This window comes from Microcoleus sp. POL10_C6, from assembly GCF_036701585.1.
Classification (GTDB): Bacteria; Cyanobacteriota; Cyanobacteriia; order Cyanobacteriales; family Microcoleaceae; genus Microcoleus.
Genome location: NZ_JAUBRB010000002.1, coordinates 117,671 through 172,223, shown reverse-complemented (window position 1 = coordinate 172,223; position 54,553 = coordinate 117,671). Strand labels below are relative to the sequence as shown.

64 protein-coding genes and 1 tRNA gene (2 of these 65 cut by a window edge) are annotated in these 54,553 nt (G+C 45.0%); 45 read left to right on the top strand and 20 right to left on the bottom strand.

All coding sequences use genetic code 11. From position 1 onward, the window contains the following. The 4 genes from QUA34_RS01905 to QUA34_RS01890 all read right to left on the bottom strand — a co-directional run. Positions 1-347 carry the 5' portion of a hypothetical protein gene (locus QUA34_RS01905; protein ID WP_333083661.1) on the bottom strand. 85 nt of this gene lie to the left of the window's left edge, so the window shows 347 of its 432 coding nt (coding positions 1-347); its start codon is at positions 345-347; its stop codon lies off the left edge, out of view. Positions 348-454: 107 nt separating this feature from the next. Beyond that, positions 455-1,432 (bottom strand): shikimate dehydrogenase, encoded by a 978-nt coding sequence (locus tag QUA34_RS01900; RefSeq protein ID WP_333383643.1) that lies wholly within the window; start codon positions 1,430-1,432, stop codon positions 455-457. Positions 1,433-1,549: 117 nt separating this feature from the next. Next, positions 1,550-2,914, bottom strand: a complete 1,365-nt coding sequence (locus QUA34_RS01895; protein ID WP_333383641.1) for a P-loop NTPase fold protein — start codon at positions 2,912-2,914, stop codon at positions 1,550-1,552. A 912-nt stretch (positions 2,915-3,826) separates the two neighbouring features. Beyond that, complete coding sequence (locus QUA34_RS01890; protein WP_333383638.1) at positions 3,827-6,595, bottom strand: phycobilisome rod-core linker polypeptide; 2,769 nt, start codon at positions 6,593-6,595, stop codon at positions 3,827-3,829. A 467-nt stretch (positions 6,596-7,062) separates the two neighbouring features. Here QUA34_RS01890 and QUA34_RS01885 point away from each other — a divergent pair, with 467 nt between their 5' ends. After that, on the top strand, positions 7,063-7,239 hold the full coding sequence (locus QUA34_RS01885) for a hypothetical protein (protein WP_333318896.1): 177 nt from the start codon (positions 7,063-7,065) through the stop codon (positions 7,237-7,239). A gap of 37 nt (positions 7,240-7,276) precedes the next feature. After that, positions 7,277-8,458: a class I SAM-dependent methyltransferase gene (locus QUA34_RS01880; RefSeq protein WP_333383637.1), complete on the top strand. Its 1,182-nt coding sequence runs from the start codon at positions 7,277-7,279 to the stop codon at positions 8,456-8,458. 169 nt (positions 8,459-8,627) lie between these two features. Here QUA34_RS01880 and QUA34_RS01875 read toward each other — a convergent pair whose 3' ends face one another. Further along, positions 8,628-8,771 (bottom strand): hypothetical protein, encoded by a 144-nt coding sequence (locus tag QUA34_RS01875; protein WP_242717095.1) that lies wholly within the window; start codon positions 8,769-8,771, stop codon positions 8,628-8,630. 89 nt (positions 8,772-8,860) lie between these two features. Between QUA34_RS01875 and QUA34_RS01870 the strand changes: the two genes are divergently transcribed. The 6 genes from QUA34_RS01870 (at position 8,861) to QUA34_RS01850 (ending at position 11,356) form a co-directional block, all read left to right on the top strand. Beyond that, positions 8,861-9,106 carry a hypothetical protein gene (locus QUA34_RS01870; RefSeq protein ID WP_333383634.1) on the top strand — a complete coding sequence of 82 codons (246 nt, stop codon included), beginning with the start codon at positions 8,861-8,863 and terminating at the stop codon, positions 9,104-9,106. A 384-nt stretch (positions 9,107-9,490) separates the two neighbouring features. Beyond that, on the top strand, positions 9,491-9,961 hold the full coding sequence (locus QUA34_RS01865; RefSeq protein WP_333383631.1) for a thermonuclease family protein: 471 nt from the start codon (positions 9,491-9,493) through the stop codon (positions 9,959-9,961). Between the two features lie 60 nt (positions 9,962-10,021). Beyond that, entirely contained in the window at positions 10,022-10,252 is a 231-nt protein-coding gene (locus QUA34_RS30100) for a hypothetical protein (RefSeq protein WP_445242786.1), read from the top strand. Positions 10,253-10,417: 165 nt separating this feature from the next. Next, a complete protein-coding gene (locus QUA34_RS01860; RefSeq protein WP_333383629.1) occupies positions 10,418-10,783 on the top strand; it encodes a DOPA 4,5-dioxygenase family protein in 366 nt (121 codons plus the stop codon). A gap of 154 nt (positions 10,784-10,937) precedes the next feature. Then, positions 10,938-11,141 (top strand): type II toxin-antitoxin system HicB family antitoxin, encoded by a 204-nt coding sequence (locus QUA34_RS01855; protein ID WP_193972043.1) that lies wholly within the window; start codon positions 10,938-10,940, stop codon positions 11,139-11,141. Continuing rightward, complete coding sequence (locus tag QUA34_RS01850) at positions 11,138-11,356, top strand: type II toxin-antitoxin system HicA family toxin (protein WP_333383627.1); 219 nt, start codon at positions 11,138-11,140, stop codon at positions 11,354-11,356. Before QUA34_RS01855 ends, QUA34_RS01850 begins: the two co-directional genes overlap by 4 nt. A gap of 7 nt (positions 11,357-11,363) precedes the next feature. Here the strand turns inward: QUA34_RS01850 and QUA34_RS01845 are convergent, their stop codons facing one another. Together QUA34_RS01845 and moaA are read right to left on the bottom strand one after the other, a co-directional pair. Continuing rightward, positions 11,364-11,852: a hypothetical protein gene (locus tag QUA34_RS01845; RefSeq protein WP_333383624.1), complete on the bottom strand. Its 489-nt coding sequence runs from the start codon at positions 11,850-11,852 to the stop codon at positions 11,364-11,366. A 94-nt stretch (positions 11,853-11,946) separates the two neighbouring features. Continuing rightward, complete coding sequence (gene moaA, locus QUA34_RS01840) at positions 11,947-12,936, bottom strand: GTP 3',8-cyclase MoaA (RefSeq protein ID WP_333383622.1); 990 nt, start codon at positions 12,934-12,936, stop codon at positions 11,947-11,949. A 165-nt stretch (positions 12,937-13,101) separates the two neighbouring features. Here moaA and QUA34_RS01835 point away from each other — a divergent pair, with 165 nt between their 5' ends. The 12 genes from QUA34_RS01835 (at position 13,102) to QUA34_RS01780 (ending at position 21,426) form a co-directional block, all read left to right on the top strand. Beyond that, positions 13,102-13,554: a nitrate reductase associated protein gene (locus tag QUA34_RS01835; protein ID WP_333383620.1), complete on the top strand. Its 453-nt coding sequence runs from the start codon at positions 13,102-13,104 to the stop codon at positions 13,552-13,554. Positions 13,555-13,886: 332 nt separating this feature from the next. Next, positions 13,887-14,348: an ATP synthase subunit I gene (locus QUA34_RS01830; RefSeq protein WP_333037348.1), complete on the top strand. Its 462-nt coding sequence runs from the start codon at positions 13,887-13,889 to the stop codon at positions 14,346-14,348. A 55-nt stretch (positions 14,349-14,403) separates the two neighbouring features. Beyond that, positions 14,404-15,162: a F0F1 ATP synthase subunit A gene (gene atpB, locus QUA34_RS01825; protein WP_242717111.1), complete on the top strand. Its 759-nt coding sequence runs from the start codon at positions 14,404-14,406 to the stop codon at positions 15,160-15,162. A 128-nt stretch (positions 15,163-15,290) separates the two neighbouring features. Then, on the top strand, positions 15,291-15,536 hold the full coding sequence (gene atpE, locus QUA34_RS01820; RefSeq protein WP_006631105.1) for an ATP synthase F0 subunit C: 246 nt from the start codon (positions 15,291-15,293) through the stop codon (positions 15,534-15,536). A 97-nt stretch (positions 15,537-15,633) separates the two neighbouring features. Next, entirely contained in the window at positions 15,634-16,119 is a 486-nt protein-coding gene (locus QUA34_RS01815) for a F0F1 ATP synthase subunit B' (RefSeq protein WP_006631106.1), read from the top strand. A gap of 87 nt (positions 16,120-16,206) precedes the next feature. After that, a complete protein-coding gene (locus tag QUA34_RS01810; RefSeq protein WP_333383617.1) occupies positions 16,207-16,734 on the top strand; it encodes a F0F1 ATP synthase subunit B in 528 nt (175 codons plus the stop codon). Between the two features lie 3 nt (positions 16,735-16,737). Continuing rightward, a complete protein-coding gene (atpH, locus tag QUA34_RS01805) occupies positions 16,738-17,283 on the top strand; it encodes an ATP synthase F1 subunit delta (protein WP_333383614.1) in 546 nt (181 codons plus the stop codon). 215 nt (positions 17,284-17,498) lie between these two features. After that, positions 17,499-19,016 carry a F0F1 ATP synthase subunit alpha gene (gene atpA / locus QUA34_RS01800; RefSeq protein WP_333037344.1) on the top strand — a complete coding sequence of 506 codons (1,518 nt, stop codon included), beginning with the start codon at positions 17,499-17,501 and terminating at the stop codon, positions 19,014-19,016. A 276-nt stretch (positions 19,017-19,292) separates the two neighbouring features. Continuing rightward, on the top strand, positions 19,293-20,243 hold the full coding sequence (locus tag QUA34_RS01795; protein ID WP_006631110.1) for a F0F1 ATP synthase subunit gamma: 951 nt from the start codon (positions 19,293-19,295) through the stop codon (positions 20,241-20,243). 334 nt (positions 20,244-20,577) lie between these two features. After that, entirely contained in the window at positions 20,578-20,763 is a 186-nt protein-coding gene (locus QUA34_RS01790; RefSeq protein WP_190657378.1) for a copy number control protein, read from the top strand. 74 nt (positions 20,764-20,837) lie between these two features. Continuing rightward, a complete protein-coding gene (locus tag QUA34_RS01785) occupies positions 20,838-21,041 on the top strand; it encodes a hypothetical protein (RefSeq protein WP_333050416.1) in 204 nt (67 codons plus the stop codon). A gap of 16 nt (positions 21,042-21,057) precedes the next feature. Continuing rightward, the gene (locus QUA34_RS01780) at positions 21,058-21,426 is read left to right on the top strand and encodes a hypothetical protein (protein ID WP_333211095.1); all 369 of its coding nucleotides are present in this window, start codon (positions 21,058-21,060) and stop codon (positions 21,424-21,426) included. Between the two features lie 35 nt (positions 21,427-21,461). Here the strand turns inward: QUA34_RS01780 and QUA34_RS01775 are convergent, their stop codons facing one another. Further along, positions 21,462-21,674 (bottom strand): helix-turn-helix transcriptional regulator, encoded by a 213-nt coding sequence (locus QUA34_RS01775; protein ID WP_332958465.1) that lies wholly within the window; start codon positions 21,672-21,674, stop codon positions 21,462-21,464. Positions 21,675-21,825: 151 nt separating this feature from the next. Between QUA34_RS01775 and QUA34_RS01770 the strand changes: the two genes are divergently transcribed. From QUA34_RS01770 to QUA34_RS01720, 11 genes are all read left to right on the top strand, one after another. Beyond that, the gene (locus QUA34_RS01770) at positions 21,826-22,314 is read left to right on the top strand and encodes a hypothetical protein (protein WP_333383611.1); all 489 of its coding nucleotides are present in this window, start codon (positions 21,826-21,828) and stop codon (positions 22,312-22,314) included. Positions 22,315-22,763: 449 nt separating this feature from the next. Beyond that, complete coding sequence (locus tag QUA34_RS01765; RefSeq protein ID WP_333383608.1) at positions 22,764-23,981, top strand: phospholipase D family protein; 1,218 nt, start codon at positions 22,764-22,766, stop codon at positions 23,979-23,981. 375 nt (positions 23,982-24,356) lie between these two features. After that, the gene (locus QUA34_RS01760; RefSeq protein WP_333383605.1) at positions 24,357-24,794 is read left to right on the top strand and encodes a CdiA C-terminal domain-containing protein; all 438 of its coding nucleotides are present in this window, start codon (positions 24,357-24,359) and stop codon (positions 24,792-24,794) included. Between the two features lie 11 nt (positions 24,795-24,805). Next, positions 24,806-25,189, top strand: a complete 384-nt coding sequence (locus QUA34_RS01755) for a hypothetical protein (RefSeq protein ID WP_333383603.1) — start codon at positions 24,806-24,808, stop codon at positions 25,187-25,189. A 55-nt stretch (positions 25,190-25,244) separates the two neighbouring features. Then, positions 25,245-25,784: a Uma2 family endonuclease gene (locus tag QUA34_RS01750; protein ID WP_333383778.1), complete on the top strand. Its 540-nt coding sequence runs from the start codon at positions 25,245-25,247 to the stop codon at positions 25,782-25,784. A 195-nt stretch (positions 25,785-25,979) separates the two neighbouring features. After that, positions 25,980-27,161 carry a GTPase gene (locus tag QUA34_RS01745; RefSeq protein WP_333383600.1) on the top strand — a complete coding sequence of 394 codons (1,182 nt, stop codon included), beginning with the start codon at positions 25,980-25,982 and terminating at the stop codon, positions 27,159-27,161. A gap of 118 nt (positions 27,162-27,279) precedes the next feature. Next, positions 27,280-27,819 carry a Uma2 family endonuclease gene (locus tag QUA34_RS01740; RefSeq protein ID WP_333383597.1) on the top strand — a complete coding sequence of 180 codons (540 nt, stop codon included), beginning with the start codon at positions 27,280-27,282 and terminating at the stop codon, positions 27,817-27,819. A gap of 265 nt (positions 27,820-28,084) precedes the next feature. Continuing rightward, positions 28,085-28,402 carry a 2Fe-2S iron-sulfur cluster-binding protein gene (locus QUA34_RS01735; protein ID WP_333069026.1) on the top strand — a complete coding sequence of 106 codons (318 nt, stop codon included), beginning with the start codon at positions 28,085-28,087 and terminating at the stop codon, positions 28,400-28,402. A gap of 57 nt (positions 28,403-28,459) precedes the next feature. Continuing rightward, positions 28,460-28,651, top strand: a complete 192-nt coding sequence (locus tag QUA34_RS01730) for a hypothetical protein (protein ID WP_333076025.1) — start codon at positions 28,460-28,462, stop codon at positions 28,649-28,651. Next, positions 28,648-29,730 (top strand): DUF3326 domain-containing protein, encoded by a 1,083-nt coding sequence (locus tag QUA34_RS01725; RefSeq protein WP_333383593.1) that lies wholly within the window; start codon positions 28,648-28,650, stop codon positions 29,728-29,730. The genes QUA34_RS01730 and QUA34_RS01725 overlap by 4 nt, the downstream gene beginning before the upstream one ends. A 31-nt stretch (positions 29,731-29,761) precedes the next feature. Continuing rightward, the gene (locus QUA34_RS01720; RefSeq protein ID WP_333383591.1) at positions 29,762-30,355 is read left to right on the top strand and encodes a CPBP family intramembrane glutamic endopeptidase; all 594 of its coding nucleotides are present in this window, start codon (positions 29,762-29,764) and stop codon (positions 30,353-30,355) included. 219 nt (positions 30,356-30,574) lie between these two features. On the opposite strand, the gene QUA34_RS01715 is transcribed toward QUA34_RS01720, so the two are convergent. From QUA34_RS01715 to radA, 6 genes are all read right to left on the bottom strand, one after another. Next, a complete protein-coding gene (locus QUA34_RS01715) occupies positions 30,575-30,979 on the bottom strand; it encodes a TIGR02588 family protein (RefSeq protein ID WP_333383588.1) in 405 nt (134 codons plus the stop codon). Then, positions 30,976-31,830, bottom strand: coding sequence for a TIGR02587 family membrane protein (locus QUA34_RS01710; RefSeq protein WP_333383586.1), 855 nt, complete (start codon positions 31,828-31,830; stop codon positions 30,976-30,978). Before QUA34_RS01710 ends, QUA34_RS01715 begins: the two co-directional genes overlap by 4 nt. Before the next feature lie 665 nt (positions 31,831-32,495). Next, a complete protein-coding gene (locus tag QUA34_RS01705; RefSeq protein ID WP_332985709.1) occupies positions 32,496-32,735 on the bottom strand; it encodes a DUF2283 domain-containing protein in 240 nt (79 codons plus the stop codon). A gap of 13 nt (positions 32,736-32,748) precedes the next feature. Then, positions 32,749-33,000: a DUF4258 domain-containing protein gene (locus QUA34_RS01700; RefSeq protein ID WP_333295874.1), complete on the bottom strand. Its 252-nt coding sequence runs from the start codon at positions 32,998-33,000 to the stop codon at positions 32,749-32,751. Between the two features lie 111 nt (positions 33,001-33,111). Beyond that, entirely contained in the window at positions 33,112-33,342 is a 231-nt protein-coding gene (locus tag QUA34_RS01695) for a type II toxin-antitoxin system prevent-host-death family antitoxin (RefSeq protein WP_333383583.1), read from the bottom strand. Positions 33,343-33,387: 45 nt separating this feature from the next. Beyond that, on the bottom strand, positions 33,388-34,944 hold the full coding sequence (radA, locus tag QUA34_RS01690) for a DNA repair protein RadA (protein WP_333108875.1): 1,557 nt from the start codon (positions 34,942-34,944) through the stop codon (positions 33,388-33,390). A gap of 163 nt (positions 34,945-35,107) precedes the next feature. On the opposite strand from radA, the gene rpaB reads away from it, so the two are divergent. After that, positions 35,108-35,839 carry a response regulator transcription factor RpaB gene (gene rpaB, locus QUA34_RS01685; RefSeq protein WP_071587789.1) on the top strand — a complete coding sequence of 244 codons (732 nt, stop codon included), beginning with the start codon at positions 35,108-35,110 and terminating at the stop codon, positions 35,837-35,839. A 118-nt stretch (positions 35,840-35,957) separates the two neighbouring features. Next, a complete protein-coding gene (locus tag QUA34_RS01680) occupies positions 35,958-36,599 on the top strand; it encodes a cofactor assembly of complex C subunit B (RefSeq protein ID WP_333324756.1) in 642 nt (213 codons plus the stop codon). A gap of 360 nt (positions 36,600-36,959) precedes the next feature. Here the strand turns inward: QUA34_RS01680 and hpsJ-A are convergent, their stop codons facing one another. From hpsJ-A to rfbB, 4 genes are all read right to left on the bottom strand, one after another. Further along, positions 36,960-37,637, bottom strand: coding sequence for an HpsJ-like protein, cyanoexosortase A-associated (gene hpsJ-A / locus QUA34_RS01675; RefSeq protein ID WP_333324757.1), 678 nt, complete (start codon positions 37,635-37,637; stop codon positions 36,960-36,962). A 178-nt stretch (positions 37,638-37,815) separates the two neighbouring features. Next, positions 37,816-38,484: a cyanoexosortase A system-associated protein gene (locus tag QUA34_RS01670; RefSeq protein WP_333324759.1), complete on the bottom strand. Its 669-nt coding sequence runs from the start codon at positions 38,482-38,484 to the stop codon at positions 37,816-37,818. Next, positions 38,484-39,335, bottom strand: coding sequence for a cyanoexosortase A (gene crtA, locus QUA34_RS01665; protein ID WP_333383578.1), 852 nt, complete (start codon positions 39,333-39,335; stop codon positions 38,484-38,486). The genes QUA34_RS01670 and crtA overlap by 1 nt, the downstream gene beginning before the upstream one ends. 385 nt (positions 39,336-39,720) lie before the next feature. Continuing rightward, complete coding sequence (gene rfbB / locus QUA34_RS01660) at positions 39,721-40,827, bottom strand: dTDP-glucose 4,6-dehydratase (protein WP_333324763.1); 1,107 nt, start codon at positions 40,825-40,827, stop codon at positions 39,721-39,723. 357 nt (positions 40,828-41,184) lie between these two features. Between rfbB and QUA34_RS01655 the strand changes: the two genes are divergently transcribed. The 7 genes from QUA34_RS01655 to QUA34_RS01630 all read left to right on the top strand — a co-directional run bounded on the left by QUA34_RS01655 (position 41,185) and on the right by QUA34_RS01630 (position 47,366). Beyond that, entirely contained in the window at positions 41,185-41,727 is a 543-nt protein-coding gene (locus QUA34_RS01655) for a hypothetical protein (RefSeq protein WP_333383576.1), read from the top strand. A 466-nt stretch (positions 41,728-42,193) separates the two neighbouring features. Further along, positions 42,194-42,799: a DUF1517 domain-containing protein gene (locus QUA34_RS01650; protein WP_333383573.1), complete on the top strand. Its 606-nt coding sequence runs from the start codon at positions 42,194-42,196 to the stop codon at positions 42,797-42,799. 101 nt (positions 42,800-42,900) lie between these two features. Next, positions 42,901-43,782, top strand: a complete 882-nt coding sequence (locus QUA34_RS01645; protein WP_333383775.1) for a hypothetical protein — start codon at positions 42,901-42,903, stop codon at positions 43,780-43,782. Positions 43,783-43,806: 24 nt separating this feature from the next. Next, positions 43,807-43,887: a hypothetical protein gene (locus tag QUA34_RS30095; protein WP_445242648.1), complete on the top strand. Its 81-nt coding sequence runs from the start codon at positions 43,807-43,809 to the stop codon at positions 43,885-43,887. 77 nt (positions 43,888-43,964) lie between these two features. Then, the gene (locus QUA34_RS01640) at positions 43,965-44,984 is read left to right on the top strand and encodes an S-layer homology domain-containing protein (protein ID WP_333383571.1); all 1,020 of its coding nucleotides are present in this window, start codon (positions 43,965-43,967) and stop codon (positions 44,982-44,984) included. A gap of 230 nt (positions 44,985-45,214) precedes the next feature. After that, complete coding sequence (locus QUA34_RS01635; RefSeq protein WP_333383569.1) at positions 45,215-45,940, top strand: alpha-ketoglutarate-dependent dioxygenase AlkB; 726 nt, start codon at positions 45,215-45,217, stop codon at positions 45,938-45,940. 52 nt (positions 45,941-45,992) lie between these two features. Beyond that, positions 45,993-47,366 (top strand): hypothetical protein, encoded by a 1,374-nt coding sequence (locus tag QUA34_RS01630; RefSeq protein WP_333383567.1) that lies wholly within the window; start codon positions 45,993-45,995, stop codon positions 47,364-47,366. Positions 47,367-47,503: 137 nt separating this feature from the next. Here QUA34_RS01630 and QUA34_RS01625 read toward each other — a convergent pair whose 3' ends face one another. Then, a complete protein-coding gene (locus QUA34_RS01625; RefSeq protein ID WP_333383565.1) occupies positions 47,504-49,069 on the bottom strand; it encodes a peptidoglycan-binding protein in 1,566 nt (521 codons plus the stop codon). A gap of 134 nt (positions 49,070-49,203) precedes the next feature. Here QUA34_RS01625 and alr point away from each other — a divergent pair, with 134 nt between their 5' ends. From alr to QUA34_RS01605, 4 genes are all read left to right on the top strand, one after another. Next, positions 49,204-50,406 (top strand): alanine racemase, encoded by a 1,203-nt coding sequence (gene alr, locus QUA34_RS01620; RefSeq protein WP_333383562.1) that lies wholly within the window; start codon positions 49,204-49,206, stop codon positions 50,404-50,406. A 211-nt stretch (positions 50,407-50,617) separates the two neighbouring features. Continuing rightward, a complete protein-coding gene (locus tag QUA34_RS01615; protein ID WP_333383560.1) occupies positions 50,618-51,466 on the top strand; it encodes a mechanosensitive ion channel family protein in 849 nt (282 codons plus the stop codon). A gap of 47 nt (positions 51,467-51,513) precedes the next feature. Next, positions 51,514-52,653, top strand: coding sequence for a patatin-like phospholipase family protein (locus tag QUA34_RS01610; protein ID WP_333383557.1), 1,140 nt, complete (start codon positions 51,514-51,516; stop codon positions 52,651-52,653). Positions 52,654-52,750: 97 nt separating this feature from the next. Beyond that, positions 52,751-52,839 (top strand) — tRNA-Ser (locus tag QUA34_RS01605). A 154-nt stretch (positions 52,840-52,993) separates the two neighbouring features. On the opposite strand, the gene QUA34_RS01600 is transcribed toward QUA34_RS01605, so the two are convergent. Next, a complete protein-coding gene (locus QUA34_RS01600; protein WP_333324787.1) occupies positions 52,994-53,932 on the bottom strand; it encodes a serine hydrolase in 939 nt (312 codons plus the stop codon). Positions 53,933-54,040: 108 nt separating this feature from the next. Between QUA34_RS01600 and QUA34_RS01595 the strand changes: the two genes are divergently transcribed. Then, positions 54,041-54,553 carry the 5' portion of a C40 family peptidase gene (locus QUA34_RS01595; protein WP_333324789.1) on the top strand. Its footprint extends 195 nt past the window's final position, so only the first 513 of its 708 coding nucleotides appear in the window; its start codon is at positions 54,041-54,043; the stop codon falls past the right edge of the window.

Sequence of the window (54,553 nt, the reverse complement as noted above, 5' to 3'; positions counted from 1 at the left end):
CTGAGCTGAAAATCGCTAACTCCGGGAGGAACTTCTTCTATAGAACCCAAGCGAGTGCGATTTTGCATCACCGGATTGTCGTCGGCATCATAAATGCGGCCGAAAATATCGGCATTGACAACTGGTTTGCCGGTGCTATTTTCAGCTTTCCCAGTAATCAAAAAGCAGGTAGCTTCCATAGAACTGCCACTGGTGACTGTTCCTTCTCCCATTTCGGCAGGACATTCGCGATAAGAAAGGTCGGAAAGTTTAATCTGCGTCAGAGCCCAAGCAGGTGGAGTGTATACCAAACTAAAAATTCCGATTAGGCAAGTAGCAAAAAAAAGGCTGATAGCTCGAAATTTCATAAATGGCGGGGAAAGTATATTTTAATTCTCAGCTTAGCGCGAATTCAGCCTCAAATTCTTACTTATAGGAATTCTGAAAACTACAGCTACTTTTTGAAGAAATGGCATTAGTCTAGACCTAAATGCTGTCGCAAGGCTTGGCGCATCACATCGACTGGGACGGATTCTTTATCCAGCCAAATTTTTAAGGCGGCTGCTCCTTGTTGAACTAGCATTTCGAGTCCGTCAATAGCTCGCGCTCCCCGAATCTTCGCATCTTTGAGAAATTGGGTAGGATTAGGGGTGTAAATTAAATCATAGACGATCGCACCTGCTGAAATTCGATCGAGCGCACTATCCGCAACAGGCGATTTTTCCCCCTGCGGATACATCCCCACAGGCGTCGTGTTCACCAGCAAATCTGCCTGCGAGATTAACATTGACAAATTATCCCAAGTATGCACCTGCAAATTCTGCACGGGCATCGGAGAATCCACCCAACTCTGCTGAAATTCCGCTAAATTTTGTTCGCTACGACCGACAACGTGAATCTCTGCACATCCCAATTGAGCGCATCCAGCCACAACAGCTCTCGCCGCCCCGCCCTTCCCCAAAATTACTGCTACTTTCTGACTCCAATCGGAACCCCCCCTAGCCCCCCCTTGGTAAGGGGGGGGACAGGATTCGATAGCCGTATTGCCCGTTTCTAAGGGAGAGGTCGCGTCTTTAGCCCCCCCTTGGTAAGGGGGGGTTGGGGGGGTTTGCAGCGGCGCGAGAAAGCCTTCAACGTCAGTATTTGTGCCACACCAACCTTTGTCAGTCAGGTATACGGTATTGACTGCGCCGATCGCTCGGGCGATCGGGGAAACTTCCGACAGCAGTGGTAAGATTGCTTGTTTGTGCGGAATCGTGATGCTAAATCCCCGAACGCCGATCGCCGCAAATCCTGCAAGAGCAGCTTTTAAATCCCCTGGTTTTACCGGAAACGGCAAGTAAACAAAATCGACTCCCAATTGGGAAATAGCAGCATTGTGCATCGCCGGCGACAGAGAATGTTCGACGGGATGACCAATTACTCCTAACAGTTTAGTAGTGCCTTTAATCATTTTTGTTAGTTGACTGTTGACTGTTTATGATTCGGCGGAGATAACTCTCAACCATCAACCATCAACCATCAACTGTCAACTGTCAACTCTCAACCGTCAACTGTCAACTGTCAACCATCAACCATCAACAGTTTGCCGAAACTCTTTGGCGTCAGCCAAAATCGGATTGACATCAAACCAATAATCCTCGCCGTAACGGTATTCAAACACCCAGAGACTCCGCAGCAATATTTGGTATTTAGTTTCCCCGTTCACAGTTTTGGTAGCGGATACTTGGCGCAGCAATTTCCACTCATCGGGTTCGATCGCCAAAGTAAGCTGGTGGCGGCGCTGGACGATCACATTTTCCAAAGTTTCCCGCGACAGAGGAGGGTCTTGTTTCTGCAGACAGCTATACAGCAGTTGCAGCAAATTGCGGACATGACCGCCGCTGACTCGACACAGGCGATCGAGAGTTTCCGCAGAGTCGAAAACTTTGCCTACCAAAGCATAGCGCTGCGAAGGATGCACCGTCGGAAAAGCCCGCGCCAGAACCATCTGCCGCAGCAATTCCACACCCTCAGAGCACTCAGAACCATCGCTCAACTGCACCGGCACCATCGGCAAAACCTTCGGATCTACCCCAAATCGATTGGTCAATTGGCCCAAATCGTTAGAGAAAATCAGCACCAAGGGAATTGTATACACGACGTGGCAATTTAGTCTTGCCAACTGTTCGCCGCGATCGACAAACAGGTATTCCGGCTGCAGTCGCCCCGTCGGTTTCGCGCACAGGTGTATGCGATCGAGATTGTCGATAATTACTACAAGTCCTTGTTTCCCTTGGCGTTTGAGTTCTTGATTAGCCGGCTCCAGCAACTCCTTATTAAGCGCATCTAAAATTACGTTAGTTCGCGGCTCCAAATATTGCCTCAACTCCGATCGCAGATTCGGAGCATCTTTCGCCTTAGCAGTAATTTTCCCAATTCCCAACGCCAGAGAAAATTCTCCCTCCGTGCTGGCATTTATTTCCCCAAAACCAGGGACATTAGCTTCAGCGCTCAAGTCTATTTGAGTTTGAAAAACATCAGCAACCCCTTTGAGCAAAGCTTTAAAACCCGTCGGTTGCAGCTTGATTTTCATTTTCTCAATGCTTTCGCTCACCTGACGAGCAACGCTCAACAAAATGTCAGTGATATCTACATCTGCCATGTCTAAGTCTTTACTCGACTCAAAGTAAACAACATGAAATCCTTGTTGCTGCAATTGAGCTTGCAGCCGCAGCAATTCTGTTGATTTACCAGAGCCGATGTGACCGGTGAATAATTGACAGGTAGGTGCATCGGGGGACAGACGGCTGATGGTGCGCTCCAATTGTTCTACGATTGTGCCGCCCCGCACTGAAGAGAAATCGATATAGTATTGTCGGTCTTGTTGATTTGCTACTGCCAGGGTGTAGCTGGGATTGCAGGCGCTATAAAATTTCTGTAAATTTAGTTCCATACCCTGTTCCATCTTTCACAACATTATGCCCTAATACCTTATTCGTTTTGCTATGGTAATAATCAGCACAATTGGCCCGTTTATTCTGCTGTTTTATTTTGCGGTCAATATCTTAATTTAGCTCATAAAATTTTAGAGTTTAAATTTGAGATTGTAGATTTTAGATGGTAATGACTCATCACTATCGGGGTGGGGTTCTTCCCTCCCTGGCTATTCTTTTTTTAAACTTTTATCATCATACGCACTCACCAATTATACCTAATTTTTGCCGACACAGAATGAAGGGAAATCACTAATACCCGATAACTAGGCAATCGCTCTGTCTGTGCCGCAATTTTGTATATTGAATGAAATCAACGACGAAGAGTGGGCGGTAATGTTCTCCCGTCAAAGTGGCTATTTGAGTACGGTTAACCGAATATATAAAGGGCGGGAACTTGCACCCGCCCCCATGCAGTTATCAAGTCAACATAGGCTCAAATCTCAAACCTAAAATCTAATTGCTTCAGCCAATCCCGTGGCAGATTTAACACTTTTGGCGGCACCGATTCGGCAGATTGGATCTTGCCCCAAAACGGATGCTAGAATCGTACCAGTTTAATGAAACTAAGACTGCCCCACGCTTTCTTCAGAAACCCGGTTTCTTCCTATATTTCTCCTTACTAAATCTCTTATTTTAGTAGAAAATGGCTTTCTTAGCACACTCTCTCTTCCCTAACCATGAGATTTTTGCGTCCTCTGCGGTTATTTAAAAAAGTCTTTATCCCAACTAAAATAAAACTTTTATATCCTCTTTATCTGCGGTTAAAAATCACCCAATTATACAAAAAAAAGGCTGGCATTACACCAGCCCTTCAACTAATTTTAGATGTTAAATTTTTGCTAATTTAACATCTAAAACCTCAAATCAATCTAGCTTCTGTCAGTAGCAGCTACTGGCTCAAAGCTTGGAACTACCAACTCATCATTCTGCTTGGTGAGTTGATTGTACAGCCTTTCGGTATTCGGGAAATTCGCAGCCGGCAGAGTCGGGAAGCGACGGTAAGGAACAGTATCCTCGCCAAACGCCTCGGCATATTCAACGCTGTTCAACATGGCGTTGATAAAGCCCTTAATTCCTTTACTTGCCAAGATTTGGTTGTACGTCCGAATCTCCGCTTGATTGCGGGGAGCGCGGCCCAAGAAGTGCTTCGTTCCCAACTCAATCACCTTAGTATTGGGATAAGGTGCGTAGAACTGTTTGACGTACAGCGATGAGCAGCCCAAAGCTTCAATGAACTCCTTGAGATTGATTTCATTGTTGCCCAGTTTGCTTTCCAGCGCCGTGAATTCATTCTTCACAACGTAGGGATTCAAGTCGCGTTCAAAAACTTGACGGTAAGCAGCTTGAATTAAAGTTTTCAAAGCTACTTTGTCCGAAGTAGTCGTCAGCTTGAACACCTTAGTTTGTTCGCGCCGCTTGCTGACACCTTGAGCGAGGCTATTTTGTAACTCGAATTCGCCGCGATCGAGCGCAGTGCCGAGTTCGATAAATCGAGGAGTTTCAGGAGTCTTAGCTTGGACATTTTGCTCAGCGACGGAACCCGATCGCATCGTCCGCATCGACAAACCACCGGGAGTTACATAGCGCTCGTAGGGCACTGTATCTTCCCCGAAAGCTTCGTTGTACTCCGTGCTGTCCAGGATGCTATCGACCAGCGCGTAGAAACCCTTCTTAGCGCAAATGTCAAAGTAAGCGTTCATTTCCTGACGGCCGTAGGTAGGGCGTCCCAGGAGTCGGCGGTGAATGTACTCGATCGCCTTACAAACGTAGAGCTTGCTCCAGTACATATTGCGGAACACGTCAGACTTCGCCAACATCCGAATAAATTCGCGCATCGGAATCTCGCCGTTTTCCAGCTTAATTTCCGCCACCTTTTGGCGCTGGCCGTCGAACACATCGCGACCAAACACTTGCAGGTAAGCAGCCCGAATCACCGCTTGAGTCGAACTTTCGGTAAATTTGACACTGGAAGCATTGCTGTAGCTGCTGGAGACACCGCGGGCAGTTTTCTTGGAAGCAACATAGTTGCTCGGTAACTGGTCTAATTTAAAGACCTTGGGGCCCAGAGAACCAGGAGCAGCACCGCGAGCCGCCGGATTGCTCAACTGATTGTCAATCCCCGCACCTTGACGGATCAGGATACGGCGAGTGTCTTTGCCGAAGGGAGCCGGACGGCTCTTGGGGTTGCGAGTTTCTTTGGGGAAAATCGCGCCGAACTGAATTTCTAAGGGGTCATTACCAACACCGTAAACGTGCTGGTCTGGCAGAGGCTGGTTGTAGCCGGCAAACAAGGTGATGAACTGAGGAACCTTGCGGAACGGAGCGCTGAAATTGAACAAATCAATTTGCGGGCCCCAGTTGCGACACTCCTGAGCTTCTTGGCCCAAACCGCGTAGGTAAGGCACTGTTTCTTCGCCGAAGTAATCGGAATATTCCTGGGAATAGACCATCGCGTCTACGAGGGCTGGCAGGCCGCCTTTGCTGACGATCGCAAAATACTTGCTAAATTCCTCCCGCGAGCTCAAACCGCGGCCGAGGAAGTGGCGGGCGGCAAGTTCTACAGCGCGGCTGTTGACAAACGGCTCGTAGAATTGCTGACGGTACAGAGGAGATTTGCCAAGGCGGCGAATAAACTCTTTCATCGAGATTTCGCCATTTTTGACCTTGGATTCCAAGTCAGAAATGCTTTGGCTGTATGCGCGGCTAATGTCGCGCTCGAATACTTGGCGGTAAGCTGCTTTGATTACTTCTAGCTTTTCGGCCGAAGACAGGCCGGTTTTCATGACGAATTTCGATCGCCGCTCGGCTGCGTTGAAGTAGATTTGAGGCAGTTGCAAGCCTTGCTGGTCATTGCTTTCGCGCTGCCGCACCTTGTCTGAAGGTGTGGGAGCTTTGAATTCGGTAATTGCTACGTCGAAATACTGTCCGACGATCGCACTTGCCTCTGCATTTTTTCTGAAATAGCCCAAAGATGCTGCCTTCATTTCCTGCATTGCCACAATTGTGGCTGCCGAAGAGCAAGCATTTTCGATGATTTCCCGCAATCCGCGCACGTTCACCGAAATAATGTTCGGGTCGCCAGCTACGATCGCGTAAGTGATGTAGCGCAAAAACCAGCTCAAATCCCGCAGAGATTTGGTCATGTTGCCCGGGCCATAGCGCGAGACATTGATCGGCTGAAATCCTGCTGGGATTGGGCCGCTGTAGCCGCCACCGTTGCCAGAAAATAGATTTCCCAGCCCCAAGAACCCGCCGCCACCGCCGTTGCCGCCAGCGCGGCTTTCTACGTAGGTGACATTTCCCAGTTTCATGCCTTCAGAGACATTCGCCGAGCCGCCGCGAGCCACGCCTGCTACAGCCATCGCAGGTTCTTGTGGTCTTTCCAAAAATGCCAGCGGGGAACCGCCGGTAAAAATCCGGTTGGCTGCGCGGGATACTATCAGTTCCGAGTTTTGGGTCAGCGTCGCAGAGATATCGATCCGAAGAGCCCCGGAACTGAAATAACTTGCCAGTTCGCTGAGTTCGCCCCGCTGTAGAAAGCGGTCTTGCTGTTCTGCTTGCGAAATTGTTGCGACCGGTACAGTTTGATATAGTTGCGGACGCGCAACCGAGCTTCCACCACTTGCTTTTACAGTCATTAGACTCCTTAGCTCCCTATCCAAATAGTTGCAGCATTTAACCAGACTAACCTTGCCTTCTGATGCAGGTCAAAGTAGGTATTTTTGCTTTGTTTACTTTTTGCCTTTACCTGTCACGAGGTTCGGGCGCGCTTACTTTCTTAGATTAAAATGTTTTGGTTTCATCTTTCTGCCTGCGGGGAAATGTCCGATCCGAAGGCAGGCACGGGGTACTCCCTCCGCTGCGATCCGCCGGTATACCCGTGGAAAAAAAGACTCGGCAGGAGAGTTGCCTTTGGGCGATTGCAGCCAGTGCCTTGAATTAAAGGAAAAGAAAATCAAAAATTTTCTTCTGCCTGTTTCGGGGCTGTTGACTTTCTGCGGAAAGACGCCTCCGCTTTACTCGACAGTTCAGCGGTGGGCTATTGACAGTCCTTGTTTGTTAAAAAGCCTGTCGAGATTTATTGTATAGATTTAAGAGAGCTTATATGAGAAAAAATGATAAGTTTTATTACGCAGAAGCTGTCAGGGCTTGGCTACCAGGGGTTAGTCGATCGCCCGATCCCTCTCTCTTAGGCTTCCCAACTTGGCGAGACGCCACTTTGGTTGCCAGTAAGGAAGCAATAGAAGTGCATCGCGTCGCGCTGTTCGTCCGTAGCTACTGACAACCAATCTCCAAACTCACGCACAATTACCTCACCTATGGATACTACGCCTGATATCAGTGCTGCCGTGCGGCGGCTTTACGATACTTTCCCTTTCCCGCCCGATCCTTTGTCAGATGAACCGCCTCCTGGGTACAACTGGCGCTGGAGTTGGCCTGATGCTTACAATTTTTGCACTGGCCAAAAGCCGCCAAAACTCGATATTCGGATTTTAGATGCTGGCTGCGGCACTGGTTCGAGCACCGATTATCTGATTCACCTCAATCCTGAAGCTTCGGTGACGGCGATCGACCTGAGTGCGGGTGCTTTGAAGGTAGCACAAGAACGCTGTCGCCGATCGGGAGCGCGGGAAGCTGATTTTCGCCACCTCAGCCTGTACGATGCCGCCGAGTTAGAGGGCGAGTTTGATTTGATCAACTGCGTGGGCGTGCTGCACCACTTACCAGATCCGATCCGGGGCATTCAAGCGCTGGCGGCGAAGTTGGCGGCGGGCGGTTTGATGCACATTTTTGTGTATGCTGAGCTCGGACGCTGGGAAATTCAACTCATGCAAAAGGCGATCGCACTTCTCCAAGGCCCGCAAAAAGGTGACTATCCCGATGGTGTGAAAGTAGGTCGTCAAATCTTTGCTTCTTTACCAGAAAACAACCGTCTTGTCAAGTACGAAAAACAGCGTTGGGCAGGAGAAAATCAGCGGGACGAATGTTTTGCTGATATGTATGTTCACCCGCAGGAAATTGACTACAATATTGAGACTTTGTTCGAGTTAATTGATGCTTCGGGATTGGAATTTATTGGTTTTTCAAATCCGGGATATTGGCAGTTAGAAAGACTTTTGGGCAAAGCGCCGGAATTGATAGAAAGAGCTCAGGGTTTGACGGAACGGGAGCTTTATCGATTAATTGAATTGTTGGATACGGAAATCACTCATTACGAGTTTTTCTTGGGCAAAAAGCCGGTTAATAAAATTGATTGGTCGGACGATCAGGCTCTTTTGGCGGCAATTCCAGAGTTGAGTGGTTGTATGCACGGTTGGCCGAGTCAACAAGTGTTTGATTGCAACTACCAATTGCTCAATTTGTCAAGTGCAGAATTTGAGTTTTTGCAAGCTTGCAATACCAAAACTGTTGGGGAGATTTTGGCGGATGTGGAGATGGGATTGGATGAAGTGCGATCGATCTTATCAAAACAGCTCATTTTGCTAACACCGAAATTATAGCGCTTTTTCATTCTTTGAACGAACCGCGAAGACGCGAAGTGCGCGAAGGAAGAACTGCATCTCTTTCTTTCTCTTCCTTCGCGTCCGCGTGCCTCGCGGTTCATTTTATCTTACTCCTAAAATCCCAAATGGATTGACACAGGCCCCCCTCTGCGGCTACGCTTTGAAGTTAGAGGTTGCTTTGCTTGTAGAGGAAGTAGCCCGCGTCGCCCAAAAATCTAGTTGCACTGCCCAAAGCTGCTGGTAACAGCAATGGACAGCTAACCGCCAAACTGATCACAGCAGTCTGGAGGCTAACGGAGTATCTTAACATCCTCTGTAGCCGCCCTGCTATGTCTTGAAATGCGGGGCGGCTGGGTTTTTGGGTTTTTCTAGAAAACCCAAAACCAGGAGAACATAATTATGTCACAGGAATTCTTGCCTGACGACAACAAATTCGATCTGCCAAATGACGGCTCAGCAGCAGAATCGGAACAGGATGTGGTGTGTGTAACGGTGACAGGTTCGCCCAAGGGTGTCAGGGAAACCATACTCACTTTGTACCGCCTGGGATTTGCCGAAGTGGGCGATTGGAGTCCCGTACAGCGTGCAGCTAATCCGAAGCAAGTGATGAGTGTGCTGATTCGCCGTCGGAAGCGCAAAGCGTAGGTGTTTGCTCGTTCCCAGGCCTTAGCCTGGGAACGCATTCCATGAGGCTCTGCCTCCTGTTTTTGTTTTTATCCGTTAGCGAGGCAGAGCCTCTGGATCTCGGTTCCCAGGCTAAGGCCTGGGAACCAGTTAAGAAGACCAACAAATCTCACTAAATCAGGATAAGAGCATATCGTGATTTAGAGGCTGAAACATCTATAAATCCAGCTAGGCGGGGAAACTACACTTTCCCCGCCTAAGTCCTGTAACCTTTGCAGCTACATCGAGAAGACACATATCTTGACATAAAATATTATCAAATTCAAAAATATCCATAGTATAAACTCAAAAACAGGTATAGTTAGATTAACTACCACCTAAAAAACTGAAAAATAAAAGAAAATAATGATCTTTGCTCAAGCTGCTCAAGCACAAGTTATTAACGCCCAAGTAGTGAGTATTGAAGACGGCGATACACTCACTGTTCGCAGTAATAAAGGACAAAATATAACAGTAAGGTTGGCTTGCATTGACACACCTGAAAGAAATCAAGAAGGTGGAAAAGAGGCATATAATCGCCTTAAAACACTACTTCCAAAAGGTACATCAATCAAAGTTCAACCTGTATATAAAAACGTATATGGAGATAAATTATTGGTAGTTTTGGTAGTTTTCGGCAATAAAAATATTAATTTGCAACTGGTGCAAGAAGGGCAAGCATGGGTTTATGAACATTACATTGGTATTGGTAAATGTATCAATATCGCTCAAGAATTGCGTCAAGCTCAGACTACCGCCCAACAGCAGCGAATCGGACTATGGAGTAAAAATAATCCTTGTCCACCTTGGGACTATAGAAAAAATCAGTGTAAATAGAATCCCATTACCCCACAAAAACCTGCACCAATTTGGGAATATGCAAAGACAAATTATTTTGTGATTGTTTCCAAAGATTCTGACTTTCATCAACGGAGTTTACTTTACGGTCATCCTCCCAAATTTATCTCCGTGTTGGCAATTGCTCAACCTCTAAAATTCTTCAAATGCTACCAAATGAAATCGACATCATTAGTCAGTTTGGAAATAGAGAAGCAGAGAGTATACGGGTATTGTCCTAGCATGAAACAAAAAAAGCAAAGAGTGAGGATATATAGCAAAACCATTTGATTTGTAAACAATCGATTCACTCATCACAAGCGTTTCAGGTTATTCTACATTCATGACTCAAATAGACTTGCTATATCAACTTAAGGAGTTTACAGGAGTGAATAAAATATTCAGCACGTTAAGCTAATATAAAGTTGTTGCTCTCTGCTCAATAATCCACTGAAAATGATGAAAGAAGACACCATTAACATCGTTGGTTTTCATGGACATATTTACTTCGACGCTGATAATCGCGATGCGGCTGCGCGTGTACGAGAAGGATTGACTCAGTTTGAGGTGCAGCTTGGGCGTTGGCATGACAAACCCATTGGCCCCCACCCCCAAGCGATGTATCAAGTTGCATTTTTACCAGACCAGTTTGGCAAAGTGGTTCCCTGGTTAATGCTGAATCGTGAGGGACTCAATATTCTCATTCACCCTGAAACAGGCGACGATGTGGCCGACCATACGAAACATTCTTTGTGGCTAGGAGAGAAACTAGAGTTGAATATCGAATTCCTGCGGCCTAGGACAGGCAACGCCAGCTTATGATCTATCCGCGCGCAAGACGAGGGCGTTACTTCAGACTGACTTATCGCTGATAATAGATAATTAGCCACCGATTTGAGACATGGTCCGGCGACTATAATTTCCTGTATTTATTAATAATCGTTATAATATCCTTAACAAATGACTGAATAAATGTATGAAAATTAGAGCAATCATCCATCCCGCAGAAGAAGGTGGCTATTGGGCTGAAGTTCCCGCACTTCCTGGGTGCATTACCGAAGGAGATACTATGGAAGAAGTGATGGCTAATTTAAAAGATGCGATTGAAGGTTGGCTCGATGTTGCTAATAGTCGTGAAGCAATTGCCTCCACAGATAAAATTGTTGAAATTGCTGTATGAAATCTATTTCAGGGAAGCGACTGTGCAAAATAGTAGAGCAGAAAGGTTGGGTTTTGAAAAGAGTTACTGGCAGTCATCATATCTATGAAAACGCCGAAATAGGACAAATTTTGTCAATTCCCGTTCACCGGAATCAAGATTTGAAAATTGGAACCTTAAGAGCCTTGATGAAAATAGCTCACCTATCTGAGGAAGATTTACAAAGTTTGTCTTAAGTAGAATCTATACATTCTCTTCAATCGCGTAGCCTCGCTCTTTACCCCACTCTATCCAAGCTGATGCCATCTGTTTTACCCTTCCCCTTTGTTCCGGTTTAATGGGATTTTCACCCGTAATTGCATTCAATGCAGCTAACCAGTAAAGGGGATTCTTTTGCAGTTCCGATAGCAACAGCGGCACGACTGGATAACCCATATTAATAATTTCCTGATATGCAGGATGCTGAGACATTTGAGCTGTCGAAGACATTCCCGCAACTTCACTTTGCCATTCCGTAGCAAGAGTATAAAATTTGTCAATTACCTCGATCGCAATTTCAGCATTTTGATTGCAAATATCTCGATCGGTATTTGCTGCGGGATTTTCTCGTTGCGCGATCGAGCTTTCAATGTTCATCAAGACTAATTCTTCGATGGATACATTCATCTGGGCAGCAACTTTTTGTAGCTTCAGCATCAGCCGGTCTGAAATGGCGATCGAGATGGTGTTCATCGTTAAATACCTGATTTATAATTAACCACAGAGAACGCAGAGATTACAGAGAGGGGGAGAGAATATCGAGGGAATACTAAAATCGGAATTGATATCACCCGCCGATTTGAGACATGGTGCGGCTGTAATTTCCTTGAGTAGTTCCCGAATCTCGCTGCTTGAAATTAATCTCCGGTTTCATCTCTAATATGTGCCGCACTCGATCGCGCAATTCGCCTGTAGACACTCCATTCCGTAAAGCAGTTTTTAAGTCAATTTGACCCGTTTCGTTCAGCAGACAAGGCCGCAGCCACCCGTCAGCAGACAAACGCATCCGGTTGCAGCGATCGCAAAAACACTCCGACATTTGGCTGATAAATCCTAAAGTGCCTTTCGCCCCCGGAATTTGAAACACATCCGCCGGCCCATTTCCGCGCACTCCCGACTCGGCTAACCCGTATTTGTCGCTAATTTGTTGCCGCAATTCGGCTGATGCTACCCAACCTTTATCGCCAAATAAATCCCCATTCCCGATCGGCATAAACTCAATAAATCGAACGTGCCAATTCCGGTTAATTGTTAACGCCGCTAAATCCAATATTTCGCCGTCATTCACACCGGGAATTACTACAACATTCAGTTTCAGCGGGTCGAATCCAGCTTGATAAGCCGCTTGAATTCCCTCCCAAACCTGCGTCCATCGCGATCGTCCCCGACTACCAATTATCTTATCAAAAGTCTCCGGTTCCAAGGAATCCAAACTAATATTAATCCGGCGCAAACCAGCATTGTAGAGATTTTCCGCCATTCCCGCCAGCAAAAAGCCGTTAGTTGTCATTGACAAATCTCGCGTTTCCGGCAAAGATGCGATCGACCTCACCAATTCCACCACCCCAGGCCGCAGCAGCGGTTCCCCACCCGTCAACCGAAACTTGGTAAATCCCACAGGTATAAAAACTTCCCGCAGCAGAGTTAGCAATTCCGAGTGAGTTAACAACTGCTGCTGCAATACATAGTCCAACTCGCTACCTTCCGGCATACAGTAGAGACAGCGGAAGTTGCAGCGGTCTATCAAGCTAATCCGAAGGTAGTCTACGGTATCCATGTCAATAGTTTGTAATATTATTTAATTATAAATGCCGATCGCATTTTCTGCAATTATTGATAGAAAGCAAAAAACCTGCATCGATTTCTCTCTCTTCTCTTACTCTGTGCTCTCTGCGTCCTCTGCGGTTAATAAAATAAATCTAGTTTGCAAGTCTATACATCTATGACATTCTTTGAATTTGAAGCTGATTTTGTCGAAGCTTTGCGCTGCATCCCCATGCAAGTACGTCTCAAGTTAGATACTTGCGGCATTAAATTGAAGCTGCAGGATTGGAATCATTTTAACCAAGCAGAACGGCAAAGTCTTGTAGAGTTACCTTGCTTGACAGAAGCAGAAATTATTGATTACCGAGAAAAGCTAAATCAAATATTAATTCAACAGACAGGCAAACCGGGAACTGATTTGGCTGTTGATGAAAATCCCCCGTGGATGGATGCTGCAACTGTACCGGAGTCGGTTTCTGCAAAAGCGCAAGAGCTCGGCGTGAAAATTTCTTTGGCCCAGTGGGCGAGTTTGCAGCCTCTACAGCGATTTGCTTTGATTAAGCTTAGTAGATCGAGCCACGAGAATAAAAATTTCATTCCGGCGCTTCAAGAGTTTAAGGTTATTGAATGAGATCGAATTTGAATTAACTCTTGTAGCGCGCAAAGGCAGACAAGGGAGAGTTACCTGATCGATTCGCGCGATCGTCCTCGGTCGCTATCTCACTTAGTGAGAGTAACTCGGTGAGAAAAATTAGAACAATGTGTAAAATAGTGTGGTCTGGCGGTGGGAGACTTAGGGTGAGGTCGATCGGACATTTAACGGCTTGAGGTTTCCGAAGCGCCAGACACCGAATTCCGACAAGTTATGATTAATTTAATTTTAAGTATTGTTACCGCAGCGTGGTATTATTTTTCTGAGTTTGCAAAGCACTCGCCTGCTACCTGCATTAGTTTCTGAGCTTCGTGAACACGCAAAACACACCCACCGAACCCACACCAGCAACCGAGGATATTCCTCAAGCTGGCACAGTCTCAACAGTCTCGACAGTCTCGTCCGAGACAACGAATCCCATGCAAGACTTTTATCGCCTCCAACAAGAGTTGTTGGCGTACACCCTTGCTTTTACGGCGATTATTTTTATCTCCGTTTGGATTTTTTACTCCCTCAACATTGCCCTGAATTATTTGCTTGGGGCGGTCACAGGTGTGGTTTACTTAAAGATGTTGGCTAGAGACGTTGAACGAATCGGCAGCCAAAATCAACGCATCAGCAAGACAAGGCTCGGTTTGTTTTTCGCGGTGATGATAGTAGGAACACAGTGGAATCAGCTACAGATTTTACCGATATTTTTGGGATTTCTGACTTACAAAGCTGCGCTGATGGTTTACGTGATCCGAAGTGCATTAGCACTAGATTACAGGTAAGTCAGGTAAGAAGAGCAAAACTCAACTCATCGATTTGTATGGGGAAGCCCGTTGAATGGCAATGCTTGACGTTCTAAACACCTTTAATCGTTTCCCCCTCGCCAAATTGGAAGTGGGCCAGCAGTTGTACTGGCAACTCGGCAATCTGAAAGTGCATGGACAGGTTTTTCTAACCTCGTGGTTTGTAATTGCTGTTTTAGTCGTAGTTTCGATTTTAGGAACCAGCAAAATCCAGCGAATTCCCAGCGGAATGCAAAATTTTATGGAGTATGCGCTGGAATTTATTCGGGACTTGGCTAAAAACCAAATTGGGGAAAAAGAATATCGCCCTTGGGTACCGTTTATTGGTACATTATTTCTGTTCATCTTTGTGTCAAACTGGTCTGGCGCTCTAATTCCTTGGAAGCTGATTAAGCTGCCATCAGGCGAATTGGGAGCTCCTACCGCTGACATCAACACGACGGTAGCATTTGCACTGCTGACTTCTCTAGCATATTTTTATGCAGGTCTCAGCAAAAGCGGCTTGGGGTATTTCGCCCACTATGTTGAACCGGTACCTTTCATGTTGCCGTTCAAAATCATAGAAGATTTCACTAAGCCTCTGTCCCTAAGTTTCCGTTTGTTTGGCAACATTCTTGCGGACGAATTGGTGGTCGGAGTGCTAGTGTTGCTAGTGCCTTTATTTGTTCCTCTGCCAGTGATGGTTCTGGGACTATTTACCAGTGCAATTCAAGCTTTGATTTTTGCAACCTTAGCCGCAGCCTACATAGGTGAAGCTCTAGAAGGCGGTCACGGCGAAGAACACCACGATTAACTAACGATAAACGGCGAAGAATGAAGGAGGAAAAAGAAAAATTCTGAACTCAAACTTTCTCCCGTTAAATCGGACAATTCTGTAGACTATCTGTTCTCAATTTTGTACTTTAGATAAGGAAAATCATCATGAACCCAACAGTTGCTGCCGCTTCCGTAATTGCCGCCGCTTTGGCAGTAGGTTTAGCTGCAATCGGCCCTGGCATCGGTCAAGGTAATGCAGCAGGTCAGGCTGTAGAAGGTATTGCCCGTCAGCCGGAAGCAGAAGGTAAAATTCGCGGCACCTTGCTGTTGAGTTTGGCGTTCATGGAAGCGCTCACAATTTACGGTTTGGTCGTAGCCCTAGTGCTGCTGTTTGCCAACCCCTTCGCATAATAATTGGAAATTTTAGATTTGAGGTTTTGGCGATTCTAATCCAAAATCTCAAATCTAAAATCGATTAAGCGAATTAGATGGAAGCCGTCAAAAAATCATGATGCACTGGACAGTATTACTAGCAGTTGAAGAAGCGGCTAAGGAAGGGGGACTGTTTGATATAGATGCTACGCTGCCTCTGATGGCGGTGCAGTTTTTAATTCTAGTCGCAGTCTTGAATGTAATTTTTTACAAGCCGCTCAGCAAGTCAATTGACGATCGCGCCGATTACATTCGCAACACTCAAGTCTCCGCGCAAGAACGCTTGGCAAAAGCTCAGCAACTAGCGCAGCAGTACGAGCAAAAACTGGGAGAAACTCGCAAACAGTCTCAATCAGTAATTGCTGCTGCTCAAGCTGATGCCCAAAAAATTGGGGCAGCAAAAGTAGCTGAGGCTCAACAAGAAGCTCAAGTCGCGCGAGAAAAGGCTGGGCAAGAAATAGAGCAGCAAAAGCAAGAAGCAATGCGCTCACTAGAACAACAAGTAGACGCGCTCAGCGGCCAAATTCTCGAAAAGCTATTAGGGCAGTCGCTGGCCAAATAGCGAGACAGAAGAGTTTTAGATTTTTGATGGAATCTCAAATCTAAAATCGCTTCACCCAATCTGCACGCGCAATTATGGAAGAGTATCATGGGGACTGTTTTATTGCTAGCCACAGAAGCTAGCGGCGAAGGTGGTTTCGGTTTAAATTTCGATATTTTAGAAACCAACCTGATTAACCTGGTCATTATTATTGCAGTGCTGTTTTATTTCGGGCGCGGATTTGTAGGTAAAATCCTGACAGAGAGGCGTTCGGCCATCCAAGAGGCGATTCAAGAAGCAGAAAAACGCCAAAAAGATGCAGCAGCAGCTCTAGCAGAGCAACAGCAAAAATTGACTCAAGCGCAAGCAGAAGCGGAACGAATTCGTGCCGCGGCTGAAGAAACTGCCAAGAAAGCAAAAGAAGCAATTCTAGCTCAGGCAGCGCAAGACGTTGAAAGAATGAGAGCAACAGCAGGTCAAGAGTTGGAAGCGGAGCGGGAAAGAGCGATCGCCCAACTGCGATCGGCGGTTGTATCTCTGGCATTAGCAAAGGTGGAAAGCCAGCTAAAAACTAGCTTGGACGAGGGCGCTCAACACCAATTAATCGATCGCAGCATTGCGTTACTGGGAGGCTAAAACGTGAGTACAGTCAGCACAGAAGTCTTACAGCCTTACGCATCTGCCTTGATGTCACTGGCTCAGTCCAACAATCTCTCAGACAAGTTTGGCGAAGATATTCGTTCCTTGCTGAGCCTGCTAGAAGGTTCGGAAGACTTGCGTCAATTTTTAGCCAATCCGCTGATAAAACCGGATGCTAAAAAAGCTGTGATTCAGCAAATAGCGGGTGAAGAAATGAGCCCCTTGATGCACAGCTTTCTGAAGCTATTAGTAGACAAAGGAAGAATTCTTTTTTTAGAAGGAATTGGCAAACAATACTTGGCAAGGCTCCGAGAACTCAACCAAACAGTATTGGCGGAAGTTACATCGGCAGTCCCGCTTTCAGACGCTCAACAGCAGACTGTGCGCGAGAAAGTGCAGGCGATGACCAGCGCTAGTCAAGTAGAAATTGAAACCAAAATAGACGCAGATTTAATCGGCGGTGTGGTAATCAAAGTAGGCTCTCAAGTAATTGATGCCAGCCTGCGTGGACAATTGCGCCGTCTGGGACTTCGCTTGAATTCCTGATTTAAGGAAGCAGGAGGTTCGGCAACGGATTATGTAACGGATAGAAGAAGGAAGAAGGAAGAAAGAACAAGGGAAGAATCAAACAGGAATTAGGAATAAATTAATTTCTGTTTTCGAGCTGTTATTCCCCAATTCTTACTACCAAATCCCTATTCTTTCTTGCGGAAAACATCGACAGACAACTAACAACTGACAACTGACAAATAATAACTAACATGGCAGCAATCAGACCTGACGAAATTAGCAGCATTATTCGCCAGCAAATTGAGCAGTACGACCAAGACGTAAAAGTCTCTAACGTCGGTACTGTTCTGCAAGTAGGCGACGGCATTGCTCGGATTTATGGCTTGGATAAAGCCATGTCTGGAGAATTGCTAGAATTTGCCGACGGCACGGTGGGCATTGCACTGAACCTGGAACAAGATAACGTCGGTGCAGTGTTGATGGGTCAAGGCCTCGGCATTCAAGAAGGTTCGGCAGTTACTGCTACTGGCAGAATTGCTGAAGTCCCCGTTGGTGAAGCAATGTTGGGACGCGTAGTTGATGCTTTGGCCCGTCCAATTGACGGCAAAGGAGAAATTAAAACTACTGAATCTCGCTTGATTGAATCTCCGGCACCGGGGATTGTTTCTCGCCGTTCTGTTTACGAACCCATGCAAACAGGAATTACCGCTATTGATGCGATGATTCCGGTGGGAAGAGGACAGCGGGAACTGATTATCGGTGACAGACAAACCGGTAAAACTGCGATCGCGATCGACACAATCATCAACCAAAAATCGGAAAACGTAATCTGCGTTTACGTGGCGATCGGTCAAAAAGCTTCTACAGTAGCTAACATCGTCAACGTCCTGCAAGAAAAGGGCGCGATGGACTACACGATCGTAGTAGCAGCCAACGCTAGCGACCCCGCAACCCTGCAATACTTGGCTCCCTACACAGGTGCTAGCTTAGCCGAGTATTTCATGTACAAAGGCAAGCACACTTTGGTCATTTACGATGACCTTTCCAAACAAGCACAAGCTTACCGCCAAATGTCTCTGTTGCTGCGCCGTCCTCCCGGTCGCGAAGCTTATCCCGGAGACGTGTTTTACCTGCACTCTCGCTTGCTAGAACGCGCTGCTAAATTGAGCGACGATTTGGGCGAAGGCAGCATGACTGCTTTGCCAATTATCGAAACCCAAGCTGGTGACGTTTCTGCTTACATTCCGACGAACGTAATTTCGATTACCGACGGTCAAATCTTCCTTTCTTCTGACTTGTTTAACGCTGGTTTGCGTCCGGCAGTAAACCCCGGTATTTCGGTATCGCGGGTAGGTTCAGCGGCTCAAACTAAGGCGATGAAAAAAGTAGCCGGTAAGGTGAAATTGGAATTGGCACAGTTTGAAGAACTGGCAGCATTTTCTCAGTTTGCTTCTGACTTGGATAAAGCTACTCAGAATCAATTGTCGCGCGGTCAGCGCTTGCGCGAACTGTTGAAACAGCCCCAAAGTTCGCCTCTGCCGATGAACGAGCAAGTGGCTGTAATCTATGCCGGTATTAACGGCTATATGGATGACATCCCAGTGGAAAAAGTCAGCAAGTTTACTGTTGGTTTGCGCGACTATTTGCGGACTAGCAAGCCGAAGTACGGCGAAATTGTTCAAGGCGGAAAAGCTTTGACTGATGAAGCTGAAAAGCTGCTGAAAGAAGGCATCACTGAATACAAGCAAAGTTTCTTGGTTTCTGCGTAATTAGTCATTAGTCATCAGTCATTAGTCATTAGTTAAGTCACAGATCCCCCCTAGCCCCCCTTAAGAAGGGGGGGACAAGAGCATTCAAAGTCCCCCAACAACCAGGGGGATTTAGGGGGATCGAGACTTTGAAAAAAACGAGAGATACAGGTGGTTTGGGTCTTAAGTTGACACGAAGAAGGACACGGTGCCGTGTCCCTACCGTAGCTAAGCTGAAAAACTGATGACTAGGAACTAAAAACTCGGAAATAAAGGCTAAGAACTAAGGAGAAAGTTATGGCAAATCTGAAAACTATTCGCGATCGCATTAAGTCGGTCAAGAACACTAAAAAGATTACAGAAGCAATGCGCTTGGTGGCCGCTGCAAAGGTGCGCCGCGCTCAAGAACAGGTGACTGCTACTCGACCTTTTGCCGATCGACTGGCAGAGGTATTGTACGGTTTGGCGGAACGCTTGCAGTTTGAAAACCTGGATTTGCCGCTGCTGAAAAAACGCGAAGTGCGATCGGTGGGACTGTTGGTAGTTTCGGGCGATCGGGGTTTGTGCGGCGGCTACAACAGCAACATCATCAGATACGCCGAAAATCGCGCTAAGGAAATCAAAGCTGAAGGCTTAGACTACAAATACGTGTTGGTAGGACGCAAAGCTACTCAGTATTTCCAGCGCCGCGAACAGCCGATCGATGCTACTTACGCTAACTTAGAACAAATTCCCACAGCACCGGAAGCCGCGCAAATTGCTGACGAATTGCTTTCTTTGTTCCTGTCGGGAACTGTGGACAGAGTTGAGCTAATTTACACCAAGTTTGTGTCATTAATTAGTTCGCGTCCGGTAATTCAAACTTTGCTGCCCCTCGACCCCCAAGGTTTGGAAACTCCCGATGATGAAATCTTCCGCTTGACATCGCAAGGCGGACAGTTTCAAGTATCCCGCGAAAAGGTTGCTTCACCTACGAAGAGTTTGCCCAGAGACATGATTTTCGAGCAAGATCCGGCGCAAATTCTGGAGGCTCTTTTGCCCTTGTATTTGAACAACCAATTGCTGCGGGCTTTGCAAGAGTCTGCTGCTAGCGAGTTGGCAGCGCGGATGACGGCGATGAACAATGCTAGTGAGAATGCTAGCGATTTGATCGGTAGTTTGACACTGACTTATAACAAGGCGCGGCAAGCAGCAATTACTCAGGAAATCCTGGAAGTTTGCGGCGGTGCTGAGGCTTTGAATGGTTAGGTTAGAGTTGACAATTTGTTGATTTTATGCTATGCGTCTGGGGGAACTCAGGCGCTTTTTTTATTTATAAAGTTGTTACAATTGACCACAATGTACTAACAAAGCCAAACTCAAGATTTTTTGCAGAAACCGGGTTTATGAGCGTAAATGATACCTAAATGACTTAAATTAACGCTCTGTAGCGTTTTTCGCGGAAAACGGCATTTATTGCACTATTGCATTAGTATGCACTAGGGCATATAGTTAAAACAATGCACCTGTATGCAAAAAGCTGGTTTTTAGGCAAACTACATAAAAATGTCAAAATGTATATGTTGTAAAGCCTTGAGCCTGTATGGATGAAAACAAGACTGTGGCTATTAGAGTAGAAATGCCGCCGGAGCTGCGGAACCGATTTAAGTCGGCTGTTGCTAGGGACGGTAAAAATATGAGGGATGTTTTGCTGGAATTTATGGAGCAATATGTCATGAAGGCTGAGCAACCAAAAATAGAAGCAAGTCAAAACCAAAACAACACATAGCTGCTGTGTGCAGTGGTGGAGCGATCGCATACAGGGCAAGACATTTAGTTTTTAAACTGTAAGGGAAGTCTGAAGTGAGGAGCGATCGCGTACCGAATCCAAAGCCAGAAAACGTACACCATGTTACAGATCCCGAACTCTGTGAAAAGATGGGCGAAAAATACCACTGGCGGTTAAAAGAAATCCGAGTGACTCGTAACACCCCCCCTGATGTGGCTTGCGTGTTTGAGGGGGAACAAACCTCGTTTCAGGATATGTGGCAAGATTACCAAGATTAAAGGAAAGGGAGGAAAAATGGCAAAAAAAATCTGGATTGTCTACAAAACCGAAAGCATGAGTGCTCCGGGCTGGGAAGAACGTCAGCTTATGCCGAGGGGCGGTCTCACTAATATACTTTGGGAAAATTGGACTTGGGAAGAAAACCCAGAAATTCCTCAAGTAGGGGACAAAACCCGCGATTATGAAAATCTATCTGACCCCGGTAATGGAGTCACCCACGGGAAAGATGGAGATTGGGTAGTTACTCGCGTTCAGCAGTTTTTTGCTTCCGATACTGAGGAGCGAATTGTGGTGTGTTACTGTTCTTACCAACCTGTTACATCTGATTGGGAAGCACTACAACAGGGTGAGTCTGTCAATCAGATGCTAGCAACTGTCGAATAATATTGAGTGGATAATTAGTTCGTAAAAGCGATCGACTATTCCTGCACAATTTCATACAAATCTTCGATCGACAAATCAAAAGTCCTTGCCAACTTGTGCAAGGCTGTCACATCAACTGTTGCTAATCCAGGCGATCGGGCATAGGTTCTGAGGGTACTGTAGACTACGCCCGATCGCTCTGAAACTTCTTTCAGCGTCCAGCCCTTCTCGGCAGCAAATTCTCGAACCCGCAACTTAATTAATCCCATAACCTCTTGACTTTTGACTAATATAAGTCATAAACTTGTAATGTAAAAAGCGATCGCCCCTAGGCCTGGAAAACTCAAGGACGATCGCTTATCAAAGTTCAAATCCCATCAACTGGGATTTATTAACCATCTGAAATTCCCATCAAGTGGGATGTATCAACCATTGAAAATTCCCATCAAGTGGGATGTACCAACTATGTTAGCAAGCTTTCGACCAAAATCAACCCCCAGACACAGATTGAGCCGGTTTGTGACAAAAGAGGCGATCGCGCGGCTGCTGAAAATCAAGGTAGAACAAATATATCGCTTCGAGTGCTGGGCGCATATCCTGTACGTGCACGCCAAAGGGATGAGTCGGTTTGTGAGTTATGCCGACTTTCCGCCTGTTTTGGGAGTGGAATCGCCCTCTGGTTTAGATTTTGGTTATTGGAAGCGCCGGATAGCGAGTCAGAAAGAGAGACACGCGCCGGATTTTTGGGTGGATTTTTATGCGGATAGATTTCATAAAGCTGTTTCTGTTTCTGAATTGTTGGAGTGGGGGCGATTGGTGGGAGTGATTAAATTGATGTTGCGATCAATAGCCGTGGAGTCGCTGCGAAAGGTTTATGCACAAGAAAAATCTCTGCTGGAACATTTTTAAATTATGACTAAAACACGGGTGATTAGAAACCGGGTTTTTTTGCGAAAATACGGCATCCCAGCCTTTAACTAAGTGAAAAACCCGGTTTCTTTGCTGTGCGTAACTCTCATAAATCCGATCTCTGCCACAAATATTCAAAAATTGGTTCAAGCTCGACTGCAACAGTTATAATTTCTCCATACGTTTCCCTCTCTATCCCTTGTTAAGCCCATGAGTAACCTTTCAAACATCCCAGGCGATCGCGGGAATTACAGGCTAAGTCCGCTCAGTCTGCGGTTATGCGTTTGGTGGGGTTGCCGCCGTCGGAGTCGAAGTAGGCTTTGATTGAGTTGGCTGATTAGGTTTTTAGTCAACTTTATTAGGTGCGATCGCGCAGTTTTAGGGAAGATAATCAAATTGTGGTTTACATCTTACCTAAAAAGTTTTATATTAATTAATTGGAGGTATTTATGATGTCTTTTTTGTTCTTATACGACAATCCCGAAAAATTAGAATCCGAAAAGGACAACTTAGACACGGAAATCAAGTTTTTATTAGATTCAAAAAAATACTCTTGGGATAAAATTTATCTATTTTCGGCTTTTGTTAAAGATGATGGGGTGGAACAAGTAAAAAAGATTCTTGTACACCCTTCTTTAAATGAAAATACGGAAGTTGTGATTGCGATCGGACAAAAAGATAATTTTAATGACCCTAGTGATATTCAAAAGTTATTGAAATTTATCGACGAAGAATCAACAAAGATTAAAACTAAGCCTGTTCGTTTTATATGTCCCAAAAATAACTTTCATATCAAAGCCTATTGTTTTTTAGGCCGTCGTGTTATAGACAATCGTGTTATAGACAATAAAGAAATAGGTTTTTCTATCATAGGGTCATCTAATCTAACTGGGTTCGGTCTTAAATGTGAGGGAGAATTATGTATTAGTATCCACCACTTAAATTTAACAAAAGAATTAATTTATCGTTTGTCAAATAAATATAGTAACTCGACTCAGTGGGATCAAGAAATTATGGAGTATGAAATAAAATATAATGAAAAACACTCTCGTAAAGATCAAGCACTGATAACCAGCACACCACCAGATGGTAAATTCCTTAAACTAGGTGTCACTGATGATATTGCTCTTATTGACAAGGGAACTAATCTCGTTAAGGGTAAGGAGGATATAGATTGGTTCCACTCGTATGCACACACAACTATAGAGCAAGCGAAAGAGGATTTTCCCGAACGTTCTTTATGCCTATTATTAACAGAAAACAAGATGTTCAAAATTGTTGAAATCATGCCTCACAGTTCCGATCGAGAAAAGACAGAAGGATGTTTTGTAATATATAGAAAAAAAGTAACTTATGAGCTTTCTGATGATATTCGTAAAATCTTTGAAAAGAAAAAAGAAGAGTATGAAAAAATAAAAATAGCTGAGGAAAAGTATGAGGAATATATAGAAGAAAGGAATCAATACCCTGAATTAGAGTATGCAACTCTAAATATGTTTGAAAACGAAGTTAAGGAATATCAGAAAATGCTCGCCGATCCGAATTATAAAAAAGGGCTAGAAAAAGGTGAGGAGAAGATGCAATCAAAAATTGAGGGACTATTAGAATTAGAAATTGATTATCCTATTTCAAAGGAAAGGCTAAAAAAACTCCTTCAATCCATTTAATGCGCGATCATTGTGTTCTCAATACCAACTTAATTTTACAAGGGTTATGGGATAAAATCATCGTCCTTACCGGCCATAATAGTAATAGCAGGCTTCTTGGAAAAGTGCCATTAATTGTCAGAAAATCAAAGAGAATTTATTGTTTCAGAGTTTATACTTATCTTAAGTCTTTGCTAAAAGTTTAAGTAACTTCTTTGCTGGTAAGCCTGTAAGATGGCATATTTAAGGAACTAGAGATAGTGTTAGTATTAGGGTAATAGTAGAACCTGATGGGAGAGGAATCATTGTATTGACTAAGTGAGAAACCCGGTTCTTTTTCTCAAGTGACTTGGCTCATAATGTGCGATAATTCACCAAAATTTTAAGGAACGAAAAATGGTGAATAACGGGACTAACCAAACCCCTAAGCAGAATTCGGTTAATTGTGGCAGTATTGATGAATCAGAAAGAGCTTTTGGTGAAGCCGAAAGAGCGATTGCTGAATTTCTAGAAAGAGAGGGAAAAAATGTTAAAGCCTTGGTAGAAAAAACCGATGGAGGTAGAAATCCCGATGCTGAGGTAGATGGAAAACACACTGAATTCAAAAGTCTAGATGCCGGTGCTACAAGCGCGACAGTAAAAAATCAGATCAACAATTCGATTAGACGAGGGGGACAGGCTAGGGATATAATTATAGATGCTAGGGCGTCTGGGTTGATAGAAGCTGAGGCTGAACGAGGTTTGCAGAGGGCGAAAAATATTACACGCGGAAAAATTGATAGCGTCCGAATTATTGGCGATATCTATGACATCACTTTTACTGAGTTTCAATAAAGGAGGTTTTTATGTCTCGCACACTAGATATTTTTGTAGACTTTTCACAGGACATCGAACATTTAATCAAAGAATTAGAGTTTTTATTGGCTCTTAAATTAGAGCTGGTTTCTGATGGTACTGATAACTGGTATGAGTTTCGTAATTCAACAATCACTCTTACAGTAGGAAAGCATGATTTTGAAAATGATAAAGAGCTCAACTTTGAAGAATACCCTTACAACCTATCAATCAGAGCGCTGAACATCTCGAATGAACTTGATAGAAAAAAGTGGCGAGATGAGTTTGCTAGTTATGTTCTCCACAAGTTGAAAACTACCGAAAGGTATCGTTTAATGCTGGTGGATGACTTACAAGTGAAGTTAGAGGAGTTTGCGCCATTGGTGAAGGTTTGATCGAACATCATACAGGCAAGTTCTGAAACCGATTTGTAAAAACGAGGAAATGACTATGGTCACTGCTACTGCCGCACAGAAGCATTTTACTCTAGAAGAGTTCATGGCTCATCCCCCCGACCAGATGGAATTGGTAGACGGCAAAGTTGTGGAGAAAAATGGAGCCACGCTCAAGCATGGTAAAATTCAATCAAGCCTGGGTTGTGCTTGGGCAAATTACATGATTTCCAGCAAACAAGGAGGAGAAGTTTATATTTCACCACCTTGCCTCACCAACCGACAAATTCGCCGCCCTGATGTCGCTTATCTCACACCCGAATTAGTTGCACAATTTGGCAACCTTGCCACTTTACCCCAAAGTTTCCCTTTAATTGCCGAAATAGTTTCACCCACCGATATCGCTGAAGATGTCTTTCTCAAAGCACAGGAATATTTAGAATCTAGCTGTCAGGAAGTCTGGTTAGTTTTTCCCGAAAGCCGTTTAATATTCGTGATGACTCAAAATCAAATATTGACATTTAGATCCGGCGATACCGCCAGCAGCCAACAAATCCTCATAGGTTTTAGCATTGATGTCGATCGATTGCTAGCTTAAACTAAATTCTACAACCTTTCATTTAGCAGCACGCCACACAAAATTCTCCTCTACACGTTGCACCAGTTCTGAAATCAAATTGCTACAATATGTTTAAGACTCCTCAGTCCGCCTTCGCGGACTTCGTTTGTAGAGCATCGGAATTCTATTCGGTGGTATTTAATTAATCTCCCACCATTATCGGAGCAAACCGCCATGTCAGACGACTTTTCCTTAGACGAGCTTTTAAATAGAAGTTACTACGCCTTCAAAGACGCAGAAAACCAAGTGGGACAGTGCAATGTTTTAGTCATCGGCAAAACCGGCGTCGGCAAAAGTACCCTGATAAATTCCGTTTTTCGCCAACGCTTAGCAGAAACCGGAGTCGGCCGCCCCATCACTCAAGGCATTCGCCAATATACCAAACCGAATTGCCCGATTACAGTCTACGATACTCCCGGACTCGAACTTAACGCCGAACAAATTAAAGTTATTCAATTAAACGTTGCTAAACTAATTGAAGACCAAAGACTCCTGCACCCCAAAGAACACATTCACGTCATCTGGTACTGCATCAATCACAGCGCCAATAGAATAGAATCTGTCGAGGAAAACTGGCTAAAAGAAATGGAAGTCAAAGATGTACCAGTGATTTTAGTTTTGACTCAAACTACATCTAAAAAGCCGAGCGAGTTTTTCAAGCAACTGGAACACATGAATTTGCCAGTCAGTCAAATCATCCCCGTCATGGCTGAGCCGGAAGAAATTGATGAGGATTATACAGTAAAATCTCACGGTTTAGATAAGTTGGTAGATGCAACTTTTCAACTGCTGCCGGAAGTAGCTAAAAAAGCTTTTGTTAAAGAACAAATTGCAAATATTGCGCTCAAATCCGATATGGCATTTAAGTATCTAAGTGCTTATGTTGCAGGTTCTGCAATTGTCGGCGCGACTCCTGTACCGTTTGCTGATGCGCCGATTTTGATGACGATGCAAACGGCAATGATTGCTAATATTACTGTGATTTTTGGAATGCCCTTTGATAAGGGGTTTATTTCGGCGATGCTGTCTGCTATTAGCGGCGCTGGTGGGGTGACTGCTGTTGGCAGAAGTATTGTTACTAATTTGATTAAAATGATTCCTGGTGCGGGTACTGTTGTCGGCGGTGCTATCTCCGGTGCAACCGCAGCAACTCTCACGCTTGCCCTCGGTTTGGCTTACATTGAAGTGCTTAAAGCTTATATGAAAGCTCAAATTAATGGGGAACAACTTTCTTTGCAGCAGTTGACAAAGATGTTTGTGGATTTTTATAAGGATTATGCTAGTTCGGGGCGTAAAACTTTGAAGGATGAGAAACAGGATCAACCTAAACCTCCTAATCAAATTAATATTGAGTAAATTGGGCATTGGGCATTGGGCATTGGTAATTGGGTTGACAAAGAAAGATAAAATGTAGGGTGCGTAATTCGCACCTTACCCCCGAAGTTAATTAGAAGTTATAAGGAGGTAAATAGTTATGGTAATGGCTGCCGTTTTATCAGAAAATGTTTCTCTAGAAGACTTTATGGCTAATCCCCCCGACGATATGGAATGGGTGGACGGGCAAATCTCGGAGAAAAATGGCATGACAGTAAAACACAGTCGAATCCAATCTAGACTAGATCGTGCTTGGGGAAATTACAAAGATTCTAGCGGACAAGGCGGCGAAGTTTATACGGAAGTTCCTTGCCGTACTGACAGGCGAGTGCGCCGTCCTGATGTAGCTTATCTGACTCCAGAATTAGTCTCACAATATGGTGATGTTCCTACTTTGCCTCAAAGTCCGCCGTTAATTGCAGAAATAGTTTCTCCTACTGATATTGCGGAAGAAATATTTTTGAAAGCACAAGAATATTTAGATTCGGGTTGTCTGGAAGCTTGGATTGTTTTTCCAGAAAGTCGCTGGATATTGATAATGACTCAAACTCAAAAGTTAACTTTTAACCTGGGTTTTACAGTCAGCACTCAGCTAGTGCTGCCGGGTTTTAGTGTTGCGGTTGATGAGTTGTTGGCTTGAAGGCAAAAAATTAATTAGGTATAAGTGCTTTGTGGCAGAGCTCCGGCGTGAGGCTTGTAATAATTTGTGAAAAAGTCATTGACAAAATGCCGTAGCTTGCGGGGCGGGACGCCATCGCTCGCCCAGCCAATTAATAAAAAAAATTATCAATAAAAAATGTCGTTGTAAAATTGCACAAAAGCACAAACAGCGGTAAAATAGTGATTGCTTTGTTTCCAAATCTAGCGTAAATTCCAATTGGGGAATTAAAACCAATAATTGAAATATGTCTAAGACTTACACTGTTGAATTGATCCACCAAGGTTCTACCTATACCGTAGAAGTACCCGAAGATAAACAAATTCTCCGCGCCGCTAACGACGCCGGCATTGAGTTGCCGAGTTCTTGCAATGCGGGGGTTTGTACTACTTGCGCTGGTAAAATTATTGAAGGTAAGGTCGATCAAGCTGATGGTATGGGCGTTAGTCCCGATCTTCAGGCAGAAGGTTATGTGTTGCTGTGTGTTGCTTATCCCCGATCGAACTTGAAGATAGAAACAGAAAAAGAAGACATTGTGTACGATCGCCAATTCGGTAAATCCTAGGACTAAGCTAAAATTGACCTAAGTACCGTTAGCGGTAAAACCACTATGGATCGCCCTATGACCACCCATTTCATTTCCGCAGAAGTTGACCTCCACGATACCGCCGAGCAACTGCACTCGGCTATTGAAATTGAACTGCAAAAGCACGGCGAACCCCTGCGGTGGGCAGTCACAGATGTGGATGTCGATCGGCAAAAGGCTGTGGTAGAAGGCTACGTGCTCGTGGAAGCATCCCCCGCAACATCGTGAACCCCCGCCCTTTGACAGTGGTTTTGATAGTCCCCACAGGCGTTGGAGCCTCGATTGGTGGGTTTGCAGGAGATGCGCTGCCGGTGGCTAGGGCGATCGCCCAAATTTCAGACACCCTGATCACTCACCCCAACGTCCTCAACGGCGCTCAACTTTATTGGCCGATACCTAACGCTCTCTACGTTGAAGGTTACGCCCTTGACAAATTTGCTGCCGGATGCTGGGGCCTACAACCGGTACATCAAAATCGCATCGGCTTAATCCTAGATTCCGCGATCGAACCAGACTTGCAGTTGCGACACTTGCAAGCGGCTGATGCAGCGAGAGCTACATTGGGCTTGAATATAAGTGATTGTGTTTTAACCGATCGCCCTCTGCAAGTAGAATTGCGTATTTCTGAATCAGGGGCATCCTGGGGGACGATCGGCAATCCCGACAGTTTATTGCGCGCCGCAGAAAAATTGATCGAACAAGCAAAAGTAGAGGCGATCGCAGTTGTAGCCAGATTTCCAGACGATGAAGGCAGCCTCGCCCTCGAAAACTACCGCCGCGGCAAAGGAGTTGACCCCCTCGCCGGCGCCGAAGCTGTGATCAGCCACCTCATCGTCAGGACGTTTAAAATCCCCTGCGCCCACGCCCCCGCGCTGTCTGCACTTCCCCTCGATCCGCACCTGTCCCCGCGATCGGCTGCTGAGGAAATCGGCTATACTTTCCTACCTTGCGTCCTTGCCGGCCTCAGCAAAGCTCCCCAATTGGTAGCGCCAGAAAGCCAGCAGCACAATCAATTATCAATTACCGCCGATCGAGTCGATGCGGTGGTGATACCCGCCACAGCCTGCGGTGGCAGTGCTATTCTGAGTTTGAGTGGGCGATCGTCGGTACAAATCATCGCTGTCGGCGACAACAAAACCCAGATGCAGGCGACTCCAGAAAAACTCGGAATCAAAGCTTTGCAGGTAAACTCATATTTAGAGGCGATCGGAGTTTTGGTCGCTTTGCGAGCCGGCATCAGTCCAGCTTCCTTGGGCCCAGAAATCTCCTCCCTGCGTTGTTTGTCTGACTCAACTAAACAACTCTAAAATCTCAAACCTCAAATCTAAAAGTGATTAAGTGGCAGAAAAACTTCCCGGAAATCCTGAAATTGAACCCTTGACGCGCACCCAAGTTTTAGTAGCAATGGGCGTGACAGCAATTATGTTGCTGGCGGTAGCTAAATTGTGGTTGCTATTTGGATCGGTATCGCTTTTGCCAGTCAAATTGATAGGAATGGACTTGCTCAAAGGATTTGCGATCGGACTGGCGATTACAGGCGGCAGTGCGATCGTTTATCACCTCTGGCCGGGTTATCGCCGGAGTGCGGATGTTTACTTGGAAGTAGTGCTAAAACCTTTGTTTTGGCCGGATTTGATTTGGCTGGGACTGCTGCCTGGACTTAGCGAAGAATTGCTATTTCGTGGGGTGATGCTGTCTGCTTTGGGATTGAATGTTACCGGTTTAGTTTTATCGAGTTTTTGTTTCGGTATTCTGCACTTGGGAGGCATGGATCAGTGGCCTTATGCTGTTTGGGCAACGGCTGTCGGATTGCTGTTGGGTTACAGTGTTTTAGCTACTGGGAATTTGTTAGTGCCAATTACGGCTCATATCTGCACAAATTTGATTTCGAGCTGTGTTTGGAAGTGGGAAAACAATCTCGTGAAGCGTTAGATATATCGCAATTCCAAAGCGATTGAAATCGCGCCTGTGCGGCATATAGCAATAAATGCCAACGCGCAAGGGGGTTTTTAGATTGAACGAACCGCGAAGACGCTAAGGGCGCGTTCGGCGAAGCCGTTCCCTTTCCCCGCAGGGGCTCCCGAAGGGTAGGGTAGGAAGAGAAAGAGTTCACAGAGGTGAAAAGGTTTTAACCGCCGATTTTGATGTTTGTTAAGGTAGTTTATAACTGCTCGATCGCACAATCAACTCACCTTGACTCGGGTTACGGCTGAAAATAAAAGCTCCTTCTTGAGTTTCGCCACTTGACAAAAAATCAATTTGTTGATCGCCGGATTCTACAACTTCACCGTTGACGCGCAATTCGGCAATAATTTGCACAGACTCTGCCGTTTCGCCGCCCGTGTTTGTTACTGTAAACGGTACGTAAAATTGTCCTTGAGTTTCGCGAATAGGCGTGTTCCGAGTGACAGAAATAATCGGAGGTTCCTGCTTTTTAGTCACCCAGTTGTAGAGTACGAGCCCGGTGAGGGTAAAGAGGATCAAGCAGGCGATCGCAAATGTCACCCATTCAGCAGGCGTTCTTTTTTGTTGCTGTTCGTTATTACTTTCACTCATACCGCCAACCTCCCCGCCGCGCCACCAACAGCCGCCGGCAATCCCAATACTAACGTATAGCTCAACCAAAGCGACCACGGGTCGTCAAAAGTGAGTTTTTGGAAGAAAAACATCATAAATGCAGAAGCCGCCAGCGACACTAAATAGGCCATAACAGTTTCGCTGAGGGGACGCTGAAAAATCCCTTGCTGTTGCTGCCGTTTTGCTTGATAAGTAAAGCCGGCTACAAATACAATACCGTAGGAAATTAGCAGCGAAGCAGCGATAATTGCTAATTGCCAAGGCGGCGAAATACCTGCCGCTAGCATGGGAATTTCGTCAGTTGGGGCGATGTTGAAAGCAATGATCATCGCGCCGATTAAAGTAGCGCCGATATCTGCTAAAGTTGGGTTAATATTAGGTTCGCTGTCACTGTCTGAGCTTTGATAGCGATCGCCACTCAAGAAACCGCTTGCGAGGGCCACTCCCAAGGCAAACGGGAGACCTTCAAAGATGATTTTTCCCAAAGTTTCTTGCAGCGGAGTCTCCGGCGTAATTTCCCTGAGCAAAAACAGGACAAAAGCCGCGCAGAAAATGCCAATGGCGATCGCTTCTACGGTATCGATTGCAGCATCTAGCCAGCGGATGTCCTTAGTTTTGCGAAAACCTTCAGTGCGAGTCAGCAAGAAAACCACGATAAAAGTAGTTGCGATCGCGATCGACATTTCCGCTGGTTTAGTATACGAACCGATCCACCAAACCTCCATCGTATAAAGCAGGGGAATCCCGAATAAAAAGCCACCCGATGCACCTCGAATGATGTCGTTTAGTTCATTTGACCACTGATTTTTGCGTCTTTTTGATTTTTTCATGTTTGATTGAAAACGCACCTCAAGAAATTGGCAACTAAGTGTTTTTTTAAACCTGCCGAGATAGAATACCATATTTGTTGTATTCTTTCTCTTACTTGCGTCCAATTAATTGGTAGCGGTTAAAAGTCTCAACCGACGAGTTAAAAAACGCTTTTCTCTTGTGTTCACCTTATGCAGCCGAACTACTGACTACCCCAGCAAACCTGCTTCCATTCTACAATCTCACCATCAAAAACAGTCCTAGTTGTTGGACTTGTCACTCCTGCAACAACAATATATTCCTCTCCTGTATCCAAAAGTACCAGTACAGGACGGAGTTTAGATGTTGTTACATCAGCCAAAGGTAGTGCCAGTAAGAGAACTTCTCCTGATTGATAATTTGGTATATTTCAACTATTGTCGTAGATAGCATTTTCCTCGCTGTAGCCAGCCAATAATTGCTCAGCAGCAAGGATCTGCCAAGCAGCGTTTTCCTCTTCTTTATCTTCTTCTGTGTCAGTTGGTTCTTTTACCAGAACAATAAGTCTGACTTCTTGGTTAGCTGCTAAGTGTTTTAAGAGGCGATCGGGAAATTATATTTTCCCTTCATCTGTGACTTTTGCTGAAAAGTCGTAGGCTTTCCTGGTAGGTTGTAATCTGTATTTAACATAATTTTATTAAGGCAGTTATAGTGCGAGTTTAATCTCAGAGGATTCTCCCAAAGCTTCGTTGACTACAATCAGTTTTCCTTGACTATCTGCCCCTAATTGTTGATTGGCATTGAGTAATTCAATTCCATAAATAGTACCGTCTGGGGCAATATCCACATTCATTTGCTCGCTAACCTGGATAGTTTTTACCTGTGCGGTTTTTTCTTGCAGGTATATATAAGCTACGTTGTATCTCGGATCGTAAGTTAGTTTCACGGGAACCTCCTGCTCAAAAGAATTTGACAATTACAGTGATAATCATCCAGTCTTCGCCTTCTGGGGCTGCGATCGCCTCCACTTTCTTCATAGCATAAACTTTTCCCTGCCACTCAGCATTGAAGGAAAAGTTGCGCCTAAATCCGGTTCTGCCAAATTGAGCCGGAAAAGTTGTGCCACTTTCAACAGTAGCAATTACTTCTGCCTCAGTTGCACCTCGCTCAATCAATCGTGCTTGAGCATGGGGATGTAATCTAACGCTCACGTTGCTATTACCTCCTTTTTGCCTCTTTATTTTTACACTAACTTAATTCACCCCAGTCGCGCGATCATCGCATAAGCATCAAAATAAAGGCATGAGCGCCCAACAACAACCTCATTCCATGTACTCCTTAAACTCTTCTAGCGGTTCGTCAAAATCATCCGACATCCAAACCATTGCTTTGGCACTTCCTGCTTGCCGATTGGGTTTAGCTTGTTTGGGAATTACTACCAATTTTACAACAGGCTGGTTATCTTGAGTAATCGCAACTTCTTCCCCTCTCATCGCCGCTTCGATTAATTCCAGAAGTTTTTCTTTAGCCTCAATAAAGTCTACTATATACATAACTTGTGCCTCCTTAATATCAATCTACAAGATCACCATTCAAACTCAATTCGATAAATCCTCTTCCTCCAAATCCACAGGCTGAAACTCTAAATCACCAGACTGCAACTGAGCGGGAGTAGCCGGAATCGCCGCAATTATTGCATCGATTACCTTCGCCACCGGAATAATCTCCATTCCTAACTCTGGCACCGGTTGATTCTTAGGAATAATCGCCCTTTTGAAACCCAATTTCGCTGCTTCCCTCAGCCGCAACTCTAATTGCGAAACCGGCCGCACCTGTCCCCCCAAACCAACTTCTCCAAGCAAAACAGTGCGCGCATCAACAACCCGATCGCGAAAACTGGCCACAACGGCGATCGCAACTGCCAAATCCGCCGCCGGTTCATCCACCTTCAACCCGCCCACCGTCGCCAAAATCACATCTAATTTAGATAAAGGAATCCCCACCCTTTTCTCCAAAACAGCTAAAATTTGCTGCAATCTAGCATTGTCCACACCAGTAGTAGTGCGGCGCGGCGAACCAAAACTTGCAGGGCTGACTAACGCCTGAATTTCTACTAAAATCGGTCGAGTTCCTTCGCAAGTAACAGTCGTCGAAGTACCCGGAGAAAATTCATCTCTATTGCCTAAAAATAACTCCGACGGATTATCTACTTCTCGCAAACCGTTGGCTACCATTTCAAAAACACCGATTTCATGAGTCGCGCCAAAACGGTTTTTCATCGATCGCAAAAGTCGATGAGAAGCAAAGCGATCGCCTTCAAAATACAGTACAGTATCTACCAAATGTTCCAAAACCCTCGGCCCGGCCAAAGCTCCATCTTTCGTAACGTGACCGACAATAAATAAAGTAATATTTTCCCTTTTCGCCACCTGCATCAAAGCAGACGTACATTCCCGCACCTGAGCCACCGAACCCGGAGCCGATGTTAAACTAGCAAAATAAATAGTTTGGATGCTGTCAATCACCGCCACATTCGGTTTCAGCGCTTCCAACTCCCGCAAAACAACCTCTAAATCCGTCTCTGGAAGCAAATAGAAATTCTCCGCTGAATTGTCCTCCGAATCCTTTTTAGCTTCCCCGTTACTGCCGGATTTATGTCCGCCGTTGCTTGACAAATCAACCGGATTAGCCACGCCCAAACGCTGCGATCGCAACTTTACCTGCTGGCCCGACTCCTCCGCACTCACATAGAGTATTCTATCCTTGCGGGCCAACATATTCGCCACCTGCAAAAGCAGCGTCGATTTCCCGATTCCCGGTTCCCCCCCAATCAACACCAACGAGCCCGGAACAATCCCCCCTCCCAAAACTCGATCAAGTTCCCCGTAACCAGAAGGCCAGCGAGACTGAGTTTGGTCGGAAATCTGCGATAATCTGAAAGATACCCTTGGTTGACCCTTCGACTTATCAGGGGGCGAACCGCCCACTGTCTTAGTTGTCACCCCAGTTAAACCAGCCCGCGGCACACCAGCAGTAGGTTGCTCTAACTGCTCGTCAAAAGAATCCCACTTCTGACAGCTAGGACATCTGCCAAAATATTGTGGTGAATCATAGCCGCATTCCCGACAAATATATTGTATTCGAGGCTTAGGCATTGTTTTATGATAAATAGTCACCCTTAAAATTTAGAAAAGTCTGAGTTAAAGCAATTATCAAGCTTTCAGACCGATCACCGCCCATGATTCAATTTGTGTCTTCTATGATAGGGTACAAAAAAATAACATTATCTGAAATGTAACTTAAGGAGTGCTCGGTAACTTGGAAAACCATAAAGAAAAAATTCTGGTAGTCGATGACGAAGCCAGTATCCGCCGCATTCTGGAGACTCGCCTTTCCATGATTGGCTACGATGTCGTCACCGCTGCTGACGGCGAAGAAGCTCTCGAAACATTTCGCAACACCGAACCAGACTTAGTGGTTTTGGACGTGATGATGCCGAAGCTAGACGGTTATGGCGTCTGTCAGGAGTTGCGTAAAGAGTCAGACGTACCCATCATCATGCTAACTGCTTTGGGAGACGTAGCCGATCGCATCACCGGTTTAGAATTAGGCGCCGACGATTACGTCGTCAAACCTTTTTCTCCCAAAGAACTCGAAGCCCGCATCCGTTCGGTATTGCGCCGGGTTGACAAAAACGGTGCGTCAGGCATTCCTAGTTCCGGAGTCATCCACGTCACCAATATTAGGATTGACACCAACAAGCGCCAAGTTTACAAAGGCGACGAACGAATTCGGCTCACGGGCATGGAATTCAGCCTGTTAGAACTGCTTGTCAGCCGTTCTGGAGAGCCTTTTTCGCGATCGGAAATTTTGCAGGAAGTCTGGGGATACACGCCAGAACGCCACGTAGACACCCGCGTAGTGGACGTTCACATCTCGCGGCTTAGGGCAAAGTTGGAAGACGACCCCAGTAATCCCGAATTAATTCTCACCGCCCGCGGTACAGGCTATCTGTTCCAGCGAATTGTCGAAATAGGAGAAGTAGGATAAAGTCAGTTGACAGTTGACGGTTGACGGTTGGCAGTTGGCAGTTGGCATTAGTTAAATTACCAACTACCAATTACCAATTACCAATGACTAATGACTAATGACTAATGACTAATGACTAATGACTAAATCTGATCCCAATAAAGTTTTGCGGCAATTGCCCTTAGTTGCAGGAGGGTTAGCAGGTACGCTGCTAATGGTCAACCGCTTGCTGACAGAGCAAATTACAGATTCTCAAGCTCGATCGGACGCTTTGGGAGTAATTATCAGCGCTTTGCTGATTTTAACAGGTTTGCTGTGGCAGCAGGTGCAAGCGCGATCGCCCGATTCCGTAAAACTTATCGGCGAAGAAGGTTTTGAATTTGCGCCGGATTTGCCGGAGGCTGTGAAAATAGAATTAGCCTGGGCGTCGCGTTTGCTGTTGACAAATACCGCCACCAGGTCGATCGTAATTGTGTATCAGGGAAAAGTTCTATTGCGGCGCGGTATTTTAGGCATCAATCCCGAAGTCAAACCAGGGCCGATATTGCAGCGAGTGCTCGACAAAAATAAACCAGTTTATTTAGTAAATCTCAATATTTACCCTGGGCGAATAGAATTTGACTATTTGCCAGAAAATACTCAAGGAGTCATCTGTCAGCCCATCGGCAGCCAAGGCGTTTTAATCTTAGGTGCTAACGCGCCCCGCAGCTATACAAAACAAGATGAAAACTGGGTTGAAGGGATTGCCGACAAACTAGAAAATACCATCAATCGATTTTAGATTTTAGGTTTTAGATTGTGGATTTTAGATTGTGGGTTTTAGATTATGGATTTTAGATTGGGGATTGTAGATTGTGGATTTTAGATTGGGGATTGCACAATGGCAGCCCTCTCAAGGTGCGATCGACCGATTTGCCTCATTCTAGGTGTTGGCTATCGGCAATAAACAAGATTTATTACCGATATCTTTTGAAAAGAAGAAGAGCGAGTCCCCCAATGAAATTTCGACAGTTTGAGGGTCTTCTGCACCACTCCTGAGCCTGCTGCGTGCACCAGGCGCATCTTAGTCCTCAACAACGCTCTCCGGGTGCGCTAGGCGCACCTTACTAGCTCAAAACTCTCAACTCAAAACTCAAAACTACTACCGAGCCCAGTCAGTACCGCGCCACAGCGTAAAAAACAAAACACTAGAAATCAGCGCGCCCAGCAGCCACTTAACAGCATTTTTAAATAACCCCACGCGCTGATTTGACTGAACCGCAGCACTTTGCGTCTGTAACCGTTCCTTAGCCGGAGTAATTCTCGAAAGAATTTGTTCTTTCAATTGCTGTGGGTTTTGCGTATCCGCTTGTACCCCCAAACGAGTAAGTTCCCCCGCCAAATTCCTTAAATCTTCAGGACTACCCTTTTTTAACCTGTCTTCCACCTGCTGCAACTGAGCTAATTGTTGGTTTGCTTGAGTAGTAATTTGCTGGTTGTTTTGGTTGTTGACGTAGATAGTGCCAAAAATTCCCAAAGGCAGCATCAACAGAAAAACCAGACCTAGCAGCAGACAAACCCAAGACAAAACCTTCAAAAAAACGTCTTCCAAACCTCTGCGGTCGTACCCTTCGCCAAAAAATATCAGCGCCATTGCCAGTAGAGGAACTGGCACTCGTTCCACTACAGCCCCAATCGTCTGCAATTCCCAGAGGCGATTGCCAAAATTTGCGGGTATAAGAACTGCAATCGTATCTAATACAGACAAAATTAATAGACCGTAGCCAATCCAACGCAGTCTGTAGATAGAAAAACCTTGTTCGCCTTGTAAGTCATTCATAAAATAATCAGAGTTGTTGTTAAGAAAAATCTCTCTTGACCCCGCCCCAGAACGGAGACAAGCCCCCGACAACAGTCGTGGAGAGTCAAAAATTTTAGACTCTTGTTCCAGCTTCCAGATTCACCTGTGGAGTAAATATAAAAGCTAAAAGCTAAAAGCTAAAATCGACTGACTCGACTCAAGGCTCGGGGAATCGCGGCTGCCACCACTCATACCAAGAAACCCAAGCATTCTCTAGAATTTTTTTGGCATCTTCTGGAGTTGTTTTATCCAAAGGCACAGACATCTGAGTCCACAAACAGCGCCGGTCTTGAATATTTCCCCTACCCAACAACCAAAACAGAATACGGTTTGGCTGCCAATCGTGAGTATTTCGATTATATCTAAACTGTTGGGAAGTTACTGTAGCACTGCCACGAGGATTGATACACGAACTCAAATACAGTCGATTTTTCTGTTGCAAAATTCCGTGAAACCCCGCACCTTGAGTGTTTGCCAATGCTAGTTTACCAGGAGACGACTTGAGAACAGTATGTCCTTTCATCATACCTTCCACATCCCCAATGGTGTTTACCGCATACCGCATCTCTATTTCTAGAGCCATGCTATTTTTTTGATATTCATATTTCCTGGCAGCTTTGAATTCTGAATTTTCCTTAATTTCCAGAAGCGCGCTCTTGTTTAGTTTCCAATCGGCTAGAGGCACCGACTCGGGAAACTCAAACGGGGTTGCCAGATTATTGTTAGCCGATGGATAGAAAACCAATTTTCCGGCAACCAACAAAACGCCTCCCAAAGTAACAGCCAACAGGGAAAGCCTAAGTGGTTTCCAAGAGGTAATAGCCATTAGCAATTCTGTCCTTCCTTATTTGGGGGTTGGTCTTTCAAAATTGCAAACCAGCAGAATAACCCGAAAATAAATACAGAAATCATCGAAAATATTACCGAACCATTTCCTTCGTGCCAGTATTTAAATGCTTCGGGTTGAGATAGCGATACCAGCACCGCCAGGAGACCAACTCGCGCGGCATTAACTAGAAATGCAGTAATTATGGCCACGAATGGCAATACAATTTTCTGACCCGTAGTGGTAGGAAACATCAGTAAGAAAACCAGAGCTAGTCCTAACAATTGTAGCATCGCATTTACGCCGGAACAGCCGTGATACACTTCCACGCTGCCCTTTTCCAGGATTAGAAAAACCCCTTTCCGCACCACTTCAAATCCTATATAGTGCAGGAGGAAAGCTGAAAATTTTGCTGTTAATAGGGCGACATCAACGAAGACTCCGATTAATCCGGGAGGAATAGCTGTATAGCCAAGAATTAGAAGTTCCTGCCAATATTGTTTCAGTCCTTTTGTGCCGGAAGCCAGCAATGCAAGACTGATTCCTGACAAAAAAGGCGTTGCTCGGATGAAAAAGTCGTATCCAGATATCGACGAACTTTTGAGCAATATTAAAGCAATTAAGGATGACCCCAAGAAGCTGGCGAAAACTCCGCTTTCAAAAGTTAAGGATTCGTGCCTTTCCCAAATTAAAAATGCTACGACTCCCCAAAAAAGTAACATTGTACCGAACAGGTCAGTGTCGTTTGTTCTGGAAGTCAGAGTTAGGTGTATGGCAATCAAACCGGAGGCGATGCCTAACAGCCAGTATTTAGGTTCTTGGATGTGCTTGAGCGAGTTTATTTCGGTCATTGCTGCTTTTTGTTTTTCCTAAAAGCTTCTAAAATGCTTACTCTTGTAACCCTATTAAAATTATCAGCTACAAACACTTGAATTTATGCGTTTGGGATGATTTTTCACTAAATCTTCACAAAGATTGACAAGAGCAAATATGTGTGATATCACCTTTGCCTAATTAAATCTGAAGTTAGGTGCAAAGACCAAAGACAACAGGTTTTTCAATTCGGATCGATCGCACTTAACGAATGATTTTCCTCCTGCAAACCCGGTTTCTGCGCCAAGAGTTAAAATGTAAAGCTTGAAGGCAAGACAGAAACCTTTCTGGACGCACTCTTGAGCTGAAAAACCAGTTTTTTAGTGGTTCTGGTTCGTGGTAGCCCGTGCGTCCAGGAGTAGATTAGTTAGAGTAGACTTTCCGGTAGTAAGTTTGATATTCCTCCGAAAGCAGGGGTTCCCACCACTCCCGATGGGCTAAGTACCATTCTACAGTCTGCCGCAAACCTTCTTCAACTGTTACTGAGGGAGTCCAACCTAAATCAGTTTTAATTTTGCTGGCATCAATAGCGTAACGCCGATCGTGCCCGGCTCTGTCTTTGACAAATGTGATCAATTGTTCGCAAGGACGGGCGGGTAAATCAGAAGCTAATTCGTCCATTAGCTGACACAGCATTTTTACTAAATCGAGATTTTTGACCTCGTTGTTGCCGCCAACATTGTAGGTTTCCCCAGGCTGACCACGGTGAATAACGGCATCTAAAGCGCGGCAGTGGTCGAGAACGTAGAGCCAATCTCGCACGTTTTGACCGTCGCCGTATACTGGCAGCGGTTTGCCCAATAACATATTGATGCACATTAATGGAATGAGCTTTTCTGGGAAGTGATAGGGGCCGTAATTGTTGGAACAGTTGGTGATAATTGTCGGGACGCCGTAGGTGTGGAAATAGGCGCGGGCGAGGTGGTCGCTGCCAGCTTTGGAGGCTGAGTAGGGACTGTTGGGCGAGTAGGCAGTTGTTTCTGTGAAGGCTGGGTCATCGGGGCCGAGACTGCCGTAAACTTCGTCGGTAGAAACGTGGAGGAAGCGCATTTGTGCTTTGAGAGATGGCTCATCAATTGCTTCAAAATGCTTGCGGAAGGCTTCTAAAAGTGTGAAGGTTCCGACAACGTTGGTTTGAACAAAGGCGGCAGGCCCGATAATTGACCTGTCAACGTGGGATTCTGCGGCAAAGTGCGCGACTGTGGTGATGTTTTCTTCTTGGAGCAAGGTATCGACTAAGGTACGATCGCAAATATCCCCCTGCACAAACCGAAAATTTTCGCCTCCTTCCAAAGTTGCCAGGGTTTGTCGGTTTCCGGCGTAGGTTAAAGCGTCGAGTACGACTACTCGATCGCCCGGATAGCTGCTGCACCAGTGATGCACAAAATTCGAGCCGATAAATCCAGCCCCGCCCGTCACCAACAATCGGCGAGGAGCTCGCTCAATGCCTTGAGTCGCGTTGTCTGTCATAAAAATAAGAGTTATTCCAATAACTAAGCCTTTACAAAAGTAGCCTTAAAAGTAGTTTGTCACCAAGTGTTTGCCATTCTGTAATTAAAATTTCTACTGTCCCACCTCAGATTTTCTAATGTGGGCGCGATCGAAGTATTGGTTCACAAAACTTGAACTTCTACCGAGCTGTTAGTTCAAATGCTTACATACTAAGCATTTCAGATGTTTAAGCTGGCAATTTTAAATTTGAATTGTGTGAGGCTATAGCTGACTTTTGCGATCGATCAGCGATATGGGCGGCGCGCAGAGTTGATACATTTGTAAAGAGCTGTTACCATTAATTTTTTAATTATCCTTTACAATCTGCACAGCACCATGAAGAAGTTTCAAGTGTTAGCTGGCATTGCTTCCGTCGTCGCGATCGCAAGCAGCATCGCCATAGGTGACGCCGCATCTGCTTTCCCCTGTTCCTACAGCAAATCAGGGGCAGCTAAATCTGGTTCTGCGACAACGATCCTAGGTTCCGGCGGCTCGGAGCGCATGAATCCGTGGAAATCCTACAAAACAGCAGCTCTCGGTTTCCTAGGTTTGGCTGGAGTTTTGGGTGGCGGAGCGGCCTACATGAGCTACCGTGCCGGCAAGCGCGCCTCTGCTGCTTGCGCTGCGATGACCGATAATTTTGAAGTTTTTGAAGAGTCGGCTCCGATCGCAGATGCAGGTGTTTCTGGACACATGGAAGTTCCTGCCTTGCTCGATTTGACGGCGGCGGGTGCTGTAGCTGAGTCAGCAGATGCGGTTGCAGTCGTTCGCGAACACCCAGAAGCTCCAGGCGGCGAGCTGGATTTGCCAGTTTCGCCAGTTGCTGAGTTGAGTTCTGAAATTGCGATCGAACAAGTCCAAAGCGCGATCGTCAAATAGTTATCTCAAACCAAAGTATTCGCTTAGCGAACCTCCAATCTTGCAAGATTGGAGGTTTTTTGAGTCGAAATTATCTACCCTACAATTTCTTGTCATGGCGCTCGCGAAGCACTGCCAACAATAGACAGATGAATCGATAGCACACAATCTCATATTTCGGCAAAGCAAAGGAACGCCGAATTAAGCTAAATAAAAAAAACTCTGGCTACCATCATCAATCTCATAGCAATTATTAAAAGTCGCCGCTCTCCGTCAGGACAATGCTGTGCGGTTTCCCTACTGTATTTGAACTGTATTTGATCCGATTGAAAACTGTTATAAAATTAGATGAGTCAAAGCGAGACAGTACGCTGCCGAGGCGATCGCTCAAAATGCCATCGATATCAATCTGAGGTTAGACGGCAAGAGTGCAAATCGCCTGCTATCGTTGGAAATATAGCCCTACAGATTACAACTAGAGGTTATTATGAATGCTTGGCGCGATCGATTCAATCAATTTACAGGTAAAACTAGATTGGCAGTTTGCCGGGTGTTCGTTCACCTAACAGGCGAAGAAGTTGCACCGCTGTTAGGAGTTCTCAACCGCACCGCCAGAGAAGCAATTGATGGCGATGGCGACCTAGCAGTTTTAGGAGAAGGTCTTGTAGAAATTTGCAATCACCTGTTGCAGTACGACAACTACTGGCAAGCAGCCGCCAACGAAGGCGATGTTTTTTGGAATGAAGGCGAAGCCGGCGATTATGTGGATGAACTTTTCACTGATTCAGCCGATCGCTATCTCAGCGAGCCTCAATACAGTACATCTGTTTACGATAAAAAATCCCCCTTGTCTTTGCCGGTAACTAGAAATGTGGTGGTGATGCTGACAGTTGCTTATGAAGGCGAAGTCCCTGCCCTAGAAACAGACCTTGCTGACATCAGCGCGCTGAAAGTCGGTTTAAAAGCCCTGATTAATTTACATTACCAAGAAAGGCTCCGAGCTGTGCAAGTTCACTTTTCTCCCGCACAGTTGGGAGACGAACTTACCAACGACCAAGTGTTGGTCAATTTCCCAGAACTTATTCCCCTTTAAGGAAGGAGTAATTAGTTATTAGTTATTAGTTATTTGTTATTTGCTACCAATGCGCGCTACCCCATGCGCGATGCCCGATGCCCAATTACCAATTACTATTTATGATGCTGCGAAGACTGACAATTTATTTAATGGCTTTAACTTTTTTATGGACGGCAACCGCCTGCGGTTCTCCTAGTAGACAAACTTCTACAAATCCTGCTGGCAATCCAAATATTAACACAGTGCGTCCTGCACCAAACAATAACTTGGCTCAAGGTCAATATTCTGTACAGCAAGCTACCTACGACGATGCGGATGGTGAATACAGTTTGATGTTGCTGAATACTCCCGCCGGCAGTCCCCCAGTTTACCGGACTAGGGATTTGCAAATGGCTCGCTTAACAGATGAAGAAATATCTGCAGGCAAGAAAAGTTATCTAAACTTGGATAACAATCAAGCGGTTTTGCATTTGACAGAAGATTTTAAAATTGAGTACGTCCACAACGTTACCGAAACTGTTCCTAATCCTCAAACCGGTCAGCCACAAACCGTAGTAGTACGGCAGCAATCTGGCTTCTGGGCGCCGTTTGCTGGAGCTGTTGCCGGTCAGGCGATCGGCAGTTTGTTATTTAGACCGCAATATTATATGCCGCCAGTCTATCAGCCGGGAATTATGACAGGATATGGCGGCTATGGCAATACTTACGGCCAAGCTGTTAACCAATATCAAACTCGCTACCGAACTCCGCCTCCAGAGGTGAGCAACCGTCAAGTTTTAAGGACAACCGGCCGCCTGCGATCGCCCACATACAACCAGCCAGTAAGACCCTCAGTACGTCCCAATGGCAATCGATCGACCGGTTCGGGTTACGGTGGCAGCACTTTGAGGCGATCGCCCCAGCCACGTCAAAATCAAAACAAGCGGCAGCCAAGTTTTGGTAGTGGCAGGAATTCTCGTCAACCGAGTCGGAATCGCTCTTTCGGGAGTAGAAGGCGCTGAGTTGAAGATGGCAAAAATCAGCAAATGACATCGGTAAAAGTTGATTTTATATATTCTCCTGATGCCACGCCGCCCCAGGTAGGGAGAGTGAAAACTTTGGAATAATTGATTTAGCCTTCTCTGTTTCCCCCAGACCCAAAAAATATGTGATTTAATTTCTACATTGGTCTGTAGGTGACAATATGTCTTCTTCACAACCCCCGTCAGGGGAAAGAAATCCTCTAGGATTGGATGAATTGATTGCTATCTTGGTTGCCTTCGGCACGATGGGAGCAATTTTATTTTGGGTAACAGGTAAAAATCCCGATCGATTGAATGCCAGAAATTGGCAATTTCCAGCCGTTTTTTCTCAGCCTGCTGTTACGCCCGCGACTCCGGGAATATTAACGCCAGAATCGCCAAGTTCGGATTTGCGATCGCCTGCTGCAACCCCCGTTCCGTTAAAACCGGATGTCGCACCTGTGGCACCTTTAGGGCCGATTTTACCGGAAAATCCTCCCGTGGGTGTAATCGTTGTTCCTCCCAAGCCAATTGCGCGATCGACTCCCAATCCAGCAATTACCAAACCGAAAGCCGATAAACCCAAAGCCGCTAAACCCAAAGTTGGGCCTGTTATATTATCCGATGTTCCGGACAAATATTGGGCGCGTCCGTTCATTGTCGCTTTAGTCGATCGGAAAATTTTTGCTGAGTCCACCGACAACAAATTTCGCCCCGACGAACCGATGACGCGAGCCGAACTAGCACGCTTGATTCAGCGAATGTCCGACGACAAAAAGCCGATCCGAAAACCGATTGATTTTAAAGACGTAAAAGACAAGAGTCCTGTCGCTCCGGCGATCGACCATACCGTCACAACTGGATATCTTAAAGGATACCCAAACAATGAGTTCCGTCCCGAAAAACAGATTCCGCGTGTCGAAGTCATCGCAGCTTTAGCGAGCGGTTTGAGGCTGAAACCATCAACAAAAACAACCAAAACTTTACAAGTTTATACAGACAGGGCAAAAGTGCCGAAATGGGCAGTTAACAAAGTAGCAGCAGCCACGGAAGCTGGCATTGTGGTCAACCACCCGAAGCGCGCACTTTTGCAGCCTAATAGAACAGCAACTCGCGCTGAAGTAGCAGCCATGATTTACCAAGCTATGGCCAAAAAAGGTCAAGTACCTGCTAAGTCTTCTGAGTATGTTGTGCGGCTTTAATTAGAGGAATGAAGCCCTTCTTTTTTCTATTAGTCTGACTTGGGCTTGCGGGTAGTCAGAAACCGGGTTTTTTGCGACAATACTTCGTTATAGCTGACAGAATCAGCCAAAAACCCGGTTTCTTGGGTTTGCAGGCCGTCAGAAACCAGTTTTTTTGCGACAATACTTCGTCATAGCTGACAGAATCAGCCAAAAACTCGGTTTCTTGGGTTTGCGGGCAGTTGAGATCGATGCAAAAATCACAGCAATCATGCCAAATCATCATTCCACACTCATTGATTCGATTTGAGGCAATTATTATGTATCATCAGATAAGACTTGGGGATAATCAGCTAGATAGCAGCGATCCATTTTTAGACAACAATCTGCAAGAAACAGTAGTTATTGATACTGATGGAGAAGTGATCTTCTATCCCAATTTTTTTAGCATCGAAGAAAGCGATCGTCTTTTTTCAGATTTATATTCTAGTATTAACTGGAAACAGGACATTATTCATTTTTATGGAAAAAAGATACCTTTACCCCGACTTACAGGTTGGTATGGAGATGAAGGCAAATCCTATACATATTCGGGCATCGAACAGCATCCCGATCCTTGGACTCCCACACTCAAATTAATTAAATCAAAGGCTGAAGAGATATCAGAAGTTACTTTTAATAGCGTGCTTCTCAATCTATACCGTCACGGTAAAGATAGCGTTTCCTGGCATAGCGATGACGAGCCAGAATTAGGTGAAAATCCTATTATAGCCTCAATTAGCTTTGGGGGAACTCGCCGATTTTCCTTAAAACATAAAACATCAGAAAACTACAAAATTAATCTGGATTTGCCCAAGGGTAGTTTACTATTGATGAAAGGTGAAACCCAGCACTGCTGGCAACATCAAATCCCTAAAACTTCTAAATTTGTGGAACCGAGAATCAATCTAACTTTTAGAGTTATCAAACCAGTTTAAAACAAAGACAATAAAATTTCAGCGCTGCTATCAAATCAGGGTCAATTGAGTTATGAAAAATCTACTTTTATTAGGAACGTTAAGCTTTAGTATTGCTTTTTGTTTGGGTATAGCAGTAGAAAAAAATATTCCTAAAAGTGCTGCCATAGGTGGTATAGCGACAATTAGCACCCTTAGTAGTGCCTTCGTTTTAAGCAAAAAATCTGACCGAGAACTTGAAAATATCCGCAGCCATGCCGAAAATTTAAAAAGCATTGAAAATCAGATTTTAAGCCTGAAAAATAAAAGAATAAAACTTGTACAGGCAATTGATAGCAAAACCAAATCAAAAACCACGATTGAAGCAGAATACGACTCAATTGTGATCGAAGTCGAGCGGCTTAAAGAAGAGGTTGAATCTCTCAATATACAGCGAGAAAGTCTGCACAATGTAATTGCTAATCAGAAAACTCAAGACATAAAAATTAAACCTAAAATTCCTGTTAAAACTGAAGTAGCAAAACCCATCAAAAAGACAACAAAGACAATATTGTACAATTGCATTTTAGATGGATTACAAAATTCGACATACTTTTACCACAAAAACAACCAGGGAACCTTTGAAAACTATTTACAATCATTACAAAAACCCGCAGAAGAATTGTGGAATTCTTATAGATCCAATCAGGTTAAAGTAAATTATTCGGAGCCGTCAATTCAAGCAGTTTATTTAATGCGTTATTATCCCCATTATGCGTACATGAATTTTCAAATATTAGAAATGATACACGCTCAAAATTTCTTGGACAATCTCACAAATGAAACGCTAGAAGTATGCTTATTTGGTGCAGGGCCATGTCCAGAAATCGTAGGTTTAAGTAAATTATTATCAGATAAGTATCAAAACATTAAAAAATTAACTGTTAATGTATATGATATTGCTTCTGAGGAATGGACTTTAAGCAGAAATATTACCAAAAAATTTGTGATACCGGAATACTGGTCAGGAGATTTAAAACTAAATAGTAATTACCTCGATTTATGCGAATCTAATTCTCTTCCCTCAATCAAAACAACAATTCAAAAAAGCCAAATGTTCATTTTTCAAAATTGTCTAAATGAAATTTATAATATATCTACAGTTCAAACAAATCTCAATTTTTTGCTTAATGAAATACCTGTAGGTAGTGTAATAATAATTATTGATTTATGTAACTATAACCAAAACAAAACCATAATAGATCGATTAAAAGAACAAGTAAGTAATCGAGATGATTTTGAAATTTATTGCCCTCAAGCTAAAGATACTAAAATAAAAGCTTGTTTTCCTATTCCACCACTAATCACACAACATCTCTTAACTGGAAAAGATAAGTTAGTACCTCGTAGTAAAGATATCGATTGTCTTTTTATAAGTTTGCACAAAATTAATCTAAAAGCTTTGTAATTGATATGAAATTCGGTTGCAAAGGCATGGTCACGTTTGCTACCGCCTTAATTCTGACGACTGGCATTCCTCACTACGAACCTGTTTCTAGTGAGGAATGCCAGTCCTTCTTTCTTAGGTTTCAATCGCTGATCGCTTTAATCTTGAAACACCATAATACTGCCCGAATAGCAAGCTACCCAAACCTGATTAGTTTCCGGATCGTAAGTAATCCCGATCGGACTTGAATTAACCTTCACTGTTTGCAGCACTTTCATATCACTCGTCCTAACTTTGCTAACAGTATTCGAGAAATAGTTAACTACATAAAGCAGTTTTCCCTGATCGGAAATAGTCATGCTGCGAGGTGCTTTTCCTGTGGAAACTTTGTCCACCACTTTACCCGTTTTTAGGTCAATTTTTGCCACATTTCCTTCACCATTTAAAGTGGCATACAGATACTTTCCATTGGGATCGATCGTCAAATGACGCGGCGCATTGCCAATATTCCTCAGCCATTCTACCGAAAAGTCTATCAGATTGACTTTCGCAATATTGGAAGAACCCATGATGGCAACATAGGCATTTTTTGAGTCGGGAGTAACAACAATACCGCGAGGATATGCACCCAGTTTCACCCGCTCGATTTCGAGATTTTTATTGATATCAACTACGCTCAAATCCCAACTGCACCAATTGCTAGCGAGGGCGAAGCGATTGTCAGGCGAAACAGCATTGAATTTCGGAACAGCACCTACAGGAATTACCTTTTCTATTTTCAAAGTTTGGGTATTGATGCGGTACAGAAAACTTTGGTCGTGTTTTGCCGCTGGAGAGCACCTGTCGGTTCCCGGATTGCTAAACCCCGAACCGTACATTTTGTAGTTGGAGACGTAGGCATATTTGCCATCGGTTGAAAAAGCAGCTTCTACGGGAGAGCCTTTATAATTGCCTGTGAATTTAGAAAAGCCAAACTTCGACAAGTTTACTGTATCGGGAATAGTCTTGACTAATTTAAAGTTCCTGTCGTAAACTGTGATTGTGTGGCGGTACATCATGTTTTGAGCAAAAAACAAGCCATCTCCCGAATAAACTATTGATTTTGGCGAGATGTTGCCATAAATGGTTTTTTTCAAGGTCATTTTTCCTTGAGTGTTGTCGGGAGGATTTACTAACGTTGTGGTTGATAATTCACTTGTTTTATCCTCGGAATTTTCTGTTTTAAATGGTGGCAAAGACGGTTCTTGGGACTGAGTTTTAGTTTGAGCTTCGAGTTCGTTTGTGTTTTCTGTGGCGCTAGGAGATGGCGAAGATTTATCGACATTGGGCGAGATTTTTTTCGCAGCTTCCATGCTGGCGTCTTCCGGCTTACCTTTCAGTGCTGACAAGGTTTTAGGGCCAACAATTCCGTCAACTTTCAGGTTGTTCTCTGCTTGAAACTTTTTCACAGCAGCCTGGGTGAGAGAACCGTAAAATCCTGTAGCCTTACCGCGAAAATAGCCTGCGTTTTGTAGAGTTTTCTGGAGTTCGGCTACTTCCGGACCTGAATCACCTTTTTTGATGGCTAGTGCGGGATTGACTAAATTGAAAATTGTGAGAGCGATCGTAAAGAAAAGTAAAGCAGAAGAGGCTAAATTCAGGTGCCTTTTTGAGTGGGTCGATCGAGTTTGATCCGCAGCCGTTTCCCAAGTTTCAGCTAAATGTAGGTAGGCCAGTCCGTCCATAGTTTTTACCGGGTATTTTTGGTGCTATGATACACCAGTTAACTTTGATGAAAGAGAGAATCTTATTATAATCAAACTTAGGGTAAAATCTCCAAGCAGTTTTTAATGGTGTAAGCAAGTAGGAGCGATCGACAATGTGGAGTGGGGAACAAACAACCGCAGAATCAACGACAAAAGAATCCCGCCAGACTTTGCTGTGGGACGATAACGGGGGACTTTGCCAGCGGGCTTGGGTAGAAATCGATTTAGCAGCTTTAACTCACAATGTAAAACAGCTTAAAAAACTCTTATCTCCCGATACAGAACTGATGGCAGTTGTGAAAGCAGATGCTTACGGGCATGGTGCTGTTGCAGTCAGTCAAACAGCATTGCAAGCAGGTGCTAGTTGGTTGGGAGTGGCGACAATTCCCGAAGGAATAGAATTGCGAGAAGCTGGGATAGAAGCGCCGATTTTGCTGTTGGGGGCAACCCATACAGCTCCACAGGTAAAGGCGATCGCCCAATGGCACTTGCAGCCCACTATTTGTACTGCCAAACAAGCCCTAATTTTTTCGGAAGTTCTCGCTGGTCTTAACCAATCTTTGCCAGTTCACGCTAAGTTGGATACGGGAATGTCTCGCTTGGGTACGCCCTGGCAGGAAGCAACAGAATTTGTGCAATTAGTCAATCGGTTGCCAAATTTAAAATTAGCCAGCATTTACTCTCACTTGGCGACAGCCGACAGTCCCGATTCCGCAGTTATGAGAGAGCAGCACCAGCGGTTTCAACAGGCGATCGAGCAAATTAAAATAGCAGGAATTAACCCCCCTCGCCTCCACTTGGCAAACTCAGCAGCCACCCTCGCTGACCCGGATTTGCACTACGATTTAGTGCGGGTCGGTTTAGCTACCTACGGTCTTTATCCAGCGCCTCACTTGCAGTCGAGATCCAATTTGAAGCCCGCAATGCAGGTAAAAGCTAGGGTAACGCAGGTGAAAACAATTGAAGCAGGAACCGGCGTCAGTTACGGCTATCAATTTATAGCTCAGCGTCAGACACAGATTGCCGTAATTGGTATCGGCTATGCAGATGGTATTCCGCGCAATCTTTCTAATAAAATGCAGGTTTTAGTCAGGGGTCAATTCGTGCGGCAAGTGGGAGCCGTGACGATGGATCAATTAATGCTGGATGTAACTGATCTTCCCGATTTAGAAGTCGGTGAAGTGGTTACTATTTTGGGCAAAGATGGAGAAAATAAAATTACTGCTGACGATTGGGCCACGAGTTTAGGAACTATTTCGTGGGAAATTCTCTGCGGTTTTAAACACCGATTGCCCCGCGTAGCAGTACACTATTAAAAGTAGTCCGGCAGGGGTTTAAACCCCTGCCTCATAGCAAAAGTCGGTTAAAACCGACTCAAGAGTTTGAGCGAGGAAATTATTGATTTTAGTCCTCTTTTAGAGGACTTTAGCTATGAGACAGGGGTTTTCAACCCCTGTCGGACTCTCGGAATAAGCGATAAGACTGAGACTGCAATTTTCTATTCCCAATTCCCAATTCCCAATTGATATGACAGTTATTCAGACGTTTTTCCCAATAGCCCAAACCTTCTATTCTCAGCTAAATGCAGAAAGAACACAAGCCTTGGCAGTAGCCCAAGAATTCTCGAAAAAATTCGTAGAATTGGGGTTTAAAATTGTACCTCAAGTGCTGTGGGCGATCGGCATTTTGTTAATTACGCGATTTGCGATCAACTTTGCGGGGCGCGTGACTCGCCGTGCACTGAGTCGCACCGAAGCCACGCTGCGGAAATTCTTAGTTCAAGCTGCTGAAATTACGATTTTGGTAGTGGGAGTAGTCGCCGCTTTGAGTCAGTTGGGAATTCAAACTACCAGCGTGGTTGCGGTGGTTGGTGCAGCGGGTTTGGCGATTGGTTTGGCGTGGCAAAATACTTTGTCGCACTTTGCTGCTGGGGTAATGTTGATTAGTTTGCGGCCCTTTGAAGTCGGGGATGGGATTGAAGCTGGCGATGTTAAAGGAGTGGTGGACAGCATCGGGATTTTTTCAACAACTGTGGTAACAGACGATCGCATAAAAATTATTGTCCCGAACAATCAGTTGTTTAACGGTACACTGAAAAATACAACGGCAATGGGAACGAGGCGAGTAGACTTGAAGATTGATATTGGCGATCGGCCAATTCGTCCGACAGTAGCTGAGTTATTAGAAATTGCCCACTCTCACCCGCTGGTGTTGGAGAATCCGCCCCCGACTTGTTTGGTAGCTGAGATTACTCCAGATACAACTATTTTATCTCTCCGGCCTTGGTGCGCGTCGGTGGCCTACGAACAAGTGCGATCGCAAGTTCAACAATACGTCAAAGAGGCAATGGATGCCGACAAAAATCAAGAACAATAGATATAAATCTCCAATCTAAAACCCCAAATTTATCCGAGGTATTTCCCATGAGCAAGTGGTATCCGCAGCAAATTTTGCAAGAACCCGGTGTCAGGATCACCCCAACGGAGAAACAAACAATTCTCAGCAAATTTCCGCCTCCCGACGAAAACGGTCAAATCTATGCCGACGGGGTTTTTGAAGGCGGCGGCGTGCGCGGAGTTGCGTTTTTAGGAGCACTGAGGTGCTGTAGCGATTTGGGCATCCGGTGGCGAAAATTGGCCGGCACTTCTGCCGGTGCAATTACTGCCGCAGTATTGGCAACCGACTTGTCAATTGATGACTTAGAGGAAATTTTAGGACAGCTCGATTACAGCATATTTTTAACTCAAAAAAACAGTCCTCTAATTTTAAACGGCGACCCCGCCGACGACTTGCAATCTCCTGCTTGGACGCTGCTTTTCCTAACAGTTAGCCGTCAGATGGGAGAATATTCGGCGCAGCCGTTTCGGCAGTGGCTGGAAGCAATGCTCGGTCGAGGTAACTTGCACACTTTTGCCGATGTCAAACAAATCGTAAAAGACCGGGAATTAAAAGTAGTAGTATCCAACCTCTCTCGCGGTGAAATGTTGGTGCTACCCGACGACTTACACCGACGCGAATCGACGGATTCCGATCCTTTGTATGAGCAGTTGCGACTCAAAAGCGCTGAAGATTTTAGCGTTGCTGAAGCCGTTCGGTTGTCGATGAGTATTCCCCTCTTTTTTGAACCGGGAAAACTCGGCGATGACTTAATTGTAGATGGCGGAATTTTGAGCAATTTCCCCCTGTGGATTTATGACAAACAATCCGTGGGTGCGACTCCTGCTATGCCGCGCTGGTTTACCTTTGGGTTTCGATTGGTCGATACCGGAATTGAGACTAAAGCTAAGATTGATACTCCGCTGTCGATGCTGGCGGCGATGTTCCGAACCATGATGAAAGCAAGAGACCGCTATCACCAGCGAGAAATGGATAAGGGCAGGGTAATTAATATTGATGTGACTGATGCTGGGGTGACGACGACGGACTTTAATCTCGATGGCGATCGCAAGGCTCACCTGTACCGCTTGGGGTATTTGTATACTAAGAGGTTCTTTTTGAGTTCCAATTTTAGTTGGGAAAAGCACTTGAAGGCTAGGGGCTTTGGGGAAGAGGCTGGAGGTTGAGGTCGCGAAAACTTTACAGAGTAAGGGATTGAGGAATTTTTCAATTAGGGGTTGGCAAGAATAAGATGTGTGTGCTATAGTTAGTTACTGTCATCTTGGAGAGGTGGCTGAGTGGTCGAAAGCGGCAGATTGCTAATCTGTTAAGGGTGTTAACATCCTTCGAGGGTTCAAATCCCTCCCTCTCCGTTTTAGAGCTTCTAGGAAAAAATTCCTTTTAATCAAATTTTTGGACGGGCTAGAAGCCCATCCCACAAAATTTCCATGTGGGATGGGCTTCTAGCCCGTCCCAATTGTTTTTGCAATTCAAGTCTAGTCTAGCCGCAATAATCAACTACTAAATCTAATTAAGTCCTTTCATCGCCTCGACAAATTGCCGCGATATAAATGGCAAAATCTCTTCATTCTTGCTATTCTCTTTCCCCTCGGTAAATACAACCAACAAATACGGCCGCAAACCGGATATTTCAATATAAGCAGCATCGTGACGCACTTGACTTGTCAGTCCCGCTTTTGACCACAATTTTGCTGATTCTGGCAATCCGCCGCCTAAAAAACCTGTAACTTGATTTTCGGGATCTGCCTCTAATTCTGCTGGGTCTAAACTGCGTTTCATTAAACCCATCATTTCTTGCGATGCTTGGGCAGAAACAGCTACGCCGCCTATTATACTGTGCAGCAAACGCGCCGCTGCATTTGTAGTCAGCATATTTCTATTTTCCATTAATTCTCCCAAAACTGCTCGCTCGCGACCGTAGGGGCCGTCACACCAGGTTTTCTGATTGACGTTAATATTTTCTAATTCTGGCCAATCCAATGATTGAAAGTAACGGTTGACGATGTTTCGCTGCTGTTTCCAAGTTTCAAAGGGGGCGGGTGATAATTCTGGGCCGCTGGTGGTGCCGGTGAGGGCGTCTACTACTAAACTGGTGGCGTCGTTGCTGGAATCAACTATCATATCTCGGACGGCGCGTTCTAATTCTGGCGATGTTTGAATCATGCCTTTTTGCGCCCATTCCCAGATGGCAACGAGGTAGAATAATTTGACGATGCTGGCTGGATAAATTCGTTCGGAAGCTCTAGCGCTAAAACCTCGCGGTTGATATTTCCAAAATTCTTCTGCACTCAGGGCGCCGCCTGTATTGACTCGCACCGGGGGATCGTAGACTATCCAGGTCATGGCTATACGATCGCCACTTAATCCTGTAAATTCTGACAATGCGGAGTCTATAATGCTACTGCCGAGGTTTTCTAATTGTTCGTCTTTGTGAAAAAATGTCATGGTTAATGGCTGACGCTTAACGGTTAACGGCTAGCAGCTAATGGCAATCTCTCGTTAAATGCGAACAATAAATGCGAACAATTAACAGCACACAATGAGCAATTAGCAATGGCCAATTATCAATTATCGGATGTTGTGGAGTACCGCGCCCGATCGCACATAAATATTTACGATTCCCCAAAGTGCGATCGATTGGCAACTCAAGCAGCGCTGGGGCGACATTTGCGCGTCGTTGAACTCCCCCTAATACAGAGCGATGTAAACTTGGATACAACGGCTGTGATGGTGCGACTGTGCGAAGATGATTATCCGGGATGGCTGGATATTCGAGATGTTGAGTTGCTCGATGTGGCAGAAACAGTGTATCATCCTCTGGTGGTTTCTGAGACCCAAATCAAGGAAAAATTACCAATTGTAATTACTTTCGCTCGCGAGGCTATGAACCAATCCAATTATTATCTTTGGGGGGGTACAGTCGGGCCAAATTATGATTGTTCTGGCTTGATGCAAGCTGCTTTTGTTGCTGCGGGCATCTGGTTGCCGAGGGATGCTTATCAGCAGGAATTTTTTACTAAACCTATTAGTATCACTGCTTTAGAACCGGGGGATTTAGTATTTTTT

Excerpts from the sequence above, each read along its gene's own strand:
- QUA34_RS01735 (WP_333069026.1), top strand. The coding sequence starts at position 28,085 with ATGTCTAAGACTTACACTGTTGAATTGATCCACCAAGGTTCTACCTAT.
- atpE (WP_006631105.1), top strand. The coding sequence starts at position 15,291 with ATGAACCCAACAGTTGCTGCCGCTTCCGTAATTGCCGCCGCTTTGGCA.
- QUA34_RS01730 (WP_333076025.1), top strand. The coding sequence starts at position 28,460 with ATGACCACCCATTTCATTTCCGCAGAAGTTGACCTCCACGATACCGCC.
- QUA34_RS01695 (WP_333383583.1), bottom strand. The coding sequence starts at position 33,342 with ATGTATATAGTAGACTTTATTGAGGCTAAAGAAAAACTTCTGGAATTA.
- QUA34_RS01765 (WP_333383608.1), top strand. The coding sequence starts at position 22,764 with ATGATGTCTTTTTTGTTCTTATACGACAATCCCGAAAAATTAGAATCC.
- QUA34_RS01885 (WP_333318896.1), top strand. The coding sequence starts at position 7,063 with ATGAGAAAAAATGATAAGTTTTATTACGCAGAAGCTGTCAGGGCTTGG.
- QUA34_RS01615 (WP_333383560.1), top strand. The coding sequence starts at position 50,618 with ATGACAGTTATTCAGACGTTTTTCCCAATAGCCCAAACCTTCTATTCT.
- QUA34_RS01775 (WP_332958465.1), bottom strand. The coding sequence starts at position 21,674 with ATGGGATTAATTAAGTTGCGGGTTCGAGAATTTGCTGCCGAGAAGGGC.
- QUA34_RS01880 (WP_333383637.1), top strand. The coding sequence starts at position 7,277 with ATGGATACTACGCCTGATATCAGTGCTGCCGTGCGGCGGCTTTACGAT.
- QUA34_RS01810 (WP_333383617.1), top strand. The coding sequence starts at position 16,207 with ATGGGGACTGTTTTATTGCTAGCCACAGAAGCTAGCGGCGAAGGTGGT.
- QUA34_RS01855 (WP_193972043.1), top strand. The coding sequence starts at position 10,938 with ATGAAAATTAGAGCAATCATCCATCCCGCAGAAGAAGGTGGCTATTGG.
- QUA34_RS01760 (WP_333383605.1), top strand. The coding sequence starts at position 24,357 with ATGGTGAATAACGGGACTAACCAAACCCCTAAGCAGAATTCGGTTAAT.
- atpB (WP_242717111.1), top strand. The coding sequence starts at position 14,404 with ATGGCAATGCTTGACGTTCTAAACACCTTTAATCGTTTCCCCCTCGCC.
- QUA34_RS01860 (WP_333383629.1), top strand. The coding sequence starts at position 10,418 with ATGATGAAAGAAGACACCATTAACATCGTTGGTTTTCATGGACATATT.
- QUA34_RS01755 (WP_333383603.1), top strand. The coding sequence starts at position 24,806 with ATGTCTCGCACACTAGATATTTTTGTAGACTTTTCACAGGACATCGAA.
- QUA34_RS01680 (WP_333324756.1), top strand. The coding sequence starts at position 35,958 with ATGACTAAATCTGATCCCAATAAAGTTTTGCGGCAATTGCCCTTAGTT.
- QUA34_RS01750 (WP_333383778.1), top strand. The coding sequence starts at position 25,245 with ATGGTCACTGCTACTGCCGCACAGAAGCATTTTACTCTAGAAGAGTTC.
- QUA34_RS01630 (WP_333383567.1), top strand. The coding sequence starts at position 45,993 with ATGAAAAATCTACTTTTATTAGGAACGTTAAGCTTTAGTATTGCTTTT.
- rfbB (WP_333324763.1), bottom strand. The coding sequence starts at position 40,827 with ATGACAGACAACGCGACTCAAGGCATTGAGCGAGCTCCTCGCCGATTG.
- QUA34_RS01635 (WP_333383569.1), top strand. The coding sequence starts at position 45,215 with ATGCAAAAATCACAGCAATCATGCCAAATCATCATTCCACACTCATTG.
- alr (WP_333383562.1), top strand. The coding sequence starts at position 49,204 with ATGTGGAGTGGGGAACAAACAACCGCAGAATCAACGACAAAAGAATCC.
- QUA34_RS01610 (WP_333383557.1), top strand. The coding sequence starts at position 51,514 with ATGAGCAAGTGGTATCCGCAGCAAATTTTGCAAGAACCCGGTGTCAGG.
- moaA (WP_333383622.1), bottom strand. The coding sequence starts at position 12,936 with ATGGATACCGTAGACTACCTTCGGATTAGCTTGATAGACCGCTGCAAC.
- QUA34_RS01715 (WP_333383588.1), bottom strand. The coding sequence starts at position 30,979 with ATGAGTGAAAGTAATAACGAACAGCAACAAAAAAGAACGCCTGCTGAA.
- QUA34_RS01795 (WP_006631110.1), top strand. The coding sequence starts at position 19,293 with ATGGCAAATCTGAAAACTATTCGCGATCGCATTAAGTCGGTCAAGAAC.
- QUA34_RS01790 (WP_190657378.1), top strand. The coding sequence starts at position 20,578 with ATGGATGAAAACAAGACTGTGGCTATTAGAGTAGAAATGCCGCCGGAG.
- QUA34_RS01600 (WP_333324787.1), bottom strand. The coding sequence starts at position 53,932 with ATGACATTTTTTCACAAAGACGAACAATTAGAAAACCTCGGCAGTAGC.
- hpsJ-A (WP_333324757.1), bottom strand. The coding sequence starts at position 37,637 with ATGAATGACTTACAAGGCGAACAAGGTTTTTCTATCTACAGACTGCGT.
- QUA34_RS01745 (WP_333383600.1), top strand. The coding sequence starts at position 25,980 with ATGTCAGACGACTTTTCCTTAGACGAGCTTTTAAATAGAAGTTACTAC.
- atpA (WP_333037344.1), top strand. The coding sequence starts at position 17,499 with ATGGCAGCAATCAGACCTGACGAAATTAGCAGCATTATTCGCCAGCAA.
- QUA34_RS01835 (WP_333383620.1), top strand. The coding sequence starts at position 13,102 with ATGACATTCTTTGAATTTGAAGCTGATTTTGTCGAAGCTTTGCGCTGC.
- QUA34_RS30095 (WP_445242648.1), top strand. The coding sequence starts at position 43,807 with ATGACATCGGTAAAAGTTGATTTTATATATTCTCCTGATGCCACGCCG.
- QUA34_RS01625 (WP_333383565.1), bottom strand. The coding sequence starts at position 49,069 with ATGGACGGACTGGCCTACCTACATTTAGCTGAAACTTGGGAAACGGCT.
- QUA34_RS01845 (WP_333383624.1), bottom strand. The coding sequence starts at position 11,852 with ATGAACACCATCTCGATCGCCATTTCAGACCGGCTGATGCTGAAGCTA.
- QUA34_RS01655 (WP_333383576.1), top strand. The coding sequence starts at position 41,185 with ATGAAGAAGTTTCAAGTGTTAGCTGGCATTGCTTCCGTCGTCGCGATC.
- QUA34_RS01900 (WP_333383643.1), bottom strand. The coding sequence starts at position 1,432 with ATGATTAAAGGCACTACTAAACTGTTAGGAGTAATTGGTCATCCCGTC.
- QUA34_RS01895 (WP_333383641.1), bottom strand. The coding sequence starts at position 2,914 with ATGGAACTAAATTTACAGAAATTTTATAGCGCCTGCAATCCCAGCTAC.
- radA (WP_333108875.1), bottom strand. The coding sequence starts at position 34,944 with ATGCCTAAGCCTCGAATACAATATATTTGTCGGGAATGCGGCTATGAT.
- QUA34_RS01670 (WP_333324759.1), bottom strand. The coding sequence starts at position 38,484 with ATGGCTATTACCTCTTGGAAACCACTTAGGCTTTCCCTGTTGGCTGTT.
- QUA34_RS01710 (WP_333383586.1), bottom strand. The coding sequence starts at position 31,830 with ATGAAAAAATCAAAAAGACGCAAAAATCAGTGGTCAAATGAACTAAAC.
- QUA34_RS01650 (WP_333383573.1), top strand. The coding sequence starts at position 42,194 with ATGAATGCTTGGCGCGATCGATTCAATCAATTTACAGGTAAAACTAGA.
- QUA34_RS01865 (WP_333383631.1), top strand. The coding sequence starts at position 9,491 with ATGATCTTTGCTCAAGCTGCTCAAGCACAAGTTATTAACGCCCAAGTA.
- QUA34_RS01815 (WP_006631106.1), top strand. The coding sequence starts at position 15,634 with ATGATGCACTGGACAGTATTACTAGCAGTTGAAGAAGCGGCTAAGGAA.
- QUA34_RS01640 (WP_333383571.1), top strand. The coding sequence starts at position 43,965 with ATGTCTTCTTCACAACCCCCGTCAGGGGAAAGAAATCCTCTAGGATTG.
- QUA34_RS01780 (WP_333211095.1), top strand. The coding sequence starts at position 21,058 with ATGGCAAAAAAAATCTGGATTGTCTACAAAACCGAAAGCATGAGTGCT.
- QUA34_RS01870 (WP_333383634.1), top strand. The coding sequence starts at position 8,861 with ATGTCACAGGAATTCTTGCCTGACGACAACAAATTCGATCTGCCAAAT.
- QUA34_RS01875 (WP_242717095.1), bottom strand. The coding sequence starts at position 8,771 with ATGTTAAGATACTCCGTTAGCCTCCAGACTGCTGTGATCAGTTTGGCG.
- QUA34_RS01890 (WP_333383638.1), bottom strand. The coding sequence starts at position 6,595 with ATGACTGTAAAAGCAAGTGGTGGAAGCTCGGTTGCGCGTCCGCAACTA.
- QUA34_RS01740 (WP_333383597.1), top strand. The coding sequence starts at position 27,280 with ATGGTAATGGCTGCCGTTTTATCAGAAAATGTTTCTCTAGAAGACTTT.
- crtA (WP_333383578.1), bottom strand. The coding sequence starts at position 39,335 with ATGACCGAAATAAACTCGCTCAAGCACATCCAAGAACCTAAATACTGG.
- QUA34_RS01645 (WP_333383775.1), top strand. The coding sequence starts at position 42,901 with ATGATGCTGCGAAGACTGACAATTTATTTAATGGCTTTAACTTTTTTA.
- QUA34_RS01770 (WP_333383611.1), top strand. The coding sequence starts at position 21,826 with ATGTATCAACCATTGAAAATTCCCATCAAGTGGGATGTACCAACTATG.
- QUA34_RS01850 (WP_333383627.1), top strand. The coding sequence starts at position 11,138 with ATGAAATCTATTTCAGGGAAGCGACTGTGCAAAATAGTAGAGCAGAAA.